This window comes from Nocardia sp. NPDC050710 (genome assembly GCF_040654375.1).
Classification (GTDB): Bacteria; Actinomycetota; Actinomycetes; order Mycobacteriales; family Mycobacteriaceae; genus Nocardia.
The window spans coordinates 1-56,144 of the sequence record NZ_JBFAHV010000011.1; the positions used below are offsets into that span (position 1 = coordinate 1).

Annotated in this window: 47 protein-coding genes and 4 tRNA genes; 30 read left to right on the top strand and 21 right to left on the bottom strand. The window is 67.2% G+C overall.

Annotation, left to right across the window (positions count from 1 at the left end; all coding sequences use genetic code 11):
* Positions 1-528: 528 nt before the first annotated feature.
* From mshD to pstB, 5 genes are all read left to right on the top strand, one after another.
* The gene (gene mshD, locus AB0H61_RS19990; protein WP_357306527.1) at positions 529-1,437 is read left to right on the top strand and encodes a mycothiol synthase; all 909 of its coding nucleotides are present in this window, start codon (positions 529-531) and stop codon (positions 1,435-1,437) included.
* 292 nt (positions 1,438-1,729) lie between these two features.
* A complete protein-coding gene (pstS, locus tag AB0H61_RS19995; RefSeq protein WP_357306530.1) occupies positions 1,730-2,842 on the top strand; it encodes a phosphate ABC transporter substrate-binding protein PstS in 1,113 nt (370 codons plus the stop codon).
* Between the two features lie 187 nt (positions 2,843-3,029).
* On the top strand, positions 3,030-3,935 hold the full coding sequence (pstC, locus tag AB0H61_RS20000; RefSeq protein WP_357306894.1) for a phosphate ABC transporter permease subunit PstC: 906 nt from the start codon (positions 3,030-3,032) through the stop codon (positions 3,933-3,935).
* Positions 3,935-4,840 carry a phosphate ABC transporter permease PstA gene (gene pstA / locus AB0H61_RS20005; protein WP_357306532.1) on the top strand — a complete coding sequence of 302 codons (906 nt, stop codon included), beginning with the start codon at positions 3,935-3,937 and terminating at the stop codon, positions 4,838-4,840. The genes pstC and pstA overlap by 1 nt, the downstream gene beginning before the upstream one ends.
* A gap of 18 nt (positions 4,841-4,858) precedes the next feature.
* On the top strand, positions 4,859-5,635 hold the full coding sequence (gene pstB, locus AB0H61_RS20010; RefSeq protein ID WP_357306535.1) for a phosphate ABC transporter ATP-binding protein PstB: 777 nt from the start codon (positions 4,859-4,861) through the stop codon (positions 5,633-5,635).
* A gap of 180 nt (positions 5,636-5,815) precedes the next feature.
* Here the strand turns inward: pstB and phoU are convergent, their stop codons facing one another.
* The 5 genes from phoU to AB0H61_RS20035 all read right to left on the bottom strand — a co-directional run bounded on the left by phoU (position 5,816) and on the right by AB0H61_RS20035 (position 12,631).
* Entirely contained in the window at positions 5,816-6,478 is a 663-nt protein-coding gene (phoU, locus tag AB0H61_RS20015) for a phosphate signaling complex protein PhoU (protein WP_357306537.1), read from the bottom strand.
* Positions 6,479-6,589: 111 nt separating this feature from the next.
* Positions 6,590-8,686, bottom strand: a complete 2,097-nt coding sequence (locus AB0H61_RS20020) for an LCP family protein (RefSeq protein WP_357306540.1) — start codon at positions 8,684-8,686, stop codon at positions 6,590-6,592.
* Between the two features lie 307 nt (positions 8,687-8,993).
* On the bottom strand, positions 8,994-10,121 hold the full coding sequence (gene dusB, locus AB0H61_RS20025) for a tRNA dihydrouridine synthase DusB (protein ID WP_357306896.1): 1,128 nt from the start codon (positions 10,119-10,121) through the stop codon (positions 8,994-8,996).
* 88 nt (positions 10,122-10,209) lie between these two features.
* On the bottom strand, positions 10,210-10,986 hold the full coding sequence (locus AB0H61_RS20030; RefSeq protein WP_357306543.1) for a GntR family transcriptional regulator: 777 nt from the start codon (positions 10,984-10,986) through the stop codon (positions 10,210-10,212).
* A gap of 76 nt (positions 10,987-11,062) precedes the next feature.
* A complete protein-coding gene (locus AB0H61_RS20035; protein ID WP_357306545.1) occupies positions 11,063-12,631 on the bottom strand; it encodes an NAD(P)/FAD-dependent oxidoreductase in 1,569 nt (522 codons plus the stop codon).
* A 234-nt stretch (positions 12,632-12,865) separates the two neighbouring features.
* On the opposite strand from AB0H61_RS20035, the gene AB0H61_RS20040 reads away from it, so the two are divergent.
* Positions 12,866-13,525, top strand: a complete 660-nt coding sequence (locus tag AB0H61_RS20040; protein ID WP_357306547.1) for a hypothetical protein — start codon at positions 12,866-12,868, stop codon at positions 13,523-13,525.
* A gap of 98 nt (positions 13,526-13,623) precedes the next feature.
* Here AB0H61_RS20040 and AB0H61_RS20045 read toward each other — a convergent pair whose 3' ends face one another.
* Positions 13,624-14,589, bottom strand: coding sequence for an acyl-ACP desaturase (locus AB0H61_RS20045; RefSeq protein ID WP_357306550.1), 966 nt, complete (start codon positions 14,587-14,589; stop codon positions 13,624-13,626).
* A 282-nt stretch (positions 14,590-14,871) separates the two neighbouring features.
* Here AB0H61_RS20045 and AB0H61_RS20050 point away from each other — a divergent pair, with 282 nt between their 5' ends.
* Positions 14,872-15,132 (top strand): hypothetical protein, encoded by a 261-nt coding sequence (locus tag AB0H61_RS20050; protein WP_357306552.1) that lies wholly within the window; start codon positions 14,872-14,874, stop codon positions 15,130-15,132.
* 278 nt (positions 15,133-15,410) lie between these two features.
* On the opposite strand, the gene AB0H61_RS20055 is transcribed toward AB0H61_RS20050, so the two are convergent.
* Positions 15,411-15,483 (bottom strand) — tRNA-Lys (locus tag AB0H61_RS20055).
* An 846-nt stretch (positions 15,484-16,329) separates the two neighbouring features.
* Here AB0H61_RS20055 and AB0H61_RS20060 point away from each other — a divergent pair.
* From AB0H61_RS20060 to AB0H61_RS20095, 8 genes are all read left to right on the top strand, one after another.
* The gene (locus AB0H61_RS20060) at positions 16,330-16,995 is read left to right on the top strand and encodes a TetR family transcriptional regulator (RefSeq protein WP_357306554.1); all 666 of its coding nucleotides are present in this window, start codon (positions 16,330-16,332) and stop codon (positions 16,993-16,995) included.
* Positions 16,996-17,111: 116 nt separating this feature from the next.
* Positions 17,112-17,184 (top strand) — tRNA-Glu (locus AB0H61_RS20065).
* A 29-nt stretch (positions 17,185-17,213) separates the two neighbouring features.
* A tRNA-Asp gene (locus tag AB0H61_RS20070) sits at positions 17,214-17,287 on the top strand.
* 58 nt (positions 17,288-17,345) lie between these two features.
* Positions 17,346-17,422: transfer RNA gene (locus tag AB0H61_RS20075), tRNA-Phe, on the top strand.
* A 1,155-nt stretch (positions 17,423-18,577) separates the two neighbouring features.
* Positions 18,578-19,138: a hypothetical protein gene (locus AB0H61_RS20080; protein ID WP_357306556.1), complete on the top strand. Its 561-nt coding sequence runs from the start codon at positions 18,578-18,580 to the stop codon at positions 19,136-19,138.
* Positions 19,139-19,150: 12 nt separating this feature from the next.
* Positions 19,151-23,110, top strand: coding sequence for a hypothetical protein (locus AB0H61_RS20085; RefSeq protein WP_357306558.1), 3,960 nt, complete (start codon positions 19,151-19,153; stop codon positions 23,108-23,110).
* 162 nt (positions 23,111-23,272) lie between these two features.
* On the top strand, positions 23,273-23,455 hold the full coding sequence (locus tag AB0H61_RS20090) for a hypothetical protein (protein ID WP_357306561.1): 183 nt from the start codon (positions 23,273-23,275) through the stop codon (positions 23,453-23,455).
* A gap of 127 nt (positions 23,456-23,582) precedes the next feature.
* Positions 23,583-24,302 (top strand): polyprenol monophosphomannose synthase, encoded by a 720-nt coding sequence (locus tag AB0H61_RS20095; protein ID WP_357306563.1) that lies wholly within the window; start codon positions 23,583-23,585, stop codon positions 24,300-24,302.
* Between the two features lie 71 nt (positions 24,303-24,373).
* Here AB0H61_RS20095 and AB0H61_RS20100 read toward each other — a convergent pair whose 3' ends face one another.
* Positions 24,374-25,861 carry an HAD-IB family hydrolase gene (locus AB0H61_RS20100; RefSeq protein WP_357306566.1) on the bottom strand — a complete coding sequence of 496 codons (1,488 nt, stop codon included), beginning with the start codon at positions 25,859-25,861 and terminating at the stop codon, positions 24,374-24,376.
* Positions 25,858-28,317 (bottom strand): glycerol-3-phosphate 1-O-acyltransferase, encoded by a 2,460-nt coding sequence (locus tag AB0H61_RS20105; RefSeq protein WP_357306569.1) that lies wholly within the window; start codon positions 28,315-28,317, stop codon positions 25,858-25,860. Before AB0H61_RS20105 ends, AB0H61_RS20100 begins: the two co-directional genes overlap by 4 nt.
* A 303-nt stretch (positions 28,318-28,620) precedes the next feature.
* On the opposite strand from AB0H61_RS20105, the gene nbtS reads away from it, so the two are divergent.
* Both nbtS and AB0H61_RS20115 read left to right on the top strand, forming a co-directional pair.
* A complete protein-coding gene (nbtS, locus tag AB0H61_RS20110; protein ID WP_357306572.1) occupies positions 28,621-29,934 on the top strand; it encodes a nocobactin biosynthesis salicylate synthase NbtS in 1,314 nt (437 codons plus the stop codon).
* 340 nt (positions 29,935-30,274) lie between these two features.
* The gene (locus AB0H61_RS20115) at positions 30,275-31,165 is read left to right on the top strand and encodes an SDR family oxidoreductase (protein ID WP_357306574.1); all 891 of its coding nucleotides are present in this window, start codon (positions 30,275-30,277) and stop codon (positions 31,163-31,165) included.
* Positions 31,166-31,214: 49 nt separating this feature from the next.
* On the opposite strand, the gene AB0H61_RS20120 is transcribed toward AB0H61_RS20115, so the two are convergent.
* Positions 31,215-32,828: an AMP-binding protein gene (locus AB0H61_RS20120; protein WP_357306576.1), complete on the bottom strand. Its 1,614-nt coding sequence runs from the start codon at positions 32,826-32,828 to the stop codon at positions 31,215-31,217.
* A gap of 147 nt (positions 32,829-32,975) precedes the next feature.
* Between AB0H61_RS20120 and AB0H61_RS20125 the strand changes: the two genes are divergently transcribed.
* The 3 genes from AB0H61_RS20125 (at position 32,976) to AB0H61_RS20135 (ending at position 35,877) form a co-directional block, all read left to right on the top strand.
* On the top strand, positions 32,976-33,854 hold the full coding sequence (locus AB0H61_RS20125; RefSeq protein ID WP_357306579.1) for an oxidoreductase: 879 nt from the start codon (positions 32,976-32,978) through the stop codon (positions 33,852-33,854).
* A gap of 178 nt (positions 33,855-34,032) precedes the next feature.
* On the top strand, positions 34,033-34,506 hold the full coding sequence (locus tag AB0H61_RS20130; protein ID WP_357306581.1) for a carboxymuconolactone decarboxylase family protein: 474 nt from the start codon (positions 34,033-34,035) through the stop codon (positions 34,504-34,506).
* Positions 34,507-34,785: 279 nt separating this feature from the next.
* On the top strand, positions 34,786-35,877 hold the full coding sequence (locus tag AB0H61_RS20135; RefSeq protein ID WP_357306583.1) for a 3-deoxy-7-phosphoheptulonate synthase: 1,092 nt from the start codon (positions 34,786-34,788) through the stop codon (positions 35,875-35,877).
* Positions 35,878-35,958: 81 nt separating this feature from the next.
* Here the strand turns inward: AB0H61_RS20135 and AB0H61_RS20140 are convergent, their stop codons facing one another.
* Positions 35,959-36,498, bottom strand: a complete 540-nt coding sequence (locus tag AB0H61_RS20140; protein WP_357306585.1) for a class I SAM-dependent methyltransferase — start codon at positions 36,496-36,498, stop codon at positions 35,959-35,961.
* Between the two features lie 147 nt (positions 36,499-36,645).
* On the opposite strand from AB0H61_RS20140, the gene AB0H61_RS20145 reads away from it, so the two are divergent.
* The gene (locus tag AB0H61_RS20145; RefSeq protein ID WP_357306588.1) at positions 36,646-37,563 is read left to right on the top strand and encodes a sigma-70 family RNA polymerase sigma factor; all 918 of its coding nucleotides are present in this window, start codon (positions 36,646-36,648) and stop codon (positions 37,561-37,563) included.
* A 50-nt stretch (positions 37,564-37,613) separates the two neighbouring features.
* Here AB0H61_RS20145 and AB0H61_RS20150 read toward each other — a convergent pair whose 3' ends face one another.
* Entirely contained in the window at positions 37,614-37,832 is a 219-nt protein-coding gene (locus AB0H61_RS20150) for a hypothetical protein (protein ID WP_357306590.1), read from the bottom strand.
* Positions 37,833-38,008: 176 nt separating this feature from the next.
* Here AB0H61_RS20150 and AB0H61_RS20155 point away from each other — a divergent pair, with 176 nt between their 5' ends.
* Complete coding sequence (locus AB0H61_RS20155) at positions 38,009-39,187, top strand: pyridoxal phosphate-dependent aminotransferase (protein ID WP_357306591.1); 1,179 nt, start codon at positions 38,009-38,011, stop codon at positions 39,185-39,187.
* 43 nt (positions 39,188-39,230) lie between these two features.
* Here the strand turns inward: AB0H61_RS20155 and AB0H61_RS20160 are convergent, their stop codons facing one another.
* Positions 39,231-39,911: a trimeric intracellular cation channel family protein gene (locus AB0H61_RS20160; protein WP_357306594.1), complete on the bottom strand. Its 681-nt coding sequence runs from the start codon at positions 39,909-39,911 to the stop codon at positions 39,231-39,233.
* A 120-nt stretch (positions 39,912-40,031) separates the two neighbouring features.
* Positions 40,032-40,676 carry a LysE family translocator gene (locus AB0H61_RS20165; RefSeq protein ID WP_357306596.1) on the bottom strand — a complete coding sequence of 215 codons (645 nt, stop codon included), beginning with the start codon at positions 40,674-40,676 and terminating at the stop codon, positions 40,032-40,034.
* Positions 40,677-40,942: 266 nt separating this feature from the next.
* Here AB0H61_RS20165 and AB0H61_RS20170 point away from each other — a divergent pair, with 266 nt between their 5' ends.
* The 4 genes from AB0H61_RS20170 to AB0H61_RS20185 all read left to right on the top strand — a co-directional run bounded on the left by AB0H61_RS20170 (position 40,943) and on the right by AB0H61_RS20185 (position 45,488).
* Complete coding sequence (locus tag AB0H61_RS20170) at positions 40,943-42,601, top strand: DNA repair helicase XPB (protein WP_357306599.1); 1,659 nt, start codon at positions 40,943-40,945, stop codon at positions 42,599-42,601.
* 40 nt (positions 42,602-42,641) lie between these two features.
* Positions 42,642-43,310 (top strand): DUF3239 domain-containing protein, encoded by a 669-nt coding sequence (locus tag AB0H61_RS20175; protein ID WP_357306601.1) that lies wholly within the window; start codon positions 42,642-42,644, stop codon positions 43,308-43,310.
* A 75-nt stretch (positions 43,311-43,385) separates the two neighbouring features.
* Positions 43,386-44,024 (top strand): LysE family translocator, encoded by a 639-nt coding sequence (locus AB0H61_RS20180; RefSeq protein WP_357306604.1) that lies wholly within the window; start codon positions 43,386-43,388, stop codon positions 44,022-44,024.
* A 69-nt stretch (positions 44,025-44,093) separates the two neighbouring features.
* Positions 44,094-45,488: a M1 family metallopeptidase gene (locus AB0H61_RS20185; RefSeq protein ID WP_357306606.1), complete on the top strand. Its 1,395-nt coding sequence runs from the start codon at positions 44,094-44,096 to the stop codon at positions 45,486-45,488.
* Here AB0H61_RS20185 and AB0H61_RS20190 read toward each other — a convergent pair.
* A complete protein-coding gene (locus tag AB0H61_RS20190; protein WP_357306609.1) occupies positions 45,485-46,327 on the bottom strand; it encodes a hypothetical protein in 843 nt (280 codons plus the stop codon). The two genes, AB0H61_RS20185 and AB0H61_RS20190, sit on opposite strands and share 4 nt — an antisense overlap.
* 297 nt (positions 46,328-46,624) lie before the next feature.
* Here AB0H61_RS20190 and AB0H61_RS20195 point away from each other — a divergent pair, with 297 nt between their 5' ends.
* Positions 46,625-47,146, top strand: coding sequence for a hypothetical protein (locus tag AB0H61_RS20195; RefSeq protein ID WP_357306612.1), 522 nt, complete (start codon positions 46,625-46,627; stop codon positions 47,144-47,146).
* A gap of 4 nt (positions 47,147-47,150) precedes the next feature.
* On the opposite strand, the gene AB0H61_RS20200 is transcribed toward AB0H61_RS20195, so the two are convergent.
* Complete coding sequence (locus AB0H61_RS20200) at positions 47,151-49,421, bottom strand: helicase-associated domain-containing protein (RefSeq protein WP_357306898.1); 2,271 nt, start codon at positions 49,419-49,421, stop codon at positions 47,151-47,153.
* A 281-nt stretch (positions 49,422-49,702) separates the two neighbouring features.
* Here AB0H61_RS20200 and AB0H61_RS20205 point away from each other — a divergent pair, with 281 nt between their 5' ends.
* The gene (locus AB0H61_RS20205) at positions 49,703-49,891 is read left to right on the top strand and encodes a hypothetical protein (RefSeq protein WP_357306614.1); all 189 of its coding nucleotides are present in this window, start codon (positions 49,703-49,705) and stop codon (positions 49,889-49,891) included.
* A gap of 80 nt (positions 49,892-49,971) precedes the next feature.
* Here the strand turns inward: AB0H61_RS20205 and AB0H61_RS20210 are convergent, their stop codons facing one another.
* A complete protein-coding gene (locus AB0H61_RS20210) occupies positions 49,972-50,598 on the bottom strand; it encodes a transglycosylase family protein (protein ID WP_357306617.1) in 627 nt (208 codons plus the stop codon).
* A 378-nt stretch (positions 50,599-50,976) separates the two neighbouring features.
* Entirely contained in the window at positions 50,977-51,219 is a 243-nt protein-coding gene (locus tag AB0H61_RS20215) for a hypothetical protein (RefSeq protein WP_357306620.1), read from the bottom strand.
* Between the two features lie 202 nt (positions 51,220-51,421).
* On the opposite strand from AB0H61_RS20215, the gene AB0H61_RS20220 reads away from it, so the two are divergent.
* Positions 51,422-51,847 carry a cold-shock protein gene (locus tag AB0H61_RS20220; RefSeq protein ID WP_357306900.1) on the top strand — a complete coding sequence of 142 codons (426 nt, stop codon included), beginning with the start codon at positions 51,422-51,424 and terminating at the stop codon, positions 51,845-51,847.
* Positions 51,848-51,917: 70 nt separating this feature from the next.
* Here AB0H61_RS20220 and AB0H61_RS20225 read toward each other — a convergent pair whose 3' ends face one another.
* The 3 genes from AB0H61_RS20225 to AB0H61_RS20235 all read right to left on the bottom strand — a co-directional run bounded on the left by AB0H61_RS20225 (position 51,918) and on the right by AB0H61_RS20235 (position 55,215).
* Positions 51,918-52,505 (bottom strand): DUF2771 domain-containing protein, encoded by a 588-nt coding sequence (locus AB0H61_RS20225; protein WP_357306622.1) that lies wholly within the window; start codon positions 52,503-52,505, stop codon positions 51,918-51,920.
* 69 nt (positions 52,506-52,574) lie between these two features.
* On the bottom strand, positions 52,575-54,374 hold the full coding sequence (locus AB0H61_RS20230) for an MFS transporter (protein WP_357306624.1): 1,800 nt from the start codon (positions 54,372-54,374) through the stop codon (positions 52,575-52,577).
* Positions 54,375-54,441: 67 nt separating this feature from the next.
* Positions 54,442-55,215, bottom strand: a complete 774-nt coding sequence (locus AB0H61_RS20235; RefSeq protein WP_357306627.1) for a glutaminyl-peptide cyclotransferase — start codon at positions 55,213-55,215, stop codon at positions 54,442-54,444.
* A gap of 17 nt (positions 55,216-55,232) precedes the next feature.
* Here AB0H61_RS20235 and AB0H61_RS20240 point away from each other — a divergent pair.
* A partial coding sequence (locus AB0H61_RS20240) for a DUF3027 domain-containing protein (protein WP_357306631.1) occupies positions 55,233-56,144 on the top strand: 912 nt, incomplete at its 3' end.

Here is a 56,144-nt window from a genome sequence, read left to right on the forward strand (position 1 = left end):
CGCTGCCGAGCGGCCGAGACTGGCGACTTCGTCGCGTGCGCTTCGGCCGCTCGGCAGCGAGACGGCCGCGAACGGGTCGCTCGTAAGACTCGCTCCGTGCGGGGCTGGGTTGGCGCGGACGGTTGCGCATGGGGTTCGCGGCCTGTGTGTCTTGCGGTTGGGCGGTCGGACTTGCGACTGTGTCGGGTGCGCTTCGGCCGCTCGGCAGCGAGACGGCCGCGAACGGGTCGTTCGTAAGACTCGCTCCGTGCGGGGCTGGGTTGGTGCGGACGGTTGCGCATGGGGTTCGCGGTCTGTGTGTCTTGCGGTTGGGCGGTCGGACTTGCGACTGTGTCGGGTGCGCTTCGGCAGCGAGACGGCCGCGAACGGGTCGCTCGTAAGACTCGCTCCGTGCGGGTCGGATGGGGCGGGTCGACCGGTACCGGCGTGGAATGCCGCGGGCCGATGGAACGCTGTGAGACGGGAACCCAGGTACCACGCGTCCGCCTCGGGAACGGGTGGCGCCGATACAGGAGAGGGGCACGGCCGATGACCGACGCGGCATCGCAATGGACCGATCAGCTCGACGCCGATGCGGCGGCCGCGGTGCGAGATCTATTGGAGCGTGCGACCGCGGCAGACGGTGTCGCACCCGTCTCCGAGCAGGCGGTGCTGTCGCTGACCGAGCCCGGTTCGGCCCGTCATCTGCTAGCCGAACACGACGGGGTGATCACCGGCTACGCCAATCTCGTCGCCGCGCACGGTGACCACCCGGCCATGGCCGAGATCGCGGTCGATCCGCCCGCCCGAGGTCACGGCATCGGGATGTGGTTGGTATCGGCCGCGGTATCGGCCGGTGGGCCCGGTGCGCGCGTCTGGGCGCACGGTAACCGGCCCGCGGCCAAGGCCGTCGCGGCCCGGCTCGGATTGCGGACCGCTCGCGAACTCTGGCAAATGCGTCGCCCGCTGGCAATGCTGGAGCTACCCGAGCTCGCGGTGCCGGAGGCGATCGTGCTCCGCACCTACGCGGGCCCTTCCGATGATGCCGAACTGCTGCGCGTGAACGGTGCCGCATTCGCGTGGCATCCCGAGCAGGGCGGCTGGACCGAACGCGATATCGAGGTGCGGCGCGACGAATCCTGGTTCGATCCGAAGGGGCTGTTCCTCGCCGTCGCCGCCAACGCTCCCGAACGCGTCCTCGGGTTCCATTGGACCAAGGTCCATCACGAGGAGAATCCGCCGCTTGGTGAGGTTTATGTGGTCGCCATCGACCCGGCCGCACAGGGGCGCGGCCTCGGCCGACTGCTCACGCTGGCCGGATTGCACTACCTGCGTGAGCGCGGACTCGGCACGGTGCTCCTTTATACGGAGGCCGACAACTCCGCGGCCGTGCGCACCTACACCCGGCTCGGCTTCGAACCCGCCCACATAGACATCGCCTACGCGGCTCCCGCATGATGGATCGGTGAGGCGGAGTTCCCGCGTTCGCCGGAACGACGGGTAGCGCTCGGATGTCCGTTCGGGGTGTTCCAGTAAAACTAGGGCAAATGTCACACATACCGGACGCAATAGCGCCAGCCTGTTCATTTTCCGTTCACCCAGCTTGGTCCAACTGTCAACCGGGCGACTTTACGTTACATATGGGCAGCGCAGCTGCTGCCTGGTGCGCAAGTTCCTCGCGAACGGCACCACAACACCCGCCCGGGCCGGTGAGGGACCGGGCGAGTCGGATGCGATTCCCGGAGGAATAGTGAACTTCAAGCGCAGCAGCGCCCTCGTCGGTGTGCTGGCGGCCGTCGCCATGCCGCTCGCCGCCTGTGGCAGTGACGACAACACGAGCACTGACACCAGCAACGCTGCCAACGCCAGCGTCGCCTGCGGTGGCAAGAAGGCCCTCAAGGCCAGCGGCGCGACCGCGCAGAAGAACGCCATGGAGCGCTTCATCGCCGCCTACGAGGCGAACTGCGACGGCTACACCCTCAACTACACCTCGAGCGGTTCGGGCGCGGGCGTCAACGAATTCATCGGCGGCCAGACCGATTTCGGTGGCTCCGACTCGCCGCTGAGCTCGAAGAAGGAAGAGCCGGCCAAGGCCCAGGAGCGCTGCGGCGCACCGGCGTGGAACCTGCCGACCGTCTTCGGCCCGATCGCCATCACCTACAACATCGACGGCGTCACCGACCTCGTGCTCGACGGCCCGACCGCCGCCAAGGTCTTCAACGGCACCGTCGCCACCTGGGATGCCCCGGAGATCAAGGCGCTGAACCCGAACGCCAAGCTGCCCTCGGACAAGATCGCCGTGATCTTCCGTTCCGACGAGTCGGGCACCACCGACAACTTCCAGCTCTACCTGGATGCCGCCTCCGACGGCGCCTGGGGCAAGGGCGCGGGCAAGACCTTCAACGGCGGCGTCGGTGAGGGTGCGAAGGGTAACGAGGGCACCTCGGCCGCCATCAAGAGCACCAAGAACTCGATCACCTACAACGAGTGGTCGTTCGCCAAGTCGCAGAACCTGTCGGTCGCGCAGATCATCACCTCGGCGAGCAAGGATCCGGTCAAGCTGTCGGTTCAGTCCGCGGGCAAGGCCATCGACGGTGTGAAGATCAAGGGCGAGGGCAACGACCTGGTCCTCGACACCTCCTCGTTCTACAAGCCGACCGTGGCGGGTTCCTACCCGATCATGCTGGCCACCTACGAGATCGTGTGCTCGAAGTACAGCGACGCCGACACCGCCAAGGCGGTCAAGGCCTTCCTGACCTCGGCCACCACCAACGGCCAGAAGGGTCTCGAGGAGAACGGCTACATCCCGATCCCCGAGCAGTTCAAGACCCGCCTGACCAGCGCGATCAACGCCATCTCCTGATCGCACTACCATGACCGTGCACCCTGAGGTGACCGCCCCGGGCTCGTCGAATTCGACGGGCCCGCGGGCGGCTGGAGATACTGCGGATATGTCGAGCGAACCGAATAGCGACGTGACCCTCACGAAGGGAGCTCCCGCCGAGGAGACACCGGGTGCGGCACGTCGGCCACACAGCCAGCGGGCCGAGATGATCTTCCGATCTCTCGCCACTGCCGCGGGTGCGATCATCGTCGCCGCCATCGCGCTGATCGCTCTGTTCCTATTGATTCGCGCGATCCCTTCGCTCAGGGCCGACGAAGTCAACTTCTTCACCAGCACCGAGTTCAAAACCACCAATGCCGACGATCTGCGCTTCGGCATCAAGGACCTGTTCATGGTCACGGTGCTGAGCTCGATTTTCGCGCTGGTGATCGCGGTGCCCATCGGCGTGGGCATCGCACTTTTCTTGACCCACTACGCGCCGACCGCGTTGGCCCGCCCGTTCGCCATGCTGGTCGATCTGCTGGCGGCCGTGCCGTCCATCGTGTTCGGTCTGTGGGGCTTCCTGGTTCTCGCACCCGAGCTGGGGCCGGTGCAGACATTCTTGAACGACCACCTCGGCTGGTTCTTCCTCTTCGACGAGGGCAATGTGTCCATCGGCGGTGGCGGCACCATCTTCACCGCGGGTGTGGTACTCGCCGTCATGATCCTGCCGATCATCACCTCGGTCTCCCGCGAGGTCTTCAATCTGACCCCGGTCACCCACATCGAGGCCGCCCAGGCACTGGGCGCCACCAAGTGGGAGGTGGTGCGCATGACTGTGCTGCCCTACGGTCGCAGCGGCGTGATCGCCGGGTCGATGCTCGGTCTCGGTCGCGCACTCGGTGAGACCATCGCGGTATTGGTCGTGCTGCGCACCTCCGCACAGGCGGGCCACTGGTCGCTGTTCGACGGCGGTTACACCTTCGCCTCCAAGATCGCCTCGGCGGCTTCGGAATTCAGTTCCCCGCTGCCGACGGGCGCCTACATCGCGGCGGGCTTCGTGCTGTTCGCGCTGACCTTCGTCGTCAATGCGCTGGCACGGCTCGCGGCCGGCGGAAAGGTTAACCAGTAATGGCCACCACGACGACACTCGACAAGCCGGTCAAGGCGCCCACCTTCCGCCATGTCAGCGCGGGCCGCCGGATCAGGAACAACATCGCGACCGGCGTCGTCACACTGTGCTTCACAATCGCACTCATCCCGCTGGTGTGGGTGCTGTGGATGGTGGTCACCAAGGGCATCAGCGCGATCGCCTCGCTGGACTGGTGGCAGAAGTCGCAGAAGGGCATCCTGCCCGACCAGAGCGGCGGCGGCGTGTACCACGCGATCTACGGCACCATCGTGCAGACGACAGTGGCCGCTGTCATCGCGGTACCGCTCGGCGTCATGGCGGCCATCTACCTGGTCGAGTACGGCCGCGGGCGGTTGGCCAAGGTCACCACGTTCATGGTCGACATCCTCGCGGGTGTGCCGTCCATCGTCGCGGCGCTGTTCATCTTCGCGCTCTGGATCGCCACCTTCGGTTTCCCGCAGAGCGCCTTCGCGGTCTCGCTGGCCATGGTGCTGTTGATGTTGCCGGTGGTGGTGCGCAGCACCGAGGAAATGCTCAAACTCGTCCCGGACGAGTTGCGCGAGGCCTCCTATGCGCTGGGTATTCCGAAGTGGAAGACCATCGTCAAGATCGTGGTCCCGACCGCGGCTCCCGGCATGATCAGCGGCATCCTGCTCTCCCTCGCCCGCGTCATGGGTGAGACGGCGCCGGTGCTGGTGCTGGTCGGCTACGCCAAGTCGATCAACACCAACCTGTTCGACGGCAATATGGCCTCGCTGCCGCTGCTGATCTACCAGGAGCTGGCCAACCCGGAACCCGCAGGCCGGGAGCGAGTGTGGGGTGCGGCGCTGACGCTGATCCTGCTCATCGCGCTGCTGTATGTGGCGGCGGCGGTCGTCAATAAGCTGCTCACGCGGAACCGATAGAAGCGAACGGATACTCAGATGGCCAAGCGGATCGACGTCAAAGACCTGAACATCTACTACGGCAAGTTCCACGCCGTCGCCGATGTCGCGCTGACCGTATTGCCGCGCAGCGTGACGGCCTTCATCGGCCCCTCGGGTTGCGGTAAGTCCACCGTGTTGCGGTCGCTCAACCGCATGCACGAGGTGACCCCGAATGCCCGCGTCGAGGGTGCGGTGCTGCTGGACGGTGAGGACATCTACGGGGCGGCCATCGACCCGGTGGGTGTGCGCCGCACCATCGGTATGGTGTTCCAGCGCCCGAACCCGTTCCCCACCATGTCGATTCGCGACAATGTGGTGGCCGGGCTGAAGTTGCAGGGCGTGCGCAACAAGAAGGAGCTCGACGAGGTCGCCGAGCGCTCGCTGCGCGGCGCGAACCTCTGGAACGAGGTGAAGGACCGCCTGGACAAGCCGGGTGGCGGACTCTCGGGTGGTCAGCAGCAGCGTCTGTGCATCGCGCGTGCCATCGCGGTCTCGCCCGACGTACTGCTGATGGACGAGCCCTGTTCGGCGCTGGACCCGATCTCCACCCTGGCGATCGAGGATCTGATCACCGAGCTGAAGAAGGAATTCACCATCGTCATCGTCACGCACAACATGCAGCAGGCCGCGCGCGTGAGCGACCAGACCGGATTCTTCAACCTGGAGGCCCAGGGCAAGCCGGGCAAGCTGATCGAGATCGACGATACCGAGAAGATCTTCTCCAACCCGGGCCAGAAGGCGACCGAGGACTACATCTCCGGCCGCTTCGGATAAAGGCTCCTCCGCCTCTCCGCGACTTATGCCGGTCGGCGGTGCCTCGACCGGCAATACGAAGGCCTGCGCATTGTGCGCAGGCCTTCTTGGTATCCCGGGTCGTCCGATCGCGGGTGACGATATGGCGAAGCCGCCCCGGGATTCCGGGGCGGTGCGTGTCTGCTGGTGGGGGGTGAACTCCTAGTTTTCCGCGTCGGGGTCCGGCGGCAGCACACCGGTGACGAGGAAGATCACCCGGCGGCCGATCTCCACGGCGTGGTCGGCGAAGCGCTCGTAGTAGCGGCCGAGCAGCGTCACGTCCACGGCGGCGGCGACGCCGTACTTCCAATCCCGGTCCATCAGGAGTGAGAACAGGTGGCGATGCAGATCGTCCATCGCCTCGTCGTCCTCGTTGAGTTGGGCGGCGCGCTCCGGATCGCGGGTGTCGAGCACCTCCTTGGCGCCCGCGCCCATATTCACCGCGATGCGGCCCATCTCCGCGAAGTAGCCGTTGACCGACTCGGGCAGCGCGTGATTGGGGTGGCGTCTGCGGGTCACCTTGGCCACATGCAGCGCCAGCGCGCCCATCCGATTCACGTCCTGGACGATCTGGATGGCGGCCACCACCTGTCGCAGATCGCCCGCCACCGGCGCCTGCAGCGCGAGCAGCGCGAACGCCTTCTCCTCGGCATCGGTGATCATTTCGGCGATCCGGTCGTTCTCGCTGATCACCGACTCCGCCATGGTGAGATCGGCCTGGAGCAGCGACTGGGTGGCCCGTTCCATGGCCGTACCCGCGAGGCCGGCCATCTCGCCCAGCAGGTGCGCAAGGTCGGCCATTTGCTCGTTGTAGATGACACGCATGAAAACAGACACTAGTTCCCAGCGCTGACCAAGTCACCAACGGAGGGTGAATTGTGGTCTCGACGGTCAGCGTGACCCGTTATCGCAGCTGAGGCTGCCGCTTACGTGTTCCTACTTGCAGGTCTCGTCGGCGGCGTTGACAGACTCGAGGTCGGAGGGCAGCGCGGCCTGTACCGCACTGGCCGGTGCGGTGGGGATATCGGTGATCGGATCGCCGACCGGGGTCGGGGTGCGGACGGTGCCCTGGTAGTCCTTGCCGAGCACGACCTCGATGATGCTGCCGAGTTCGCTGTCGGATTCCAGGTAGGCCCCGGGAATCGAGGTGGCGACGGTGGCGGCCTCGGCCTCGTGCCCGGTCGCGTACCTGACCTTCGTGGTCGCCGATTCGCCCTGTGAGTAATTGACGGCACTGTAGATGTGGAAGCCCTGGTTGCCCAGCTTGTTGGCCGTGGAATTCGCCGCGCCAGGCTTTCCGGAGCCGTTCGAGACCAGCACCGAGATGTTGTTGGGATCGACCGCGATCACCTTCGGCCGCTCCGGCGCCGCCGAGGGTGATGTCGTCGGATCCGCGGCAAGCGGTTTCTCACCGGGCAGCGGCCGGTCGTCGCGCACCGCGCTGAAGATGGCCTTGATGTCGGATTCGCGGGGGATCTCGTTGCCGTAGGAGGTGGTGCCCGCGGTGGGGATGGTGAGGAAGGTGACCGCTCCGGCATCGACCTTCTGCAGGGAACGCCCGAGGTTGAGCAGATCGGTGGAGGTGACGTTGTCGACCCACGTGTGCTTGGTGAACTCGCTGATGAAGCCGTTCAGCTTGCCCGGATCGAAGAGCACCTTGCTGGACATGGCCCCGCGCAGCAGCGACGACATGAAGCGCTGCTGACGGTTGATCCGGTCGTAGTCGCTGCGTTCCTCGCCGTAGACGTGGCGGGCGCGCACATAGTTCAGTGCGGTCTCGCCATTGACCCGCTGCTTGCCCGCTTTCTCCAGCACGGTGCCGAGAATGCCGTCGACGATGGGCTTGGGGGCGCAGACCTCGACGCCGTCGACCTGGTCGACCATGGCCTCGAAGCCGGCGAAGTCGATGCCGATGAAGTGGCCGATGGTCAGACCGGTCATCTTCCGGATGACGTTCACCAGGCATTTCGGTCCGGCCAGCGCGTAGACGGCGTTGAGCTTGTCGCCGATGGCCGAGGGCCAGATCTCCTTCGTGTACTCGCCCTTGTCGTTGTCCCAACCGTTGCATTGCGGCCGAGTGACATCCAGGTCGCGTGGGAAGGAGACCGCGACAACCCGTTTCCGGTTCTTCGGGATGTGCACCAGCATCACGGTGTCCGCGCGCGCGCCCTCGGCGTCATCGAGCGTGCCCGCACCCATCTGGCCGTTCACGCCCGCCCGGGTGTCGGTGCCGACGATGAGGAAGTTCTCGTCACCGAGCTGTGCGTTCGAATCGACGACGTCCTGTGGGTTGTCGTCGAGCGCGGAGATCTGGGTGAAGGCGTTGTTGGTGGAGCGCAGATAGCTCCAGCCGCCGCCGGTGATCATCAGCACCAGCACCGCGACGAACGCGAGGGCGATCCGGCCCGCGGTCTTGAGCCTGCGGTTGCGGCGCTGCCTGCCCGCGGCGAGCCTGGACAGCGGGGGATTACCGACCGGCTTGGGCGCGGCGGCGCTCTTGGCGCTTGTGCGGGCCTTTGCGGGGCGCTTGGGCTCGGGTGGGCGGCCGACCGGCGGCAGTACGTCGGTGATGGCTTCGGGTGGCTCCGCGGCGGCCGGACGTTTGGCGGGCCGCGCTGCGGTCGACTTACCCGCGATGTCATCGACGACGACGGAGCCGGTGGCCGGGCGCGGGCCGCTCCGGCGGGCCTGGGTGGTGTCGGCGGGCCGCTGTCTGGCGGCGGGCGCCGGACGGACCGGTGCCGGACCGGGTGCGCGGCTCGCTTCGGGAGCACGCGGGGCGGCTTCGGCGGCGCGGGTGGGCGCCGAGCTGTCCTGGGCCCTGCGTCTGCGTCCGCCGCGCTCGTTGTCGACCTTCTCGACGAGATCCTGCACCGTCAGCGGTGCGGAGCCGGAGTCCGCGGCGGCGTCGGTATGCCGCGACCGCCGGGCTCCGTGGGAGCCGTCTCGTTCGGTGTGGTCCGCCGTGGGATAGCGCTCCCACGGGGCGCGACCTCCGGGCCGTGGCGATTGCCCGTGCCGATCGTCACCCACCAACGAACCTCGCTTTTCGTCTTCGCCGTCGTCTGTGCCGGATCCGACCGGCATGACCGATTTCGCCAATGATAACGATTCCGCCACGACGAGCCAGCCCAGTGCGAAATCGAGTACGCCGCAATGCTGTTTGAAGCCCGCTGGTTTTCGGTAGCTGAATATTAGCGATCTGACGGCCCTGAACGGCGGTCCTGATGAATCGCCGCGCACACGAGTTTGCCAGGATCGGATCGAGTGGATACCCGAGGTGGATCGCAGACATGGACATTTAACGAAGTCGGATGTGGCGAGGCTAACGCGACGCGGCTCAGCCGCCGCTGTGCATGACGTCGGCGGCGGTGGGCACCGCGGTGTCGTCCGGGTCGTCGAGCCAGCCGTGCGGCAGGGCGACCTTGCCCGGTGAACCCTGCCGCCCGCGCGGTCCCTCGGCATCCTTCGGGAACGGGGCGTGCGGATCGAGCCGTCCGATCAGATCCTGCAATTCGGTCAGGCTGGAGATGGTGGCGAAGGCGCGGCGCAGATCCGCGCCGACCGGGAAGCCCATCAGATACCAGGCCATATGCTTGCGCAGATCGCGCATCGCCTTCTCCTGGCCGAGATGCTCGGACAGCAGCACGGCATGCCGGTACAGCACCTCGCCGACCCGGCCCAGATTCGGCGCCTCGGGCAGCGGCTCGCCGCGCAGCGCCGCCTGCAGTTCGCCGAACAGCCACGGGCGGCCCAGGCAGCCACGGCCGACCACGACGCCGTCGCAACCGGTTTCGTCCATCATGCGGACCGCGTCGGCGGCGGAGAAGATATCGCCGTTGCCGAGCACGGGAATGGTCTGTACGGCCTCCTTGAGGCGTGCGATGGCCGTCCAGTCGGCCTCGCCGGAGTAGCGCTGGGCGGCGGTGCGGGCATGCAATGCCACGGCCTTGGCGCCCTCGCCCTCGGCAATGCGTCCGGCGTCGAGGTAGGTGAGGTGGTCGTCGTCGATGCCGATGCGGAACTTCAGCGTCACCGGAACACCGGCCGGTTCGGCGGCGCCGACCATGGCCTGCACGATCTGTCGGAACAGCGCGCGCTTGTACGGCAGCGCGGCGCCGCCACCGAGCCGGGTGACCTTCGGCACCGGGCAGCCCAGATTGAGGTCGATGTGATCGGCCCAGCCCTCGCCGACGATGATGCGCACCGCCTCGCCGAGGGTGGCCGGGTCGACGCCGTAGAGCTGCATGGAGCGGGGGTGCTCGTCGGCATCGAAGGACATCATGTGCAGCGTCTTCTCGTTGCGCTCCACCACGGCCCGCGCGGTGATCATCTCACAGACATAGATCGAGGTGGAACTGCCGAACTCGCGGCACAGCTTGCGGAACGCCAGATTGGTGATGCCCGCCATCGGCGCGAGCACGACCGGCGGATCGACCGGATACGGCCCGATCCGCAGCGTGGTCATCGCCTCGGCAGTCATCGTCACGCCCACCAGTCTCTCATCCGGGCACGGTGTGACCGCTGCCACGGTGAGCTACCGGCGCTGCGCCGGGTCAACCGGTCGGGGCCCGGACGCCCTCCTCCGACACCGCGGATCGGCGGATCAGCTCGCGGAAGGTTTCGACGACCTGATCGTGGTAGGTGCGCAGCAGCATCTCCAGCCCGTCGAGTTCCGGCGCCGCGAGTTCGGTCCCCGACTGCCAGAGCGTGTGCAGGCGGCGGGCGAGGGCCAGATGTCCCTCGGGTTCGATCGGCCCGTAAACGGCCTGTCCCGCTTCGGGAACGGCGATCAGCACCTCGCCGACGGTATTGAACAGGCTGAGGAATCCCGGATGGCCGAGAGCCGAGAACAGGCATCGCAGCAGGTGCAGCTCGGCGGACATGATCTCGGCGAGTTCGGCCCCCTCGTCGACCAGCAGTTCGAACCGGTCGAGCGCCTGCCCGGACTGCGTCGTGTCGTAGCTTCGCGGGTCGGCCGCGAGGGTGCGGATGGCCTGCACGACCAGCATGTGATCGACATCGATGATGTCGGCGAAGATCTCGGTCGCCCGGTTCGGAATACGGTGCGCGAACCGGAAGACGAACCGCCAGGTGTCGATGCCGCCGTAGAGCCGGATATCGCGGACGGTGTACCCGAGGCCGCGGCGAGGTTCGGCGAAGCCGAGTGCCGCGAGCCTGCCCAGCGCGCTGTTGGCGATCGGCGTGCTCGCGCCGAATTCGGCGGCGACCTGACGTACCGATGGCAGCAGGTCACCGGGCAGGTAGTCGCCCGCCGCGATGCGGCAGGCGAGCTGCTCGGTGATCTCGTCGACGACCGTCGGTTTGGCCACGGCCGGATTCTCCCGGATGGCGCCCGGCCCCGACACGTCGGCGGTGCCGGGCGTCCGGCGGATGGCCGCGGCGGACCTAGGTGCCGGAGGCAAGCCGCGTATCCGCGCGTTCGGCCGCGACCCGTGGTCGCGGGGTCTGGAAGCGGTAGTGGTCCAACGGGAACCGGCGATTGCCGCGCCGGGCCTCGAAGAATCCGGACGGCCGGATGTAGGTGCTGTCGCCCTGCGAGTTCCGGTAGTAGGTCGGGACGTGGCCGTTGAGTTCGTTGAAGTAGTACCGCACCGCCTCCGCGCGCCGGAACACCTTGCGGTGATAGGCGTCATGCGCCGACTGCCGCACCTCGACCACGGTGGCGCCGCGCCGGGTTCCCTCCTTGATCGCACGCACCGCGTGATCGGCGGTCATCTCGACGAAGGCATGCCAGCCGCTGCCGGTCCACGAGTAGGGGCCCACCAGCGTCCAGCGATTCGGCAGACCGGGCACGGAAACGCTTTCGTAGGCCTGCATGCCGTGCTCGGTGTAGAACGTGCCGAGGTCGAAGCCGTCGCGGCCGACGACGGTACCGGGGCGGTAGGTCTCCGGATCGGAGAAGACCTCATAACCCGTGGCCAGCACGATCATGTCGAACCGGTGCTCGACGCCGTCGCCGGTCTCGATGCCGTCGGCGGTGATCCGGGTGATCGGTTCGGTGATCAGGGTGACGTTGTCGCGGTTGTAGGCCTGCAGGTAGCTGTTGGACATGGTCGGGCGTTTGGCGACGACCCCGAAGTTCGGGGCCAGCTTGTCCGCCGTCGCCGGGTCGTGCACCACCGCGCCCAGGAATGTGCGGTAGCCCTTGATGGTCCACCGGTCGAAATGGGCCAGTGTCGGGCGCACCACCGTCATCGGCACCGAGATGGCCGCGCGCAATACCAGATCGACCCCGACCAGTACCGCGCCGTGCACGGCGGCCTGGAGCCCGGGAACGGCGAGAACGCGCTGGCCCGCCTTCGGAATCACGAAGTCCGGCTTCGGGATCGACCAGACCGGGGTGCGCTGGAAGACCGTGAGCTCACCGACCTCCGGCGCGATCGACGGCACGATCTGCACCGCGCTCGCACCGGTGCCGATGATGCCGACCTTCTTGCCGGTCAGGTCGTAATCGTGGTCCCAATCCGAGGGACGCTGGATCTTGCCCGCGAAGGACTCCCAGCCGGGGATGCCCGCGTCCTGCTTCGGCCGGACGAACGCACCGACCGCGCTGATCAGGAAGCGCGCGGTGATCACCGAACCGGTATCGGTGATCAGCTTCCAGTATTCGCCGATGTCGTCCCACTCCTCGCGCGCGATCGTGGTGTCGAACCGCACGTGCGGATACAGCCCGAAGCGCCGGGCCACCTCCCGGTGATACTCCTTCACCTCGGCGCCGTACGGGAAGAATCGGCTCCACCGGGAATTGCGGGCGAACGAGTACTGGTAGGCGATGGCCGGAATGTCCACGCCGAGACCCGGGTAGTGGTTCTCGTGCCAGCTGCCGCCCACATCGCCGGCCCGCTCGATGATGACGAAATCGTCCAGGCCCGCCTGCTTCAGCTTCACACCGGCCGCGAGGCCGCCCGGTCCGGCGCCGATCACGGCGACCTGGAATTCGGGGGTGATGGACATTTGCGACTCCTCCGACACGGCTCCGTTGCCGTTGTCTATGCTGTGTTACACAGTAGTCAGCGTCTGGGACAGTTTCAAGCGTCACTCGGAGCGGAGAAGGCCGAGGTGGCCGGGCGGTCGATAGCCTGGCACCTCGGGCAATGCAGGGCCCTGAGTGGCGAGGACGGGTCGCGGAGCGCGATCGGAAGGATGTCGCGCCCGCCGAACTCGGCAACCGGACCATGGAGAGGACCAATGGCAGAGCAGAACGACGACACCACATCCGGCACGCCCAGTGACGAGCGGCGGACACCCGCCCCGGACGCGGTGCGGATGGATAAGCGGGATGCGGCCGCGCCGAGTCCGCCGTTCCCCACCGAGCGACCGTCCGGCGCCACGGTATCGATCCCGCTGGCTTCGGTGCGGTGGGGCGCGGCCGTCGCCGTTCTGGTCGTGCTGTGCGCGGTATTCGGATTTCTGTGGCTGTCCGCGAAGAGCGACCTCGACGAAAAGAACACGCAGGCGGCCCTCGCCCGAAAAGCCGAACAAGTATCCACCGATTACGCGATCGGGGCGGCGACGGTCAACTACCAGGACATCAACGGCTGGGTGGCCAAGCTGAAGGCCAACACCACTCCGCAGTTGTCGAACAAATTCGATGCCACCGCGCCGAAACTGGAGCAGATTCTGGTGCCGTTGAAGTGGACTTCGACGGCGTCGCCGATCACCGCCAAGGTGATCTCCGACGACAATGGCGTCTACAAGGTGAATGTTTTCGTGAACGTCAGCTCGACGAATGCACAGAGCCCGAGCGGTGCGCAGACCACGGTCACCTACAACGTCACCCTGGATAAGAACTCCGACTGGAAGATCACCGATGTCGGCGGAGTCGACGGCGCACTGCCGTTGAAGTAATTACCGGCTCGAACGCCAGCGCGCCGGCACCGGATTTTCCGGTGCCGGCGCGCTGATATTTCGCCGAGTTTGCTGGCGGCCTTTGATGTTTGCTGGATTCAGCCCGCGCTGGCTCCGGCCAGCTCGCGCTTCTTGGCCTCGCGCGCCAGCATGCGGTCGCGCTGCTCTTCGAATTTGATGACGTCCTGGCCCAGCCTGTCCAAGAACACGCCGAGCCGCTCGCGAACCGCCTCACCGCGCGCGGTGAAATCGGTGCGCTCGAAGATGTTCCACTTCTTCAGCACCGGCTGCACCACTTCCTCGAGGTGCTGGCGCAGGTCGTAAATGCCGTGCTTGGCCATCAGCACGCCGTTGCGGCGGAAGTTGGGCATACCCGCGCCGGGCATCTGGAAGTTCTCCAGGATCAGCGTGATCGCCTCGATGGCCTGGTCGGGGGAGAGGTCGAGGGCGGCACCGCACATGTTGCGGTAGAAGATCATGTGCAGGTTCTCGTCGGCGGCGACGCGCTGCAGCATGCGGTCGGCGATCGGGTCGTCGCAGACCTTGCCGGTGTTGCGGTGGCTGACCCGGGTGGCCAACTCCTGGAAGGTGACGTACGCGACCGAGTGCAGGAAGCCGGCGTCGGCCTCGGTGGGAGAGGCGAATCCGTTGGTCATGTGGATCATGCGCGCTTCTTCGAGGGCCACCGGATCGACACCGCGGGTGACCACCAGGTAGTCGCGCATCACAATGCCGTGCCGGTTCTCCTCGGCGGTCCAGCGGCCCACCCAGGTGCCCCAGGCGCCGTCCTGCGAGAAGTTCTCGGCGATCTCGCGGTGGTAGGAGGGGAGGTTGTCCTCGGTGAGCAAGTTCGTGATCATGGCCGCCTTCGCGACCTCGTTCAAACGGGACTGCTCAGGATCCCAATCCGCCCCGCCGAGTGCCGCGAAGTTGCGGCCCTCATCCCACGGGACGTAGTCGTGCGGATGCCATTCCTTTGCCATGGAGAGGTGCCGGTTGACGTTTTCTTCGGCAACCGGCTCCAACTCCGTGAGCAGCTCGAGTTGAGTCAGATCCCTTGCCATGTAATAGCCCTTCAGTGAGTGCGTGCACGCTTGCAGGTCGTTCCCCCAAGGTAGACCGTGCCGATGCGGCCATACCTTACGGCACCGTAGGTGTGATGCGAAACGCATCCGTTCGACAAATCGACGTCCGGTGATGCACTTCATACGTCTTCGTCGACGTTCGGTGACGTCTTCGAGTGTAAGTCCCGTCGCGGTCATTGCCGTGCCAGCATGCTGTGAGTTCTCTCCCTGCACGCTGTGACTTCCATCTGCGGCGACCGGTCTATCGCTACGGGCCGAGAGTTGTTAGCGCGGGCACAGCGGCGCATCGGCCGCCGGTCGGCGCTTGCCGCCGAACTGGCCGCCGAGCACGTTCCCCGGCGCGCCATCGTCGTTCTCGGTCAGCGCCTCGCCGAGCTGCCACCGTTGCCGCCGAGGAGGCCGTTCGGAATGTCGCCGATCGCGCCGCCGTCGGTCAGCTGCTCGGTCGGATGGGCGAGCCGCGATCGGGCCGAGGATCGGCAGCGCCTGTCGATCGCCCCGATCGGCGAGGCCGCACCCTAAAGCCGGGTGGCACCGGCCTGTAGTTCGCCGAGCGAGGTGGGCGCGTCGCCGCACCGTGTTCTGCGCGGCCCTGCCGACGCCCGGCCTCTCGGCGATCTGTCGAAAGAAGTCACCGGCTCCGCCCTTGCCGAGGGATGCCCCGGGTACGCCCGGGACCGGCTCGGGGTAGGGGAAGCACGCGTGAAGTGTGGGCATTCGTCGTTGCTGTACGGCCCGTGTCGCTCCGCGCCCGGCCCGGAAACCGGTCAGGCGTCCGGTGCACCGGACGCCTGACGGGGTGCCCCCAGTAGGGCTCGAACCTACGACCTGCGGATTAAAAGTCCGTAGCTCTACCAACTGAGCTATAGGGGCGCGCTGGGCAAGTGTAGTAGGCGTCGTGCCGAACCCCCAATCCGGGGAGTGGGTGAGTCGAGCGCGCAACGTCGAGGGCCGGGACGGGTAGGCCGGATGACGACGAGTCGTGATGTCGCACTGGGTAACAATGGTCACGAGCCGCGCGATGATGCCGGTAAACATTTGGTGCCCAGCTTTGTTCATTTCGGCCCGACATGGATATCATCGAATGATGTTGCCTAGCAAAGCCTTTGGATTTGCGGGGGGAGTCGGTCCGGAGCTCGGGGGAGTGCGTCGACGGCGTGGGTGGATGTCACATGGCCGATGGGTGGCCGTTGAGCGGGCCGGTCGGCTCTGGTGAACGCCACTGCGACGCCGCCGAATTCGAAAATCTGGCAAGCCATCTTTTCTTGTTGCGAGATGTTTGCTGTAACAGATATCCGGTTGAATCGGCTATCTGACTCCCCGGTTTGCCGCGTGTCGGGTGATGATTCCGGGTACGGTGACGCCTTGGTGAATTCCGGAAGAATCGGCGAATCGCCCGGGGACCCGGAATTCGGCTTATCGTTGTTGTGCCCGAACGTGTCGCGACCGGTACGGCCGTTCGCGCCCCTGGACTCGACGCCGCGGGAGGCTGATCCGAGAAGAAGTAATGCCCGGGTGCGCACCCCCTGCGGCGCACCCGGGCAGGAAAACTATACCAGCTGGTGTGTTTCAGGTTTTTCGCAAGTTTTCGTACCGAAAGTTTGAAACTGGGCGAAAACCCGGTTTGAAGTATTGATAAAACTCATAACTTCGCGCCATGGGTCCGTTCCTTTGGGGGGCACCGAATGGCGGCGAGTAGGCTTCGGAGGCGTTTCGAGCATGGCACGGCAGCAAGAGCGGGCCCGCCGGACACGTGCGGCGATTATCAGGTCCGCCGCCGTTGAGTTCGGGAAGAGCGGCTATGCCGCTGCATCGCTCAACCGCATATTGGAAGGTTCACGCGCCACCAAGGGCGCCATGTACTTTCATTTCGATTCCAAGGAAGATCTGGCGCGCGCGGTACTGGAGACGGCGGTCGAGCGCTACCGCTCCTCGGCCGAACGTTGGCTCGCGCGAACGGATCTCGGACCACTCGACACCCTGCACGGGATGATCGACGAGATGGCGCTGCGACTCGAGCACGACATCATCGTGCAAGCGGAGTACCGGCTCATCATCGAACCGGACTTCTATCGCGACGTGCAGACCGGCGGCGGCCGGATACTTGGTCGCGCCACCCGGGTGCTCGTCGTCCGGGCCGTCGAGCACGGGCAGTTGCGCACCGACGCCGACCCCGACCGGTTCACTCGCACCCTGACCGCCGCCCTGGCCGGCCAGCGCTACATGGTGGACCTGTTCGGCGGCGCGGTCGATCTGCGCTCGCGGTTCCAGGAAGCCCTCGAGGTGGTGGTCGAATCCATGTCCACCCCGCAGTGGGCCGAGAGGTTCCGGGTGGACGGCTGGCGCGCCACCGCCCGGCTGGAGGAACTCGGGCTAGCGCTCTGACTGGCTTGTGTAGGTGCTCTGACCAGCCGATTTGGGAAACGCGTCGAGCCTGTCATAAGCTATGCGAGCTCCCAACGGACAACCGTTGACAGCCGGTCCGGAGAAATCCGGGACGAGCCCCCTTCGTCTAGCGGCCTAGGACGCCGCCCTTTCAAGGCGGTAGCGCGGGTTCGAATCCCGTAGGGGGTACGGTCTTCGGATCGTTGGTAGCAACGCAAGGCCCTGTGGCGCAGTTGGTTAGCGCGCCGCCCTGTCACGGCGGAGGTCGCGGGTTCGAGTCCCGTCAGGGTCGCAAGTTGGCGCCGGAGAAATCCGGCGCTTCGCGTATGGCATTCCGTACGGGTGCCTGCGGCCAGGTAGCTCAGTTGGTACGAGCGTCCGCCTGAAAAGCGGAAGGTCGCCGGTTCGATCCCGGCCCTGGCCACCAAATCCCTCTACCAGAACACCTGGTCAGAGGGATTTTTGCTGTCTACACCCACTGGGGGCGTCGGTCGTCGCTCGACCGTGGTTTGCCCGCCGAATACCAGGACATGTCGCACCTGTGTTGCACGGCCTGAATGGGTCTGGCCCTGCTCGATGGCGGCTGTGCACACCGGGGGCTGGCTTCCCGCTTGCCTTGCGCGCAGAGGCTGATAGATCAAGGGTGGGCTTGCCCATCGGCGTGCCGACGCGACGGAGGAGCGCTTTCGGGGCGTGAGTGGCGCGGGATCACCATGTAGGCCACCATCCACCAGAGCCACGCGGCCGGAGATCGCGCAGTGGTCCGTTCGCGAACTGAGCAGGGGGGAGAGGGCGCCGACGCCCCCGGGGTGGGTGTGCCGGTCAGCAGGGGGAGCCGCGTCGGTGTATGCCGCTCCGCGGAGGAGGGCGGTTGCCTGGCGCCGCCCCTTGATCCGGTATGTCGGAATTCGGGAACGATCGCGTTAGGCGATCGGGTGTATTAGTCGCGCCGAACCGGCTTGGGCGCTTGGTGATTCGGATGTGGATGGGCTGCGGTTCATGGCATGCCGTGCTGCGGCGGGCAGTAGGGTGACCGCACCTCCTGCCGAGGGGCGGTGGACGTTGGTCCAGACATCGCGCCCAGGGAGGAGGTGGTGGGGATGGCGAAACATCGCCGGAGGAAGCAAGAGGCCCCGGTCGACTACGGCATCTGCTTGATCGTTGCTGCCGTGATCGCCGGGGCTCTCGTCTTGGTCCGCCGAGTGCGGGCTAGCTGACCCATCCGGTGGGGCGTCGGGCCAACGGCGTCCCACCTCTCGGCATCACTCACGTGACCAGTCGAATGTATCAATCGTTGGACAGATTTGTCCTGCTCCGGGTCAAATCTGCCCGACGCGGATCGCAGGTTCAGTCGGCGAACGCCGAGCCGAGATCGGTCATGGTGGTGATGACGGCATCGGGCGATAGGCCTGCGAGCCTGGCCAGCTTCTCCGGTTTGTTCGCGGAGTGGGGCTGCTGGCCGCTCCCCTGTGACAGTCTCGGCGCGCGACTGGGACTTTCGGGCAGGTTCTCGTCGAACGGAGCGCGGCCTCCGTTGCGTTGGGCCAGAATTGGGGGCTGGCATTACTCGGGAGGAGTCGTAATGACGGATCCATTGACGTTGGCGGGGTTGGGAGCGGTTGCGCTCACACAGGGCATTACCTTTCTGTACGCGCAGGTGACCGAGGTGCTGAAGCGTCGACGGGAAAGGCAGGCGGCGGGGGGCGCTGAGGCGGGGGCCGCGGTGCTGCCAGGAGGCGGGGGTGAGGTACTGGACGGTGAACTGCGTTCGACTCCCATCGATTTCGATCTGGTGGAGGCGCGGGTCGACGAGTTCGAACAGCTCTACGACCAGCTGTCGCGCTATGCGCAGCACCTCGCCGACGTGGATCCGGCGGACCGGAGGCTGGTGGAGCGGGTCGAGGCGCTGCGCGGGCTGCTGGAACTGGTCTACAGGCAGCGGATCACCTTCCGGGGCGAGCGCCGCGACAAGTCCGGCACCTCGATTCGGGTCACGGTGGAAGCCGAACGGGTGGACGGATATCTCGCGGGCTTGCGGGCCAGGATCATCGGCGCCGCCGATATCGACGTGCGCACCAAAGCCGGTGATGTCGGGCCGGATGGCCGGGCGATCGGAGTAGACGCGGACCGAATCGGCGGCTGACGGGGGAATACAATGACCGGAGTCACAGTCGGCGACCTGTTCTATCGGCCACTTGTCGAAACATATCTCGATCGGTTCTTCATCGAACGCTCCTGGCTCGCCGAAGCGGTGACCGAACTGCTCGACGAACCCGACTGCCGATTCGTACTGCTGACCGGCGAACCCGGCTGCGGAAAGTCGGCCTTCGCGGCCTGGCTGGCCGAACACGAACCGAGCGCGCTGCGCTACTTCGTCCGCCGCGACAGCATGTCGCGGGCGTCCGCGGGTGACGTGCGTTCGGTCCTGCTCACTCTCGGACACCAGTTCGCCGTGCTGCATCCCGAGGCTTTCGAGACCGATGCGCTGACGCTGGTGATCGAACAGCAGGCCGGTCGGGTCGGCCGAGGCGGCCGGATGGTCGGTGTCAAGGTGGAGGATCTGGTCGTCTCACCGTTCGCGGCGACATCGGCGGTGATATCGCAGCTGGCCGACGAGATCGACGGTGAGGTCGTCGCGGTCGAGGCCAGCCGGATCGTCGCCGACGAACGGCTGATGGATTTCGAGAACCTCCAGTACCTCGCGTTGCTGGCACCGGCCCTCGCGCTGGCCCGAATCCGACCGGAGACAAGGGTTCTGGTCGTTATCGACGGGCTGGACGAGTTGCGCTATCTGCCCCGCGACCAGGTTGCCGATGTGCTCACCTGGCTGGCCGTCTGTCCCGAACTGCCCGCCAACATCAGGGTGGTGGTGACCGCGCGACCCGACCGGGATCTGCTGGCCCGGTTCCGGGCCGCGCAGCGGCGCTGGTTGCGCGAGTTGGTGATCGGCGACGAGAGCACGGAGGTCGATCGGGATCTGCGCCGCTATACCAATCGGGTGGCGGCGGTCGAGCCGCTGCTCGGCGCCGGGCTGCGCGCGGTGGATCTGGTACCCGAGAAATTCCTGGCGGATGTGGCCGAGCGTGCCGACGGCAGTTTCCAGTACGCCCGATCGGTGGTGCGCGCCGTGCTCGACGCGAGCGCCAACGACCGGCACGGCGATCTGGCCGCCCTGGCTCGGCTGGCGGAATTGCCGAGTGAGATGAACGACCTCTACGCCTTCTTCCTCGGACTGGTCTACGAGGGGGCGCAGACGGTTGTCGCGGTATCGAGCGATCCGGAACAGTGGGCTCCGGCGTGGGGTGCGCTGTATCACCCGCTGCTCGCGGCATTCGCCTTGGCGCAGGAGCCGTTGACGCCGAAGGCGGCCGCCGAACTGGTCGGGCTACCGGTGGCGGCGGAGTGGATCGCGACGGCGATGACGCGGTTGGCCCAGTTCCTCGACGAGGTGGACGGTGGATATCAGCTCTATCACGAGAGTTTCCGCGAATTCCTGGAGTCCGAGCGGACGGACCCGCTGTTGCGGGTGGATTCCGCGCACTGGCACAACCGGATCACCGTGCGGGCGCGACGCCGGTTCGGCGGGGGTGTCGCCTGGCTGACGGCCGATCCGTATATCCGCCGGTACCTGGCGGTGCATGCCGCGGCCGCGGGCGGGCTCGATGAGCTGGTGCTCGATCCCGGATTCCTGGTCGCCGCGGAACCGGACGTGCTGTTGCGCGAGCTTCCGCTGCTCCAGAGCGCCGACGCCAAGGCCGCGGGCTGGGTTTATGAAGCGGCGGCCCGGCGCTTCTCGGGTCGACCCGTTCGGGAACGTCCGGGCCACCTGGAGTTGGTCGCGCGGCAGCAGCGCGTCGATCCGCTCACCGAAGGTCTGGCCGCCCTGGACGTGGAACGCGACCTCTCGGTGCGGTGGTTGCGTTCGTGGCTGTGGCACCCGCACCATCGGCTCGGCCGGTTCGGCGACACCTATCCGGTGGCGATGGCGGCCGATCCCGAATCGGACGAGATCGTGCTGCTCGGCGGCGACGGCGTCGTGCGAACCGTCGACCGTGGCACCGGGCTGGTCTCGCGGGCCTTCGATCTCGCTGTGGTGGTCGGCCCGCCGGTGGTACTGAATCTCGGCACGGCCTTCGGCCGGATAGTAGCCGTCATCGGGGCCGACGACGGGCGGGTGCATATCTTCGATCCCGTCACCGGAGCGCCGAGTCTTCCGCCGCTGTCGGGTCGAGCGGGTTTCGGCAGGTTGCCTCGATTGGTCGTATCGGGACGGATCACCGCGGAACCGATCGTCCTCGGTACGCCCGCCGAACTGTCCGCGGTCGCGGTCGTCGATCTCGATGATCAAGCGTTCGCGGTCGCCGGGGATCGGGATGGGGTGGTGATGGTTTGGGATCTCGCCACCGGCGAACCACGCGCGGTGTTCAACCCGTTCGAATACGGCACTCCCGAGTCGTTCACGATGACCTCGCTCGATGGCGTGCCTGCGGTGGTGATCGGCGATCAATTCGGCCGGGTCGCGGTCCTGCATCTCGGCGATGTCCCGGTCGATTTCGGTGTCACGCCGATCTACGAACAGGAACCCGAGGAGGTCATCGAGGCCTTCCACAATGTCAATGCGCTGGTCACGGTCACGGTAGCGGATCAGACGGTCGTGATCACCGCCGGTGACGACGGCATGGTTCGTTTCTGGAATCCGCACGACGGCAGCCATATCGGTGAGCCGATCGCGGCCGATCCCGAGGCGCTGCGCGCGCTCGCGGTATTGCCGGGTGACATCTTGGCCGTCGGTGGGCAGTCGCTGAATCTCTATGCGCTTTCGGACCGCCGCAGACTCGCCGGCGTCCCGAAACCGCACGACAGTTCGATCACGGCGCTGGCGACGACCCGGTTCCGGGGCGAGGTCGCGTTGGTGTCCGCCGGCTACGACCAAGTGGTCAATATCTGGCCGGTCGCGGAGTTGATGTCGGTCGCGACCGACCGAGTGGAACCGCCGGATACGACGACGGTCCACGGCGTGACGACGGGCGTGGTGGCCGGACGTCCGATCGCGGTGTCGGGTGGGTCCGACAGCAATCTGCGCCAATGGGATGTGGACAGTGGTGAGCCGATCGGCGTGCCTATCAATACCCGGCAGAACGGCATTCGCTGCGTGGCCTCGGTCGAATCCGATGCGGAACTCCTCATTGCCACCGGCGGGTTCGACAACACCGTCGCCCTGGTATCGCTGAGCGCGGCCGGTGCTTCGATGGTCGGGAGGCTCACCGGTCACAGCGGATATATCGTGGCCCTGACATTCGGCCGGATCGGCAAGCGGTTGGTGCTCGCGTCCGCCAGCGGCGACCACACGATCCGAATCTGGGATGTGGCGAGCCGCGCGTGCATGCATACCCTCGTCGGGCACCTCGCGACGGTGCAGGCGGTGCTGTTCCTGCCGCCGCGTCGATCGGGACTGTTCGGATCGCCTCCGCGCCTGCTCTCCGGCAGTGACGACGGCACCATGCGGCTGTGGGATCTGCACAGCGGCACACAGATCGGTGCGCCGCTGATAGATCCGGACGGAATCCTCGACGACGACACCGACCCGCCGCCACCGAATCTGCCCGAGGACCAGTCGCAATGGGTGCGGGCGGACTATCTGGTGGCGGCCGAGGACGCCAGGAACCGCGCCGATCTGGCCTACTGGGGCGCTGAGAAGGCCAAACAGCTGAGCGGGGACGTGCCGGATCCGGTCTGGCTGGAACGCAAGGGCGGCCGTTTCCGGCCGTACCTGTCCTTGGGGCACACCGGCGTCGCCGGGCGCGAAACAATCTATGCCGCAACGATTTCCGGCATCCGGATCTGGGATCTGGAGTCGCTGACCCCCGGCGCCTGGATCCCCCTGTATCCGGGCGCCGTGGATGCACTGCGAGTCGACGAACTCGATGGCCGGATCCGGTTGGTCGGTGCCGGAGGCCGTGGCGAACTGACCGTCAGCTACCTCGGCGACACCCAGCCAACGGTGCGCTTCGACACCAGCGGCCACCTCTTCGCGATCTGTACCCACCCCAATAACCCCCACATCCTCATCCTCAGCGGCGTCCACGGACTGATATCGATCGAACTGCCGCACTGATGCCCGCCCTCGCGATCCGTCGCCGAGAATCTCAGCGGCGCTCCGCAGGATGTGCAGCGGGTCCGGCAGTGTCTCGCGCGGTTCGGGCGGCACTCGCGGTTCGGGTGACACCGACGGGGAGAAATACTTCGGCGGGATGGTGATCGGTGGGATGCTGGGGGTATGGCGGAAAAGTGGTATTACTGCTTGAAGCATCAGCGCGCTGAGCTAGGGATGAAATGCTGGTTCCGGGATCGGATGGGGCCCTATCCGGACCAGGCGACGGCCGAGCGGGCGCTCGATATCGTGCGGGCGCGCAACGAGCGGGAGGACGCTCGGGACCGCTCGTGGCGCGAGGGTGATTGAACTCACTGCGTAATACCCCTCAGGTACTCGTCAGGCTCATCAAGTACGGTTTCTCAGAAATCAACCGAAATGCTCGGCGGTCCGGCGTGGGCTGCGGGCTGGAACAGGCGAGCAGGGAGGGCGACCCTTGAGGGTTACCGTTGTTGTGCCGACCTACAACGAGCGGGAGAATCTGCCGGTTGCGGTGGAGCGGCTGACGGCGCTGCCAGTGCCCGACCTGCATGTGCTCGTGGTGGACGACAATTCGCCGGATGGCACCGGTGAGGTCGCCGACAAACTGGCGGCCGAGCTACCGAATGTGGTCGGCGTACTGCACCGCACCGAGAAGGACGGCCTCGGCCGCGCCTACGTGGCGGGTATCACACGGGCGCTGGACGAAGGCGCGGATGTGGTCATCCAGATGGATGCCGATCTGTCGCATCCGGCCGAGGTGATTCCGGCGATGCTGGAGAAGTTGCAGACCACCGAAGCCGGCGTGGTGCTCGGATCCCGGTATGTGCCGGGCGGCTCCACCGCCGAGGAGTGGAAGTGGTACCGCAAGGCCCTCTCAGCCTGGGCCAACTTCTACGTCAACCTGATCCTGCGGCTGGGAGTGAAGGACGCTACCGCGGGCTTCAAGGCGTGGAAGGCGGATACGCTGCGCGCCATCGACGTGGCCTCGATCCGCAGCAACGGCTACTCGTTCCAGGTCGAGATGAACCACCGCACCGTCAAGAAGGGCGTTGCGATCGCCGAGGTGCCGATCCGGTTCGAGGAGCGCACCGTCGGCGCCTCCAAGATGAGCCTCAAGGTGCAGCTGGAGTCGGCGCTGATGCCGTGGAAGCTGCTGTTCGGCCGCTCGGTCTGATATACCGCTGATCGAACGACGCGGGGCCCCACATCCGGATCGGATGCGGGGCCCCGCGTCATTGCGCGCACTCACCGCGAGGACGGCCAGTGCAACAGGGTGTCGATATAGCGCTGCCGGACCGCCTCGACCTCGGCGTCCATCTCGTCCGGATCCCACGCCGCCACGTCGATCGGCGGCAGGATCGCGACATCCACCGTCCCCTTGCGCGCGATCATCGAATTCCGCCAGGAGATTTCGCCCGCGTTGCGGATCACCACCGGAATAACCGGCACCCCGGCCCGGTAGGCGATATGGAACGCACCCTTTTTGAAGCGCCCGACTTCCGGCGTGTACGAGCGGGTTCCCTCGGGGGCGATCGCGATCGACAATCCGCCCCGCAGCGTCTCCACCACCGGCGCGAGCTGTGCCTTCGCCTGCGTCGTATCGGCGCGGTCGATGAATGTCACGCCGACGAACCGCATCAGCGGCCCGAAGATCGGATTGCGGGTCAACTCCTTCTTGCCGATCCCGGTGACCCCGCCCTCGAGCACCCTGGGCACGATGATCACGTCGAACTGACTCTGATGGTTGAACAGGAAGACCGCGGGCCGAGGTGCGCGGGCATTCTCCACGCCGGTCACCCGCAGTCGCACGCCGAGCACCCGGAGGGTGGCGCCGGTGCCGTTGGCCATCAGCGCGTCGGCCATCTTGCGCCGTTGCCGGGTGTAGGACTTGGACAGCACCCCGAATACCGCGCCGCCGAGCATTGCGGCGAATCCGGCGATGGTGCGCAGGTAATCCCCGGGGCCGGGCGACCGCCTCGGCCGGAAGGTCAGATCGGGCCAATCGTTTTCGGCGGCGGCCACATTCAGGGTGCGCTCCGGATTCACCACCACCGGATGCCCCACCGCGGCGAGTAGCGGCAGGTCGGCGGCCGTATCGGCGTAGGCATAGCTGTGGGCGAGATCGATGCCGCGGGCGGCCGCGAAGGCGCGTACCGCGTCGACCTTGCCGTTGCGCCACAGTGTCTTTCCGTCGACGTATCCGGTCAGCACGCCGTCGCTGATCGCCATCGAGGTGTAGAGCAGATGGTCGATGCCGAGTTCGGCGGCGGCGGGCTCGACCTGGAATCGGGTCAGCGCGCTGGCCAGTACCACGGTATGTCCGGCCGCCCGGTGGGTCCGGATCAATTGCCACGCCTCCGGGTAGAGATGCCCGTAGATGGCGTGCCGGAACAGTTGTTCGCCGAGCTCGTCGAGTTCGGTCTCGGGCAGGCCGGCCAGCGCCTGCGAGGCCTGTTGCAGGAACCGGCTGTACTCGCCGTCGGTGAGGCCGTTGCGGATGCCGCCGAGCAGGGTCGCGGCGGCTTCGCCGGTACCGCGCCGCAACAGCCGCCGGAAGAACGGCGGCCGGGTGAAACCGTCGACAACGGTGCCGCCGAAGTCGAAGACCGCGGCGATTTCGGGGCCACGCGGTCCGGATCGAATCGCCGCCAGCAGTGCCTCGAGCGTCCGCGGGGTATCGGCCGACGCCCGCGCGAAGGCATCGCCGGGCTGTGCGGCCGCGCTGCCCCTCATTGGGCGGGCCCCAGCCGATTCGACGGATCGAGGGTGGCGGCGCGGGAGATGAGCGCGCCGATAGTGCGCAGTTGCTCGGCGAATTCGTTGCGGCGCCGGGTCGACTCGGCGCGATCCTCGGCGGAGTCGAGGTCCGCGGGTCGCAGCAAACCGTAATTGTCGGCGAGCTTCAGCGCACTGGTGAACAGTTCGGTGGATACCGACTCCGGACTGTGCAGCCGCTGCTGCAGCAGCATCTGCTTGCCGACCGCGAGGCATTCGTCGAGGAATTGCTTGCGGTCGATCTCGACCGCCGGATCGCGGGCGGCGAGGCGTTCGGCCACCACGAGCTGAGCGTCGACGAACGATCGCAGCACGCGGTGCGCCATCATGAATCCGGACGCGGTCAACTTCGCCAGCACGTCGGTCCCGAAGGTGTCCCGGCGGGTGTGGTTGAGCCAATCGGGGTCGACCAGCCGCATTTCGGCGGTCATCTGGGCCGTGAACTCGGAGCGGTCGGGGAAGAAGAAGTCGAACTTCAACAGGTCGCGCAACCGGTAGGCCTCGTCCCAGCCGGTGCTCAGCTGATCGCTGTCGGGCGATTCCACCGCCGCCAGGATCGACAGCTCGAGGATGGCCCGGTTGATGAACCAGTGCACGGCGCTGTTGCGGTAGAAGGCGGCCTCCAGGTGAGCCCCGGATTCGATGGAGTACACCGGCTCCAGTCCGCCGCGATACACCGTGACCACCTTGGCCAGTGAGAGTTGTTCCAGCACCACGGCCAGGCTCTGTTCGTCGCGCAGCGCGGCGAGTTCGCCGCTGGGCAGCCCGCGTTTGTCGATATAGCCGAGCACCGGGGCGAGCAGGGTGCGCACCTCGCCGAGGGTGAGGGCGCGTTCGTCCACACCGAGCAGGGCCAGCGTGGCCAGCGCGTTCACGGTGATCGGGGTGACCGCGTTGATGCCGACGGCGATCTCGAAGGCCAGCCGTTGCACCGCCTTTCGCTCGAGTTCGGCCGTTTCGTCGTCGGCCGCCATCGAAATGGCTTCGACCTGCGCCGAATCCGTCCGGTGCAGCGGAATGGAGATCGAGGGCGCGCTGAGCGGATCGCCATTCGCCGCCAGCCGTTCGCGCGCCGATAGCGGGTCGCCGAACCGGACGTAGACGTGCCCGGCGGAATGCTGCTGGCTGCGCACATACCGCGCGAGCCAGGCCAGCCCCTCCGGCTTCTTCTTCCCGCCGACCTGTTCGGTGGCGATCGCGCCGAGTTCGTTGAGGCGTTCGTAGGTGATCGAGACCGGGACCAGCATGACGTCGTCGATCCGGTTCGCGCGGACCGCGGCGGCAAGATAGTTCAGCAGGCCGTAGCGCGGCGGCCGGAGCTTGCCGGTGCGGGTGCGCCCGCCCTCGAAGTACCACTCCAGATTGAAGCGCTTGGCCAGCAGATAGGCGAAGTACTCCTCGACCACCGCCTTGTAGACCTCGTCGTCGCCGAAGCTGCGCCGGATGAAGACGGCGCCGGTGCGGCGGGCGATCGGCCCCATCGGCCAGAAGCTCAGATTGGCCCCGCCGATCACGTGGTTCGGCGGAAAATCATTGCGGGCCAGCACGTCGCCGAGTACGAACGCGTCCACATAGGAGCGATGCGAGGGCAGGAAGACCAGCGGGTGGCTGCGGTTGAGCGCGCGCAGCGCGGCCAATCCGGATTCCTCGGTGTCGACCTTCCAGGTCGAGGCGTGTACCGGCCGCATGGCCTGGGTGAACAGGTCCGAGACCAAGCGGCTCTGCGCGGCGACGAGTCCGTTCAGCGCCTTCTCCGCCCGCCGGTACACCTCCTGCGGTGCGGCGCCGATCTGGTCGGCGATGAGTTCGAGCCTGCGCAGGAATTCGGGGGAGTCCAGGATTTCCTCGGCCACCAGCCGCGGCACCTTGTACCGGTCGCCGATGATGGATCGCTCGGCGCGTTCCAGCGCGACCACCGCGGCGCGCACGATGGCGCGGGCGAACGGTTCGGCGGAGCCCGCGGCCATCATCGCGTAGGCCTCCGGGTTGTTGAGTCGCAGTTCGCTGAGCAGCGCGGGCTGGCCGGTGAGTATCACGTGCCGATCCGGCGATTGGTGCACCAGTCTGCGCTGGGCCAGTCGATGGGGTTTGCGTGGATTGGTCAGCAGCGCCAGATCGGCGAAGGTGATGCGCCGGACTCCGTCGCGTTCCGGCGGCAGCCACAGCACCCGGATCGGGACCACGAGCGGGTCGTCGCGTCTGCCGACCAGGCGGGCGGCGATGGCGCCCGCGTCCAAGTCCAACTGGGTGACCGGAATGTCGGCGCCGATTTCGGCCGCGAAGCCGCCCTCGCCCAGCCAGGTGCCGATGAGGTCGCGTTCCACCGGCGAGGACGACTCGATCAGCGCCACCACCGAACCCGGCGGCGTAGTTCGCGAAGTCGGTGCGGGAGCACCCCCGTCGTGATCGATCATGGCTGGTCCCTCCGCAGACTGGCGATCCCCCTATTCAATCTCTCCGCGGCCGTTCGCGCAGGAACTCCGTGCGGCGAGTTGGCTCGCCGCACAGGGGTCGGCCGCCGACCGAACTTCCCGCTGGTGCGCCCGTGGCGGTTGCCGTGGGCCCGCAGGAGCCTACGGTGTGTGCGGAAACTGCTGATGCGCAGCAGAAATGGCCCGCTGGGCGGGATGCCGTGTGTTCGCGAGCACACCATCTCAGCGGCGAGGTAATGCTAACCTTACCTCCACAAGTTAGGCCAGCATAACCTTGGAGGATCGTTGTCGACCACGGACGAGCGCTTGCGCGTGGAGTATGTGACCGATCCGGCGGCAGCGATGTCCCGGCTGGCTGCGGCCGATCGGTTCGGCGAGTACGTCATGTACGAGCGTCCGGGGGAATGGGTATTCGCCGCCGACCCGATCGGCAGTATCGAACTGGATGTACACGAGCTGCGGGTGAGCTGGGAAGGGCAGACCTCGGCCCGCAAGTGGGAGGGGACCCCCGCGAGCGTCCTCAACGAGACGCTCGGCAGATTGCCGCTGGCGGGCCGAAAGGCATACGGCTGGATCGGATTCGAATTCTGCGCGTGGGCGCTCGACGCCACCGCACACCTGGATCCGCGAGCCTCGTTGGCGCATTTGATGATTCCGCGGATCGAGGTCCGCGTCGGCGAGTCCGGTGTGCGGATTTCCGGCGCCACCCCCACCGAGGTCGGCGATATCCATGACCTGATCGCGGCCTCGCAGGACAGCGCTCTGCCGCAAGCGCATCCCACCGACATCCGGCTCGACCCGACCGGCTACCGGGACCGGGTCGCCGCGGCGGTCGACGAAATCCGTTCCGGCCGCTATCAGAAGGTCATCCTGTCCCGGAAGGTCGAGCTGCCCTTCGCGGTCGACGTGCCCGCCACCTACCGGCTCGGACGCGCGCACAACACCCCCGCCCGGTCCTTCCTATTGCGCCTGGGCGGGCTCGAGGCGGCCGGTTTCAGCCCGGAGCTGGTGGCCTCGGTGGACGACGATCGGGTGGTGACCACCGAGCCGCTCGCGGGCACCCGCGCCTTCGGCCTCGGTCCGGAGATCGATAGCGCGGCCCGTGCCGACCTGGTCCGCGACCCCAAAGAGATTGTGGAACACGCTATTTCGGTGCAGACATCCTTCGCCGAGATCGCTGCGGTGGCCGACCCGGGTACCCCGGCGGTATCCGATTTCATGGCGGTCCGGGAGCGGGGCAGCGTCCAGCACCTGGCCTCCACGGTGCGTGGCAGGCTGGCCGCCGACCGTTCCAGCTGGGATGCGCTCGAGGTGCTCTTCCCGTCGGTCACCGCCTCCGGCATCCCCAAGCGCGAGGGCGTCGACTCGGTATTCCGCCTGGACGGCGACCCACGCGGGCTGTATTCCGGTGCGGTGGTGACGATTTCCCCCACGGGTGCGATGGAGGCCACGCTGGTGCTGCGCGCGGTCTACCAGACCACCGAGGGCGCCTGGCTGCGCGCGGGCGCGGGTATCGTCGGACAATCCCGTCCCGAACGGGAATTCGAGGAGACCTGCGAAAAGCTGGGCAGCGTAGCGCCTTACGTGGTCAAGGCCTGAGTCTCTAATCGTCGTCCCGGCGTGCGCCGGGACGACGATCTCGCTTCTCGGCGACGGTTAGGCGCTCCCGGAGTGATCAGTTCGTGGTGACGGCCCGGTCACGCAGTGTGCGTGGCCAATTCGCGGTGCCAGCTGATGCCTCTTGCTCCTCGGCGCGGGGATCGCCTGTGCCGCAACTCGTCCCGACGACAAGCATGGTGATCGTGGGTGCGTGCTCGCCGGTGAGCAGGATGAGTATCGCGTTTGTAAAAACTTGTGGACAACGATCGCTCCCGATCCCGACGAATGCCAGCTAGCCTCACTCGACAAGATCGCCTATTCCAGCCAGAGGACCGCCGCCATGAACAGTCTTCTACATACGTCCGGGTCCGCCCGAAGAACTTCGACCGAGGGTCTGCTCAGCGGAAGGACCGCTGTCGTCACTGGAGCCAGCCGTGGCATCGGCCGGGCGATCGCGATCAGGTTCGCGGCGGAGGGCGCGAACGTCGCGATGATCGCCCGGACCCAGGAAGCGCACCCCGAACTGCCCGGCACGATCCACGCCGCCGCCGCCGAAGCGGAGGCCGCCGGCGGCGATGTGCTGCCGCTGGTGGCGGATGTGCGTGATGACAAGGCGCTGGCGGATGCGGTCGATCAGATTGTCGAGCGGTTCGGCGGTATCGACATCCTGGTCAACAACGCCGGATCGGTCGATCTCACCGTCGCCGAGCAGATCGGGATGCACCGCTACGACCACATGCAGGCCGTCAACGTCCGCGCCCCGTTCCTGCTGTCCAAACTGGCGCTCCCGCACCTGCGCGCCTCGGCACGAGCCGGGCGCAACCCACACATCCTCACGCTGTCCCCACCCCTCAACATGAATCCCGAGCACATCGGCAACGGCGTTGCCTACACCGTGTCCAAATACGGCGTCAGTATCGCCACCATCGGTTTGGCGCACGAATTCCGGGAATACGGCATCGCCGTGAACTCCCTGTGGCCCCGGACCAAAATCGACACTGCGGCGGTACGCAACCTACTCGGCGGCGCAGCGGCCGTCGCCGCGTCCCGCAGCCCCTTGATTTGTGCCGATGCGGCTCTGATGATCGTGACCAGTCCCGCGTCGGCCTACACCGGTCAGCTTCTCTTGGACGAGGATGTCCTCGCTTCCCACGGCTGCACCGACCTGGACGGATATCGCGTCGTACCGGGCACCGGCGCGCTCGCCAACGACCTCTTCATCGACGCGTAGACCACCGCGCAGGAAGCGAACCCATACGCGCGGGTACATGACGGTTTCGCTATCCGCGCAGTGCCTTCTTGTCGATCTTCCCGACGGCGGTGATCGGCAGCTTGTCCGACTGCCGGAGCAGATCGGGCAGCTTGTAGGTGGCCAGGCCGCGCTCGGTCAGGAAGGTTTTGATCTCGGCCAGGCTCGGCATCGCACCGTCGACAACGAGGACGGCGCAGACCTTTTCGCCGAGGGCGGCGTCCGGCAGCCCGACCGCGGCGGCATGGCGCACCGCCGGGTGGGCCAGCAGATGCTCTTCCAACTCGTCGCAGGAGATGTTCTCGCCGCCGCGGTTGATGACGTCCTTGATGCGGCCGGAGACGACGAGGTGCCCGGAGGGCAGACGGCGGACCAGGTCGCCGCTGCGGTAGTAGCCGTCCGGGGTGAACGCGCGGGCATTGTGTTCGGACGCGCGATAGTAGCCGCGAATGGTGTAGGGGCCCTTGGTGAGTAGTTCGCCCTCGGCGCCGGGTTCGACATCGTTGCCGTCGGCGTCGACCACCCGCACCTCGTCGGCGGGGGAGAGCGGGCGGCCCTGGGTGGTGCAGATCAGTTCGTCCGAATCATCGAGGCGGGTGTAGTTCAACAGGCCCTCGGCCATGCCGAATACCTGTTGCAGCTTGCTGCCGAGCGCGGGCCCGACCTCCCGTGCGTTCACCTCGGCCAGCCGGGCGCCGCCGACCTGGAGCAGGCGCAGCGACGATAGCTCGGCCTCCTCCCATTCGACTGCCGCGCTCCACAATTGAGCCAGCGGCGGTACGACCGCGGTGACCGTCACCCGGTGCTGTTCGATCGCGGCGAAGGCATTCTCCGGGCTGGGATCGGTGACGAAGGCGAGGGCGCCGCCGACGCCGATGGTGCCGAGGATGCCGGGGCAGGCCAGCGGAAAGTTGTGTGCGGCGGGCAGGGTGGCGAGGTAGACGTCGTCCTCGGTGAGTTCGCAGACCTCCGCGCTCGCGGTGGCGTTGTAGACGTAATCGTCGTGGGTGCGGGCGATCAGCTTCGGTAGTCCGGTGGTGCCGCCCGACACCAGCATCAGCGCGATATCGCTCGGGTCGATCTCCGGTAGCGCCGTCCCGTCGCGGGGTACCGAGTTCAGGTCGGTGAACACGCCCGGATCGCCGAGTACCAGCACATGGCGCAGGGTCGGCACGGTCGCGCGGACCGTGGCGGCAAGCTCGCGGTAGTCGAAATCGCCCTGCCGGTCGGCGACGATGTAGGCGACCGCCTCGGAAAGCGCCGCCAGATGCTCGATTTCGGCCCTGCGGTGCGCGGGCAGTGTCAGCACCGGGATGATGCCCGCCCGCAGCAGTCCGAAGAGCACCGTCAGGAACTCCGGCACATTCGGCAACTGCACGACGACCCGGTCGCCCGGTGCGATCCCCAGCGCGAGCAGTCCGTGCGCCATCCGGTCCGCCTCCGCGTCCACCTGCGCGTAGCTGTGTGAATTCGCGCCGTCGAGCAGGGCCGGGCGATGCGGGTGCCGCCGCGCGGTGTCGCGCAGCAGATCACCGAGCGGGCGGCCGGTCCAGTAGCCCGCTGCGCGGTAGGTCTCGGCCGCGTCGGCGGGGAAGGGGACGTAGCCGTCGCGGTGGCCGGTGGCCGCGGGGGATGTCGAAGTCACGGTCTGCCTCACGTGCGGGAGTTAGCGGGGATATCGATGTAGGTTAGGCAACCCTATCTCAACCGAAGAAGTAGTCGGCTCGAAGGCGTGGAAGTGAGGTTCGCCGTCCCGCTGAACGGTCACGTATACCGGACTAGACTCACCGCTATGACCCGTTGGGACACCTCGGATATCCCCGATCAGAGTGGCCGGTCATTCATCGTCACCGGTGCGAACAGCGGACTCGGCGCGGTGGCCGCCCGGGCCCTGGCCGGGGCGGGGGCGGAAGTCGTACTCGCCTGCCGGAATGTGGCCAAGGGCGAGCGGGTGGCCGCGGGCCTCGGTGAACGCGCGCGGGTACGCAAGTTGGATCTGGCCGACCTCGCCTCGGTACGCGAGTTCGCCGCGGGGGCGGACCGGGTGGACGTGCTGATCAACAACGCGGGCGTCATGGCCGTCCCCGAAGGGCGCACCGCCGACGGCTTCGAAATGCAGATCGGCACCAACCACCTCGGCCACTTCGCGCTGACCGGCCTGCTGCTGGATAAGGTTTCCGATCGCGTCGTCACCGTTTCCAGCGGCGCGCACGCCGCGGGCAAGATCGACCTGGACGATCTGAACTGGGAACGCCGCAAGTACTCCCGCTGGTCCGCGTACGGACAGGCCAAGCTGGCCAACCTGATGTTCGCCTACGAACTCCAGCGCAAGCTGACCGCGGCGGGTTCGCCGAAGATCTCGGTGGCCGCGCACCCCGGCTACGCCGCCACCGAATTGCAGTCGCACACCGAGTCGTTCATGGATTCGCTCATGGCGGTGGGCAACCGGATATTCGCGCAGAGTGCCGAGATGGGTGCGCTGCCGGAGCTTTTCGCCGCCACCATGCCGGTCGATCCGGGCGCCTACTACGGCCCGACCGGGCTGGGGGGCATGCGCGGATACCCGGGTCGATCCGATTCGACCAAGGCATCCAAGGATGAGTTGGTCGCGGGTGAATTGTGGGAGCTGTCGGAGAAGCTGACCGGCGTCACCTACTCGTTCGGAACGTAGCACGCGAGAACGACTATCGGCCCGGCCGGTCGATGTCGTGGAAGAACTGTCGGCACGACCGATCGGCAGCGAGTGGTACCCGGTATGACCTGGTTCACATTCGCGTGCTGTCACACTCCGGAGCACTGCGCCGTCCTCTCTATGAAGCCAACCGAAACCGCCAGGAAGAAGGCACATCATGGACGCGCGATTCGACTACTACGGCAACGACAACGGCGCGAAGTTCATCAAGCGCATCGGTAACGCCGGGCTCGTCGTCGACGGCTCCACCCTGCCGAAGCCGACCCAGGAACTGGTCAAGCTACGTGCCAGCCAGATCAACGGCTGCGGCTACTGCACCGATATGCACTCCAAGGATGCCGCGCATGCGGGCGAGACCCAGGTCCGCTTGAACCTGGTCGCCGCGTGGCGCGAGGCCACCGTCTTCACCGAGGCCGAGCGTGCCGCGCTGGCGCTCACCGAGGAGGGCACCCGCCTGGCCGACGCGCACCACGGCGTCAGCGACGACACCTGGGCACAGGTCGAAAAGCATTACGACGCCGACCAGATCGCGGCGCTCATCTCCCTCATTGCTCTGATCAATGCCTACAACCGGATGAATGTGATCGCTCGCATCCCGGCGGGCTCCTATGAGCCCGGCCAGTGGGGGTGAGCCGCGAGACCGCACGACACGCCCGGCGCATCGGCCGGTGTAGGGCGTGACATGCGGCACTCCGACGATTTCTAGAGTTGGCCAGCGCGTTACCCGTTGATCTCTGCTGGTACAGTGGCCGTCGTGCAGCGCGCGTATTTCTGGTTTAGCAAGCCGGCCCTGGGTGGGCTGGTCTGCGGCAACCTCCTGCGCTGACTCTCCTCCACCCCGAGCCGGATGATGGACCGGCTCGACGGGTTTCACGTTCCGTGGGTCGGCCTGAAGAAAAGGAACCCACACATGACAACCGCAGCTGACGTCGACGCGCGGCATTCCGATCTCGACGACCAACGCACCCTCAGCGTGAGCCCATTGCGCTCACCGGCCGAGGTGCGTCGGGTGCACCCGATCACCGATGCCCTCGCCGACACCGTCCGGGCGGGCCGCAAGGCCACCGTCGACGTGCTGAACGGCGTCGACGATCGCCTGATGGTGATCGTCGGCCCCTGCTCGGTGCACGATCCCGCGGCCGCCATGGATTACGCGCGGCGCCTGGCGGCCAAGGCGGCCGAGCTGGATGACCGGCTGCACGTGGTGATGCGGGTCTACTTCGAGAAGCCGCGCACCACCCTGGGCTGGAAGGGCCTGATCAACGATCCGCATCTGGACGGATCCTTCGACGTCAATACCGGACTCGGCTTCGGCCGCAAGCTGCTGGTCGACATCACCGCGCTCGGCCTGCCGGTCGCGTGCGAGTTCCTTGATCCGATCACCCCGCAATACATCGCGGACCTGGTCTCGTACGGCGCGATCGGGGCGCGTACCGCGGCCAGCCAGGTGCACCGCCAGTTGAGCAGCGCGCTGTCCATGCCGGTCGGCATCAAGAACGGCACCGATGGCGACGTGCAGGTGGCGGTGGACGGCGTGCGCGCCGCCGCGGCCAGCCACGTCTTCCCCGGCACCGATCTGGACGGCCGCTCGGCACTGATCCGCACCAGCGGGAATCCGGATTGCCACGTGATCCTGCGCGGCGGCAGCACCGGCCCGAACTACGACGCCGCCTCGGTGGCCGAGGCCTGCATCCGGTTGGAGAAGGCGTCGCTGCCGCAGCGGATCGTGGTGGACGCCAGCCACGGCAACAGCAATAAGGATCACAATAAGCAGGTCGACGTGGTCACCGATATCGCCGACCGACTGGCGGACGGTGAGCCGGGCGTGATCGGCGTGATGCTGGAAAGTTTCCTGGTGGCGGGCCGCCAGGATCTGACGCTGGGCCATGCGGACGAGCTGACCTACGGCCAGTCCATTACCGACGCGTGCCTGGATTGGGAGACCACCGCTCGGCAGCTGGATCGGCTCGCGGCCGCCGTGCAGGAGCGCCGCGACCGCTGAATGGCATTCGAACCCCGCCGACGGGTCCACCGAAGTGGTGGGCCCCGGCGGATTCGCCGCTCATTCGGTGTTCCCCGTCGATCAGGTCGCTATGACGGCAAGCAGGTCGCCCGATGTGCGCGTCCGCGTATGGAACCCGGCGTCGGCGAGGTGTTCGATGAGCTTGCCCGGGGCGGGTTTCGGGCTCGACGCCGAGCCGCCGACGGGGCTGCCGTATCCGTAGAACAGATAGAGCGCGCCATTCGGACGCAGTAGCTGTCGGATGAGATCCAGTTCGGCGGTGGGACGTTTGGTCCAGAACAGATTCACGTTCACCGCGAAGACTTTGTCGAATCCGCTGCCGACGAGTCCGGGATCGACGCCGACCTGCTCCGGGCGCAGCGTCTCCAATCCGGCATGTACCAGGCTGGCCCGGCCGGAATCGATATGCGCGGCATGGCGTTTGCTCGCCCGGGCGATGGCGGTGGGGGAGCGGTCGACGCCGACGATATATCCGTCGATCAGCCGTGCGGCGACCTCGGCGATCGAATCACTGGATCCCGGCCCGATTTCGAGCAGCCGATCCGACGGGCGAACCCCCATCGTCGATACGATCCAGCGGAAGCGCGCGTCACCCGGCATATTCGCAATCTACGGTGTCTCGGCCGCCGTGGTGGTCGTGTTTGCCGACCGGCGAGCGCCGGGTTTCCGGCGGTGGACTCGTGGTGACACGCGGGCTCAACGGCACCGCGCTCGGAGGGGGATCCGGCGGACCGTAGAATCGTCCCGATGGTTGCCGCTCTTCTCGCTGACTTGTTCGAATCGCATCGGGCACATTTGCTTTCCGTCGCCTACCGGATGACGGGCAGTGTCAGCGACGCCGAGGACGCGGTCCAGGAGAGCTGGCTACGGCTGGCCGGGGTGCACCAGTCCGAGATCGATGATCTGCGCGCCTGGCTGACGACGGTGGTGAGTCGAATCTGCGTCGATCACTTGCGCAGCGCCGCGGCACGCCGGGAAACCTATGTGGGGCAGTGGTTGCCGGAGCCGGTGGTGACCGGCGTGACGCCCGTGGGTGCGCCGGATCCCCTGGAAGTGGCGGTGCGCAATCAGGATTGCAGGCTGGCCGTGATGGTGGTGCTCGATACCCTGACGCCGCCGCAGCGGGTGGCCTTCGTACTGCACGACGGGCTTTCGATGTCTTTCGACGAGATCGCCGAGATACTCGGGGTCTGCGCGGATGCCGCGCGGCAGTTGGCGGTGGTGGCCCGCAGGGCGGTCGACGATATTCCGGCGCCGGTGCCCGACGACGAGCACGAGGCGGCGGTGCGACGGCTGCTCGCGGCGTTGGCCACCGGTGACGTCACCGCGGTTGCCGCTGCGCTGCACCCGGATTCGGTGCTGATCGGCGATGCCAACGGCACCACCTCCACCGCCGTGAATATCATCGGTGGCGCGGATGAGATCGCCCGCTTCATGCTCGGCCTGGTCCGCAAGTACGGCATCGGGGATTCCGGCGATGCCGCGACGCGCTATGAATTCGCCACGGTCAATGGACAATTGGGCCTGGTGATGAATCTGGATTCGGAGACCGACGAACAGGATTGGCATCCCGCTCGGGTCGTCGGCTTCACGGTACGCGACGGATTGGTCTGGGGCGCTTACGATCACGCGAATCCGGCCAAGCTGACGGGTGTGCGACTCTGAGCCCGTGCCAGGCCGGACCCTCATCGGCCGGCCTGGCACGTCCGGCGTCGCTATGGCGTCGTCGAGCCGGTGAACCAGTCGCCGGTCGAGGATCCGGTGCCCTGGTTGCCGGTTGTGGACCCGGTGAAGAAGTCGCCGGTCGAGGATCCGGTAAACCAATTACCGGTGCCCGCGACCAGGTCGTGGGCGATATTCCGAAGGAAACCCAGTACCGATCCGGCGACCTCCGACGCGGCCGGCTGCAGTACTAGGTCGAGATAGGAGGCCATATATGCCCCTTTCGAGATTCCGCCGGGTCGGCGGATATGTGAGGTAGAACACGGCGAGGCTAGCTGCCGCTGGGGAAACGCACAACCGTGCAGGTAGAGGCGTCAAAGTAAATGTGAAACATAGCCGTTCGCTATCTGATGGCAACAATAGCGATCGCTGGGCTACTCTCCGGAGTATGCTTCCGCGACCATCGACCGTTGCCCGCCTGCGCCCCTTCGCCTCGACGATCTTCGCCGAGATGACCGAACTCGCCGTCCGGCACGGCGCGGTCAATTTAGGCCAGGGATTCCCCGATACCGACGGTCCCGCGGGCATGCTCGAGGTCGCCAGGCAGGCGATCGCGGACGGGCTGAACCAGTACCCGCCGGGCCGTGGCATGCCGATCCTGCGCCGCGCCATCGCCGACGACCGGGCCCGCCGCTACGGCACCCGATACGACCCGGACACCCAGGTGCTGGTCACCGTCGGGGCCACCGAGGCGATCAGCGCCACCCTGCTCGGCCTGGTCGAACCCGGCCAGGAGGTCGTGCTGATCGAGCCCTACTACGACTCCTATGCCGCGGCCGTCGCGCTGGCCGGTGCGACCCGTCGCACCGCCCGGCTGGTCGCCGACGGTGACCGGTTCGTACTCGACCTGGACAGCCTGCGCGCGGCCATCACCCCGGCCACTCGGATGCTGGTGGTGAACTCGCCGCACAACCCGACCGGAACCGTGCTCGGCCGCGCGGATCTGACCGCGATCGCCGAAATCGCCTGCGAGCACGACCTGTTGGTGCTCACCGACGAGGTGTACGAACATCTGGTCTTCGACGGCACCGAGCACATCAGCCTGGCCACCCTGCCCGGCATGGCCGAGCGTACCGTGGTGGTCTCCAGTGCGGCGAAGACTTTCAGCGTCACCGGATGGAAGACGGGCTGGGCCTGCGGTCCGGCCAATCTGATCGACGGCGTGCTCGCGGCCAAGCAGTTCATGACCTTCGTGGCGGGTGGCCCATTCCAGCCCGCCGTCGCGCACGCACTCGACCACGAACTCGACTGGGTCGCCGACCTGCGGGATGCCTTGTCGGAGAAGCGGATCCGACTCTCGGCCGCGCTCGCCGACACCGGTTTCGGCGTGAAGTACAGCGCGGGTGGCTATTTCGTCTGCGCCGACATCACCCCGATGGGCGCCACCGACGGACTCGACTTCTGCCGCGCACTGCCGGAGCGTATCGGTGTCGCCGCGGTCCCGGTCAGCGTATTCACCGACGACAAGGCATCGTGGAACCACCTGGTCCGCTTCACCTTCTGCAAGCGCGACGAGGTCTTGGACGAGGGGGTCCGGCGGTTGCGCGCCGGAGTTCGCGTCGGCTGAAAACCTGACGCTGATTCGGGGTGATGCGCGTGGGCGCCACCACCTACCGACCCCGAAGGTCGGGGCTGTGCCGGGCCTGCGGAGCGCGCCACTGATACCGGCGCGCCAGCAACCGGAACGCGATGGCGAGTGCCGCCGCCAGCAGACCGCTCCACGCCCGGTAGTAGCCGAAATGCAACAGCGTCGCGGTGGCCGCCGCGCCGAATAGCGCGGGCACCGCGTACAGCTCCTGATCGGGGCGCAGCACGCTCGGCACCTGGCCGCCGAGCACATCGCGGATCACCCCGCCGCCGATGGCGGTGACCATGCCGAGCAGCGCGGCGGTTGGCGCGCCGGTGCCGTAGCGGTAGGCGACCACCGTTCCGGTCACGCAGAACAGTCCGAGTCCGACCGCGTCGGTGATCTCCAGTGCGCCGCGGGTCAGCCGGTGTGACGGGTGGCGGAAGAAGATGACCAGTGCGGCGAGCAGGGATGCGGTGAGATAGGTCAGATCGGTGAAGGCGCTGGGCGGGGTGCGCCCGATGAGCAGATCGCGGATCACCCCACCGCCGAGCGCGGTACTGCACGCGAGTACCGCCATACCGAAGATGTCGAGATTCTTGCGCACCGCCAGCAATGCCCCGGAGGTAGCGAACGCGATCACACCGAGCAACTCGCCGATCCGCTGTGCCGCATCGGCCGCGGAGTCGAGCTGGGTCGCCATGATGTCCAGTCCCGCGCTCATCGATCAGCTCCTTCCGCGCGCACTCTGCCCCAGCAGGTTTGCACGAGGGGCCCTGTGAGCTCCGTGACACCCTGGTTACCGCCGTACCGCGCGGGGCAACCGGGCAACGGTGGCGGGCGATCAGGCCGGGGTCGGCCGCGCCCGATCGGTCGCCAGCATGACCGCGATCCCGCCGAGCATCGACCCCATCACCCACCGCTGCGTCCGCAGCCACAGTGGCCGTCCGGTCAGGAAACCGGAGATCCCATCGGCCCCCAGCACGATCAGTCCGTTCACCGTCAACGCCACGGCGATCTGTACCGCCCCGAGGCACAGACTCTGTAACCACACCTGCCCGCGCTCGGGGGCCACGAACTGTGGAATCAACGCCATGTACATGATCGCGATCTTCGGATTCAGCAGATTCGTCACAAAACCCATGGTGAACAGCCTGCGGACCGGATCGGCGGGCAAGGTGCTCGGCGCGAAGACCGAAACCCCACCCGGCCGCACCGCCTGCCACGCCAGCCACAGCAGATATGCCGCCCCCGCCAGCTTCACCGCCAGATACAGCCCGGGAACCACCGCGAAGACCGCGGTGATACCCGCCGTCGCCGCGGCGAGGTACACCCCGAACCCGGCCGCGACCCCAGCCAGCGACACCAAACCGGCCCGCCGCCCCTGCGACACCGTCCGCGACACCAGATACATCATGTTCGGCCCGGGCGTGAGCACCATCCCCAATGCCGCCGCCGCAACCCCCAGCACCGCCGCAATCTCGATCATGACCGCGATCGTCGCGCACGGCGGCGTCCCGCGTCTCGGTCCACTCGGCAGCCGGTGGACCGGTGCCGGGGCGGCGGAATCGCGCCGCCGGAACAAATCGGGGCGCTTACACGCTGTAGTTGCGGAGCCGTTGGCAGTACTGTGCCCTCGGCGTGGTCTGCATCAATGCCCGTGGACGGGTGTTGTCGGTGGCCTCGGGGAGAATGGTCGGGTCGGCGCGATCGGGTGGGCGATGGGTGTCCGACCGCCGTATACAAGGAGAGACTGTGACCGACGGTCCACTGATTGTTCAGAGTGATAAGACGCTGTTGTTGGAGATCGACCACGAGTCGTCCGATATGGCGCGCCAGGCCATTGCCCCGTTCGCCGAACTGGAGCGGGCTCCCGAGCATGTGCACACCTACCGGGTGACGCCGCTGGCGCTGTGGAACGCGCGCGCGGCGGGCCACGATGCCGAGCAGGTGGTGGACGCGCTGGTCACCTACTCGCGGTACGCGGTGCCGCAGCCGCTGTTGGTCGACGTCGTCGACACCATGGCCCGCTACGGCCGATTGCAGCTGGTGAAGCATCCGGCGCACGGGCTGACATTGGTCAGCCTGGATCGCGCCGTGCTGGAGGAGGTGCTGCGGCACAAGAAGATCGCGCCGATGCTCGGAGCCCGCATCGATGAGGACACCGTGCAGGTGCATCCGTCCGAACGCGGCCGGATCAAGCAGATGCTGCTGAAGATCGGCTGGCCCGCCGAGGATCTCGCGGGTTATGTCGACGGCGAGGCGCATGCGATCGAACTCGATTACGAGGGCGGCCACTGGGCGTTGCGCGACTACCAGCGGATGGCGGCCGATTCGTTCTGGGCGGGCGGCTCGGGTGTGGTGGTGCTGCCGTGTGGCGCGGGCAAGACGATGGTCGGCGCGGCCGCGATGGCGCAGGCCAAGGCGACGACCCTGATCCTGGTCACCAATACCGTCGCGGGCAGGCAGTGGCGGCGCGAGCTGCTGGCGCGCACCTCGCTCACCGAGGACGAGATCGGCGAATATTCGGGTGAGCGTAAGGAGATCCGCCCGGTCACCATCGCGACCTATCAGGTGATCACCCGCCGTACCAAGGGTGAGTACAAGCACCTCGAACTCTTCGACAGCAGGGATTGGGGCCTGGTCATCTACGACGAGGTGCATCTGCTGCCCGCGCCGGTCTTCCGGATGACCGCCGACCTACAGTCCCGGCGCAGGCTCGGGCTGACCGCGACGCTGGTGCGCGAGGACGGCCGCGAAGGTGATGTGTTCTCGCTGATCGGGCCGAAGCGCTACGACGCGCCGTGGAAGGATATCGAGGCGCAGGGCTGGATCGCCCCGGCCGAATGCATCGAGGTGCGGGTCACCCTCACCGATGCCGAGCGCATGGCCTATGCGACCGCCGAACCGGAGGAACGGTACAAGCTGTGCTCCACCGCGCATACGAAGATCGCCGTGGTGGAGTCGATCCTGGACCGGCATCGGGATGCGCCCTCCCTGGTGATCGGCGCCTATCTCGAACAGTTGGACGTGCTCGGCGCCGAGTTGAACGCGCCGGTGATCCAGGGTTCGACGAAAACCAAGGAGCGCGAGGAACTCTTCGATGCCTTCCGGCGCGGCGAGATCCCCGTCCTGGTGGTGAGCAAGGTCGCGAATTTCTCCATCGATCTTCCGGAAGCCTCTGTGGCGGTGCAGGTTTCGGGCACATTCGGGTCGCGTCAGGAGGAGGCGCAGCGGCTCGGCCGTCTGTTGCGGCCGAAGCAGGACGGTGGCCAAGCCCACTTCTATTCGGTGGTCGCTCGTGACACCCTGGACGCCGAGTACGCGGCGCACCGGCAGCGTTTCCTCGCCGAACAGGGGTATGCCTATCGCATTACGGATGCCGACGACTTGCTGGGACCGGCCATCGGATAAGCGGAGGCGCAACCTCCGTAACGTGTGCTAGGAAGAATACGTGCGACGCTTCGAATTCGCGGTGGACCGCAGGCACGCCCATGCGGTGAACGAAGTCTTCGCCGACCTGCGGCGACTACGCGTCATGGCGATCGCGGCGGCGGTCATCGCGGCCACCGGCACCGCCTATCTGATCTGGCTGAACCACCCGTGGTCCTATCTGCTGGCCGTCGCCTTCGCACTCGGCGCGGTGGTGGCGCTCTGGGTGGCGCTGTGGGCGCCGCACCGATCCAGCATCGATAAGCTGTACGCAGACGGTGAGCTCGTCCCCGCGGTGGTCTCCGAAACGCATCCGAGCGGTGTGGTGCTCCTCGCACTGGTCGACGTCTCGAAGCCGGAGACACCGAATCCGCGCTACGCCTTGGTCATCCGGAAGGTGCGCGACCTGCCCGGCCACCAGAAGCGCGCGGGCGAGCGGGTGCCCTCGGTCGCGATCCGCACCGATCGGACGCCACGCCAGGTGGGCGAGCGCTGGCAGACGGTGAGCGCGATGCCGATCGCCTGGGGGACCAGGGACGACACCGTCATCGCACGCGCCCGCGCGGCCATCAGCGAGGTGGAGTGGCGGCTGCTCACCGACAATCTCGAACTCGCCGCGAAGGTGCGGCGCACGTCGGCCAAGCGCCTGCTCCTCGATCCGCAGCAACTGCCCGGCGATCTGGGTTCCTGAATCCGCCTGCACCGGGCCGACACTCGCGTCGGCCGCTACCGGAAACCGGCTTGCGCCGCGCCCTAGACTCGAAGGATGGTTCCAGCTTCGAATCTGCTGGCATTCCTTGCGGCAGCGGTGGTCCTCGTCATTGTGCCGGGACCGGGTGTGCTGTTCACCATCGGCCGGGCGCTGACGCTGGGCCGCCGCGCCGCGCTGCTCTCGGTACTCGGGCATACGGTGGGCGTCTTCCTGGTGCTATTGCTGGTCGCCCTGGGTCTCGGCACCCTGCTCATGGCGTCGGCGCTGGCGCTCACCGTGGTGAAACTCGCGGGTGCGCTCTATCTCGTCTATCTCGGCGTGCAGGCGATCCGGGAGCGTAAATCGCTGCGTGACGCGCTGGGCGCCGCCGTCGAACCCGCGCTGGACTCCCGGGTGCTGCGCCAGAGCGTCATCGTCGGGCTGACGAATCCGAAGGTGATCGTTTTCTTCGCCGCGATCCTCCCGCAGTTCGCCGAGCCATCGGCCGGGTCGCTACCACTGCAATTCCTGATCCTCGGCAGCATCATCCTGGTGGTCGCGCTGATCTCCGACAGTGCGTGGGCGTTGCTCGCCGCCTCGGCCAGGACCTGGTTCGCACGGTCGCCGCGCCGATTGGAAGCGGTCGGCGGCGCGGGCGGTGTGATGATTGTCGGCCTCGGCGCGTCGGTGGCGCTGAGCGGCTCGACGCACTGAACCGGTTACCATCCAGCGAGATCCGTACAGCGGTATCGCGGGGGATTGCCGAAAGGGGTTGGTGGGCGAGTGAGGTTATCCGGCCTGTGGGTGGCCGCGGTGGCCGCGGTGCTTGTCACGGCGCTGCCGGGTACCGCGTACGCGGATCCGTTCGTCGGATCACCCGGTCTGGGCGACCCGTACTACCCACTGGACGGCAATGGCGGCTATGACGTCGGACATTACGACGTGACCATCGACTACGACCCGCCGAGCCGTGAACTCATCGGCCGAACCCGCGTCGACGCCACCGCGACCCAGGCGCTGCGCGTGTTCAACCTCGATTTCAACGGCCCGGATGTGCGGATGGTTTCGGTGAACAACCTGCCCGCCGCCTTCGATCGCAACGGCGAACACGAGCTGACGGTCACCCCGCTACTGCCGCTGCTGCCCGGACTGCCGTTCACCGTGCTGGTCGATTACGCGGGACCGGCGGCGGACACCGAGGGGGAGGGCTGGACCCTCGCGCCCAGTGGCGGCGCCTTCGTCGCCGGGGAGCCGCATTCCGCCACCACCTGGTATCCGCTCAACGACACCCCTTTGGATAAGGCCACTTTCGCGCTGCATGCGACCGTGCCCGCGGAATGGGAGGTGGTCTCCAACGGACTGCGCACCGGGGATACCGTGCGAGGCGACAAGCGGACGGTCAGCTGGGAGTCGCGTCAACCGGTGCTCGGCTACCTGACCACCGTGGCGATCGATCACTTCAGCTACCTCGAGCAGCGCCGCGCCAACGGCACCCCGCTGCTCAGCGCGTTCGCTCCGGAGGCGGAGCGGAATCGGGAGACCGAGCAGCGGTTGCCGGAGATCCTGGACTTCGCCGAGGCGCTGTACGGCCCGTATCCGTTCGAAGCCGCGGGCGGGATCTACGTCGATGCCCCCATCCAGTTCTCGCTGGAGACCCAGACCCGGCCGATCTACGCGCCGTGGACCGACCTACAGACCGTGGTGCACGAAATCGCGCATCAGTGGTGGGGCGATTCGGTGTCGGTGCGTCAGTGGTCGGATATCTGCCTGAACGAATGCTTCGCCAGCTACACCGCGGATTATCTGTGGCCGGAACGCATGGAGGGCGCCGACGTCGACGCCGACTATCGGGAGACCGTCGCCGCATACCAGGACGTGCCGGGATTCTGGGACATTCCGCTGGAGAATCCGGGCGCCGGAAACGAATTCACCTCGGTCTACTATCGCGGGCCGCTGTTCCTGCACGCCTTGCGCAAGCAACTCGGCGACGACGTATTTTTCGGAGCCGTCCGGGAATTCATTACCGCACATACCTATGGCAATGCCTCCATGCCGGAGTTCCGCATGTTCATGCAGTCGAAATCCCGGACCGATCTGACCGGCTTCTTCCGGGCCTGGCTCGACACCACCGCGCCGCCGCCGGAGGAATATCTGTTCCCCGGCTCCCTGCGCAGCTAATCCTCACCGACCCGCTCGCGGGCCCGTCGCGCCCGGCGTTCGACCCGATCCAGCTGCCGTTGCGCGGACCGGAGTTGTTCCTGCGCACCGCGTTCGGCGGTGCGGGCGAACTGCCTCTGCTGTTCGGTGTGGGCCAGTTCGGCGCGCAGTTCGGTGAGGCGGGACTCGATCGCGGTCAGCGCGTTCGTCGCTCGCTCGATCTCATCGCGCGCAGAATCCCTTGCTGTGCACGCGGATTCGAGGTCGGCGAGAGCGTCGTCCAATTCTCGTCGCGCCGAATCGTCGGCGGATTCGGGCGGAGCCGACGGTGCGGGTGTGGCGGGTTCGGCGGGGGCGGTATCGGGTACCGCGACCAAGGTCGGTCCCGCGGGCCCGAACCCCTCGTAGCTCGCCGCGCTGGCCAGCGTCGCGGTTCGAATCTGTTCCGCCACAGTGGGATCGGCGAGTGCGGCGGTCAGTGTCCGACTGACCTCGCGCAGTACCGTTTCCCCGACTGCGCGGCCGTATTCGGCGGCGAGTGACCCGGCCCGCGTCGCGAGTGCGTTGACGACCTGCTGACGCTGCGCCCCGAGGCTGCGGAGTTGATCGCCGGACAATTCCCGCTGTGCCGTGCGCAGCGCCGCGCCGAGTCGCAGAAGTGCCGCTACATCGTCGGGGGACGAGCGCGCGAGCAGGTTGACCGTCCACGCGGTGACCGTCGGCTTGCGCAATTTTCCGATCGCGGCCGCGAGTTCTTTGTCGCCCGCCGCCTTGGCCGCGGCGACCCGGGCGTCGCGGGCCGCGACGAACTCGGTGGGGTCGAGTCCGTACAGATCGCGTGCCGCCTCCTCGAGGGTCATACTTGTCAAGCGTAACGATGGGTCCGCTCGCCGCGACACACTGGACGAGTTGGGCAATCGTCCACGTTGTGGGCGATCTATGGAAGGTATTGCTAGTGAACAGTTTCGGACTGCAGTTGCTGAACGGTCTGCTCCCCAGGCTGCTGGGTTTCTCGCTGCTCGGGATGTACGGCCTGGGGCTCTGAGTCTCCGCGCCGAACGTCCGGGAAGGACTGGATGCGGCCACCGTCATCGTGCAGGTATCCTCACCGCGTTCACGACCAACGTGAATTTATTCGGTGAGAGAGGTTTCTTCACGTGAAGTTCCCAGGAACGAGGCTGCTGGCGCGCGTAGCGCTAGCCCTCCTGGCGGTGGCCGCACTAGCGGCCGCGGTAACCGGTTGTTCGGCCGTCGATAATGCGACCAAGTCCGATGTGGCCAAGACCAAGGTCGGTGACTGCATCAACATCACCGACAATTCGATGACCGCCACCAAGGGCGAGCCGATCGATTGCTCCTCGCCGAAGGCCGTCTACAAGGTTTTCCAGACCTCCGACAACAAGACCGAGTGCCCGTCGAACGAATACACCAGCTACACCGAGGAACTGGTGAGCGGTGGCACCGCGTTCATGTGCCTGGCCCCGAACTTCAAACAGGGCAGCTGCTACAACGACGTCGGCACATCGCCGTACAAATGGGTGGATTGCACCTCGAAGGACGCCACTTTCAAGGTGGTGCAGCGCATCGACGGTCAGACCGACGAACTGCTTTGCGAGAACGCCGAGGAATTCATTACGGTCCCGGACCCGAAGACCCTGTTCTGCATAGCCAAGCCCTGACCGATTACTCCAGCAGGGCGACCGATGCGATCCGGTGCAGCGTGAAATGCCGGACCGCGCCGGTCACCGGATCCAGCGCGTCGAGTTGGCCGTTGCCAACCTTCAACGGTTCCACCACGCGCTGGGATGCGACGCCGGAGGCGTCGACATAACCGATATTCACCGACCGCCGCACCCTGGCCGCCAGCTGCAGCAGCGCCAGGGTCGCGGCGGTGCTGGTACGGGTGCCGTCGGTACGCACGGCCTGACCCGAGCGGGCGCTCGCCGCGCGATCTCCGGCCCGTAGCTCCGCGACCAGCAATTCCAATTGTTCGGTGCTCGGCGGCGTCGGCCGGTACGGCTGGCGCGCATGGGGGCGCACCGAGATCCGCGTGCCGCGCGGGCGCAGATCAACGATCGTGCCCGCCGAATCCTCGCCCGCGGGTGCGAATCCCGCCGCACGCAGTTGCTCCAGCACTTCACCGAGCGGAGCCTGCGCAATGGCCACGGTCGGCGCGATGGCCCGCAATGCGAGCGCGCCGGCGACCGGCGCGGCGAGCACCTGGGCCAGCAATGCCGGGTCGTCGCTGCGCAGGAAGGACTGCGCCATACCCGCCCGCAATTGGCCGTGCCGCCGGGCCACATCATCGATCAGGTAGGTCAGCGCCTGCGGGACCGGCGTGCGCGAACGGGTATCGAACAGGGCGTGCAGTTCCGCGGCGGTCATGCCCGCGTCGAGCGCGCGCCGCACCGAGGTCTCGCCGATCCGGTAAACGGTGGCCGCACCCGCGGATTCGACATCGGCCACCAGCGCGACCCGCCGCTGTAGGTCGGCGGTCAGCGGCCCCGGCGCGATCACCGTCAGATCCGCCTGCACGAGGACGTGATCCACCGGTTCGGGCAGTGCCTCCTCCATCGCGGCCTCGGCATCGGACGCACTGGTGGCCGCGCCGTGCAGCAGCGCACGGGCGGCGGAACCGAGGGCGCCGCGCCCGATGAAACCCAGTTCGGCCGCCTCGCGCAGTGTGTGCCGCACCGCCTCCAGCCGAAAATGCCTGCGTCGGCGCGGTTGCCGCCAGGCCAGGATGCGGCCGATATCGGCGGGTTCGACCGCGGAGCCGGAAGGGTACTCCGCGAGCAGGCTCAACATGGTCCGCCGGTCCCGCGGCGCATGCGGATTGCGCAATTCGATGGAGAGCGCGGCCAGTGGTTTGTCATTGGCGTCGCGCATACCGATCATCCACGGCATCCGGTCCAGCTCCAGCCAGACCAGCGCGAGCACCACCCAGCGCCGGGCGGGCGGCGATTCCAGCCAGGCATCGGCGGCCGGAGTCGGCGCCCAGTAGTCGTCGGTGGAGTCGAAATCCGGCGGCGGATCCGGCAGCCCCTTCTCGATCAGTTTGGCCGCCGCGAGCAGTTCGACCAGCAGACCGGCCCGCGGCTCCTCCACGCCGATCTGCTTGGCGATACGACGCAATTCCCGCACCCCGAGCCCGCCGGCGCGCAGCGCGGGTGCGGGGGCCTGACCGAGTGCCTCCAGAATGCCCGCGCAGTGCCGCAGCAGCTCGCCGACCTCGCCCGCCGCGACCGCGTTCACCTCCGCCGGAGTTTGTTTACCCGGCTCGGGTTTGGGGGGTGTGAGCGCATGGGGATGGGTTACCGGTTCGCGGCGCAGCACCTGGCCGACGGTCACCGGTAGTTCCACGGTCTCGTCATCGATCCCATGCAGCAGCCCGCGGGTCAGCAGTTGCTGGACGGGGCGCTCCGCCGGGGTGCCGGGTGCGGCGTCGCGGGTACGCCCGCGCGGGCCGGTGGTAGCCAGCTTCTCCAGCAGCGTGCGCTCGGCGGGGGCGAGTTCGGCGAGGGCCGCGACGACCTCCGGCTCGGTCAGCGCGTCCGGGATCTCGGTGGTGCTGCCGATCGGCCAGGGCAGCGCCTCGGCCGCGGCGGGCACCAAGTGCAGATTGTCGCCGTCGATCCAGACCAGGGCGCGGGCGGTCAACCGCTCCAGGGCCGCGTCGAGCGCGACCTTTGTGACGCGGCCCTTCAGCTGGGCCTGCAGGGCTTTGCGGGAGAGCGGGACGGTGTCACGCGAGGGGCCGTGCACCGCAAGTATTTCCACGATGGCGAACTCGAGGGTGTCGAGATCGTCGGTGGCACGCAGCACCGAGGCGCGCTGCTCGGCGCGGGCCGCCAGCACCGTCATCGAGGAGGGCAGCGGCACGGCGAGATCCGGCCGGAGCTGGAGCAGCGCCACGAGTTGGGCGTCGGTCCGGGCGCCGAGCCATCCGGCCATGGAATCGGTTGCGGGCTTCCCCGCCCCTCCACGCCTCGTGCGGGTCGTGGGTGCCTCGACCTCTGGGTCGCGGTCCGGCGGCTGAATGCTCGTCCTGGTTTCGGGCGTGCCCGACGAGTTACCCATGGGCTCCTGAGATCAGTCGTTACCTGACAATCCGATGATTCAGCCTAATCGAAGTAGCCCGCCCGCCGCCGCGCGAAGACGGTTGCCGACCGCGGTCGTGAAGTTCCGGGGTGCGGGGAGGTTGCCCCGGTCGCCTCGCATGCCAGAATGGCAGCGTGGTGAATAAATCCAAGAAACCGTATGTCGACAATGGCTGGCCGAAGCTGGCCGATGGTGACCACGCCGTCACCGAACTCTCCTCGGCTCGCTCCGGTGGTCTCTCCCCGTACGGCGAGGACACCGAGTTCCCGGTCCCGGCCGATCAGCTGCCCTACATGCACCCGCACACGGTGATCAACCGCTGATCTCAGGGCCACCAAGCCCGTAGGTACGAACAAGGCCCCCGCATCCTCGTTTGATGCGGGGGCCTTGTTCGTGAAAAGACTTACTGGGGCAACAGGCCCTTGTTCGCCTCGTAGAAGTTCACGACATTCGGGTCCAGCGTGGTCCCGTTCGCCTTGGCGGCGTTGAAGAAATCGAGGGCCTGCTGCGGGATCTGCACACCCTGCTGCTGCACCACCGCGATGGCGCGGTCCACGGCCTGGAAGATCTCCTGGCTGGAATCGGCGGCCTGGGCCTGCGGCGCGGAGGGCGCGGGGTTCCAGCGCGGCGTCTCGGTGGCGGGGGCGGAGCGCGGGGTGGGCTTGCTGCTCAGGCCGAGGGAGGCCGAGCACGAGGGCCAGGCGCCCCAGCCCTGGGAGGCCAGGACCTTCTCGGCGACCGCGATCTGCTGCTCGCGGGAGGCCTGGTTGGCGGTGGCCGCGTACTCCTTGCCGCCGTGGGAGTTCCAGGTGCTGGGCGAGAACTGCAGGCCGCCCTGGAAACCGTTGCCGGTGTTGATGCCCCAGTTGCCGCCTGCCTCGCACTGTGCGAGGCGATCCCAGTCGGAGTCGGGCGCCGCGCTGGCGTTTCCGGCAAGGGCCACGCCCGCCGTGCCGATGATGGCGCCGGTAACGGCGACCTTGGCTACGGTGCGACCGGTGGAAGTCGGCTTGCGATGGCGTCCACTCATATCGGGTGTCTTCCTCTCGTCCGCACCTGCGAGAATCTCGCTCGGGCTCGGACTGAGAGGTCGTCCGTCCCGCCCTCACCCCTGTTTCCGTCGGGGTCCGGTACCCGCGGGGCGAGGTTCGGTGCGGCGGGCCGGTGGTGCCGGTTCTCCCGGCTGGAATAGACCGTACGACGATCGCCGCGAAAAATCACTATTTGGTAACCGGCGCGTGTACGGAGGTCTCGATGCGGTCTCGGTGCTCGCGAAAGTGCTTCTGCGCAGCTAGATGCGGTCCGATCGGTCCAGTGGAGCGTCACTGGACTTCCGTGACCGGCTCGTAATGTGATGAGGATCACACCTCTGGTTCGGTAACGGTTAGCCGGGGTAACCGGTTCGGGGTCACCGGGAGCGGCGGCCGGACCACAATGCGTAGAAGACGCCGAAGATGAAGCCGAGCGGCGTCAACAGTGCGGTCAGATACAGCCAGAGCGCCGGATCGGAGTCGCTGAGAATCGGTGTCAGGAATATCGCCACGATGGCCAGCAATCCGATCCCGAACAGCGTGAGTGCGAGGTACAGGAACCAATCACCGGCGCGTCGCGGCGACTCGCTCGACGGCGGTGGTGCGGATGGGTTCGTCACCCCACGACCGTAAAACTGATGTGCTTCGGTTATAGCCACCGGGGTAGACTCGGTGAACAATCGCGTCCTGCAGGCTTGTGGGGCGCGTTCTTTTCGCAAACTGACAGGCCTTTTCGCGGCGGTACCCGTCGGAAGAGTTCTGAGCAGACGGATCTGCTCGGGCCAATCGGGCCCGAGTTTCGATGATGAACGGGTGAGCGCAGTGCCGACCGGCAGGGTTAAGTGGTACGACGTCGAAAAGGGCTTCGGCTTCCTTTCCCAAGATGAGGGGGAGGACGTCTATGTCCGTTCGTCCGCGCTGCCCGATGGCATCGAAGGCCTCAAGCCGGGGCAGCGCGTGGAGTTCGGCATGGCCGCCGGCCGTCGCGGGCCGCAGGCGCTGAGCCTGAAGCTACTCGAGGCCCCGCCGTCGGTGCGCGCCGGTCAGGAGCGCGAGCGGGGTGGCCGCAAGGAATCGACCCAGCCGCGCAAGACGCCGGACGAACTGCACGGTCTCGTCGAGGACATGATCACGCTGCTGGAGACGAAGGTGCAGCCGGATCTGCGCCGGGGCAAGTACCCGGATCGTAAGACCGCGCAACGCATCTCGGAGGTCGTCCGCGCCGTCGCGCGCGAACTCGATCACTAGAGATCGTCCGGAACCCGAAAATCCCCTACTCGGCTCGGCCGGGTAGGGGATTTTTCGGTGGTGCGGGGATTCAGACGGTGCTGATCGACCAGGCCGCATGCGGAACGTAGAACTCGCGGCCGGTTTCGTCGCGGGCCAGGATCGGCAGCTGCAATTCGACGCCGATCAGGCGTAGCTCCGGAATCGGACGCGAGTCGATGGTGAGTGCCATGGCGCCCTCGGGGTAATCGTTGCGGCTGATGACCTGAGCCACCTTCTCGCCGGTCGGCGTCACAAATATGAGCTGGGCCAGCCATGGTGCGTCGGCGACCTTGCGCGGTAGCGACAGTTGCAGCGGATAACCGGGCGGCACTTCGAGATTCACAGTGTGGCCCTGCTTGCACTCCGTAGCGTCCGGATCACAGGGCAGGCCCGCGAAGACGGTGCCCTCCGCATCCTCGGGTCGCTCGGGCAGCACTTTGCAGTCCTGCATGGTGACCGCGCAGTAGGCGAACGGTTGCACGTCGACCGTCGTACCGTGTGCGTACGCGGTGAGCTCCGGCGCGTGCTCCGGCGCGTTGCGGACCGTTACCACCAGCACACCGACCATGGCGACGACGACAACCAGCAGGCCTGCCGCGACCAGCGCGAGAATCGTGCGGGCATTCGGCTTGGTCACGACCCCGCCTCGCTGCCGTTCGACTCCGTCGCGGCCGACGGCGCCGGGCCGGCGGTTCGCTCGTTGCGCTCACTCACAGATGGGATCTCCCGTTCCTCGTTGAATCCGTTTGGTGTCCGATCGATGTGGCCTCGGCTCGGGCGCGTCGTGATGGGCCGCGGGCACTTCCTGCTCCGCATGCAGCGGACGGTGACCACCGAGGCCGGGTAGCAGCGAATGGCCACGGTAGCTGACGAAGGTCTGCACCAACCCGAGCATCAGGATCCCGGTGACGACCGCGAAACCCTTCCAGTACTCGGTCGGCAGCAGCACACCCGCCGCGCCGCCCACAACCCAGCTGAGCTGCAATACGGTCTCCGAGCGGCCGAATCCGGAGGCGATCGACTCCGGCGGCAGATCGTCCTGGATCGAGGCGTCCAGCGACACCTTCGCCAGTGCGCTCGCGCCCGCCGCCACCAGGGTGGCGATGGCCGCGCCGAGCAGATTGTCGGTGAAGACCGCGAACAGCGCGACCAGCGTGCATGCCGCGGTGCAGCCGAGCACGATCAGCGACGGCCTGCCGAGCTTCAGCCGGGCGCCGGTCGCGTTACCGGTGAAATTGCCGACCGCCGCGGCGACGCCGACCACGCCGAGCATGGCCGCCTGCTGCCAGCCGGCCTCGCCGGTCGCCTTGGCCACGAATGCCACGTAGAAGGTGAGGAATCCGGTCAGCACCCGGATGGCGCTGTTGCCCCACAGCCCGGTGACGACGGCGCGTCCCAGCGGCTGCCTGCGCCGACGCGGCGGCACCGCGGACTGTTCACCCTCGTGCAACACCTCGGTGGACGAATCGTCGCCGTGGTAGCTGAGCGTCGCGGGCACCTCACCCTCGGTGACCTCGACCCAGCGCGGAATGCGCAGGCTCAGATACGCGCCGCCGACGGCGATCAGCGTGGCGAGGATCAGCGCGCCGGTCGATCCCGCCACCGAAGCGGCCAGCGCGGCCAGCGCGCCCGCGCCGATGGTTCCGCCGACCAGACCGAATACGGTCAGCCGAGAGTTGGTGCGTACCAGGTCGATATCGGGTGGCAGCACGCGTGGTGTGACCGCGCTCTTGAGCACCGAGAACGACTTGCTGCCGATCATCATGCACAGCGCGAGCGGATACAGCGCCCAAGTATCGATCTGGAAGATCAGCACCACCGCGACCACCGCGCGCATCGCGTACGAACTTGCCAGCGCCAGTCGGCGACCGCGTTGCAGGCGGTCCAGCAGCGGCCCGATCACCGGGGCGATCACCGCGAACGGAGCGATCGTGATCAGCAGATACAGCGCAACCTTGGACTTGCTCTCGGCGGTCGCACTGGCGAAGAACAGGGTGTTGGCGAGGGCCACCGCGATTGCGGCGTCGAGGGCGAAGTTCGCCATCGTCGCGTAGGTCAGCGCGGTGAGACCGGATTTATCGGCGCCGTCGGCCTTGGCGGCACGCTGAAAGGTCGCGAAGCCCTTCTCGGTCAGTTCACGACCCCGCATCGCGGCGACCCGGGTGACCGTCAGCTTGCGCGGTACCCGCTGTGCGCCGGGGCCCGCCTCGGTCGGCGGGTCGACCTCGAGACGCCGGGTCGGCTCGGGCGGCGAGGGCTCCACGGGCGGGTGGTGCCGCGGCGGCTCCGGCTTTCCGGGGAAGATGTGCCGCGGTTCCTGTGGCCCGCGGCGACCGGCCGGTGGCGGGGCATTGCGATTCGGGTCCAGCGGCGGCAGCGGCCTGCGCCGCGCCGACGGGTTGGGCGGCGGATACCGGTCGAAGCCCGGGTGCCGCTCGATCGGGGGCGACTCCTCGCCGTCCCACGGACCACGAGCGGGACCGGAGGGATCGCGGGGAGTAGTCACACCCTCAATTCTGGACTATCGGTGCGACGTGGTCTTCAGGCCGTGTGGAGGAGTGTCGCGCGTGAGGTCAGGCTGTGACGAACCGCACCTCGAACACGGTCGGCCAATACTTGCCGGTGATGAGGAAGCGGTCGGTGCCCGGCAGTTGCGCGATGCCGTTGAGGACGTCGGCGCCCGCGCGCTGGGCCGGAGTGAGCAGGCCGCCCGCGTCGATGACGGCGAGCACCGCGCCGGATTCCGGGTCGATGCGCAGGATCCGATCGGTCGGGTAGTCGTTGGCGTAGACCGAACCGTCCCCGGCGCAATCGAGTTCGTTGAGGTGGGCGCCGCGACCATTGCGCAGGGTCACGGTGCCGGTGCGGGCGAAGGTGGCCGGATCACGGAAGGTCAGCGTATCGCTGCCGTCGCTCATCACCAGCCGGCCCGCGCGGCTGCACAGGCCCCAGCCCTCGCCCTCGTAGCCCGCCTGCTTGCGGACCTCCAGGGTGACCGGGTCGCGGCCGAACGCGACACGGTGCTGCCAGGTGAGCTGCCACAGGGTGTCACCGGCCAGGGTCAGGCCCTCGCCGAAATACGGGGCGGGCACCTCGACACGCGCGAGCTCGGCGCCGGTCTCGAGATCGGTGGCGCGCACAGTCGACTCGCCCGACATGCCGGTGCCTTCGTACAGCACCCCGCCGTCGATCTCGAGGCCCTGGGTAAACGCCGTCGCATCGTGTGGGCGGGTGCCGATAACCTCGATTCGCAGCTGCGTGGGCTCTTCGTCGGCGCCGCCGCAGCCGGTCGCGGCGAGCAGGCATATCAGTACTGAGACGGCCAACGAACGCCGATTGCGTTCCATACGGCAAAATGTAGGCCGTGAGCGCAGTTTCTGTTTCGGAGCCCGGCGTCCGGCCGATTCTGGCCGATGCCGTGGACGTGGCCCGCCGTGCGCTCCTGGAGTTGGAACCAGCGGCGGTCGGCGCGCACCTCGGGGTGAGCGCCGAGGACGAGAACGCGGCAACGCACCGCTTCGAGGCCACCCTGCCCGGCTATCGCGGCTGGCAGTGGGCGGTTGTGGTGGCGGCCCCACCCGGCGCGGAGTACGCGACGGTCAGCGAGTCGGCGCTGCTGCCGGGCCCTGATGCCCTGGTCGCGCCCGACTTCGTGCCGTGGGATCAGCGGGTCCGCCCCGGCGATCTGGCGCCCGGCGACCTGCTCGCTCCGCCCCCCGGCGATCCACGGCTCGTGCCCGGCTATGTCGCCTCCGGCGATCCGGCGGTCGATGAAGTGGCCCTCGAGATCGGTCTCGGCCGCACCAAGGTGCTGTCCAGAGAAGGTCGCGAGGAAGCCGCCGAGCGCTGGTACGCCGAATTCGGTCCCGACACCGACATGGCGAAGGCAGCCCCCTCGACCTGCGGCCGCTGCGGCTTCTACCTGCCCCTCGCGGGTGCCCTGCGCGCCGCCTTCGGCGTCTGCGGCAACGCTATGGGCGCGGACGGCCACGTCGTCCACATCGAATACGGCTGCGGCGCCCACTCCGACGTGGAACCCCCCACCGGCGGCGGCTCCCCCCTCTACGAGGCCTACGACGACGCCGCCTACGACGTGATCCCCCCCGAAGCCCTCCGCAAGCAGGCGCCCGAAGCCGCGGCTGCCGAGGGTGACGTCGCGGGTGAGACGGCGGTCGTGCCGGAGGCCGTGGATGCGGTTGCCGAGGCTGGCGCTGTGGCCGCTGCCGATGAGACGGTGGTCCTGCCGGAGGCCGTGGATGCGGTTGCCGAGGCAGGT

What these genes read in the sequence shown, in the direction of transcription:
- AB0H61_RS20210 (WP_357306617.1), bottom strand. Translation starts at nt 50,598, where the DNA reads ATGAGTGGACGCCATCGCAAGCCGACTTCCACCGGTCGCACCGTAGCC.
- AB0H61_RS20145 (WP_357306588.1), top strand. Translation starts at nt 36,646, where the DNA reads ATGGTTGCCGCTCTTCTCGCTGACTTGTTCGAATCGCATCGGGCACAT.
- AB0H61_RS20200 (WP_357306898.1), bottom strand. Translation starts at nt 49,421, where the DNA reads ATGGCCGGATGGCTCGGCGCCCGGACCGACGCCCAACTCGTGGCGCTG.
- AB0H61_RS20080 (WP_357306556.1), top strand. Translation starts at nt 18,578, where the DNA reads ATGACGGATCCATTGACGTTGGCGGGGTTGGGAGCGGTTGCGCTCACA.
- AB0H61_RS20165 (WP_357306596.1), bottom strand. Translation starts at nt 40,676, where the DNA reads ATGATCGAGATTGCGGCGGTGCTGGGGGTTGCGGCGGCGGCATTGGGG.
- AB0H61_RS20235 (WP_357306627.1), bottom strand. Translation starts at nt 55,215, where the DNA reads ATGGAACGCAATCGGCGTTCGTTGGCCGTCTCAGTACTGATATGCCTG.
- AB0H61_RS20190 (WP_357306609.1), bottom strand. Translation starts at nt 46,327, where the DNA reads ATGACCCTCGAGGAGGCGGCACGCGATCTGTACGGACTCGACCCCACC.
- pstC (WP_357306894.1), top strand. Translation starts at nt 3,030, where the DNA reads ATGATCTTCCGATCTCTCGCCACTGCCGCGGGTGCGATCATCGTCGCC.
- pstA (WP_357306532.1), top strand. Translation starts at nt 3,935, where the DNA reads ATGGCCACCACGACGACACTCGACAAGCCGGTCAAGGCGCCCACCTTC.
- AB0H61_RS20085 (WP_357306558.1), top strand. Translation starts at nt 19,151, where the DNA reads ATGACCGGAGTCACAGTCGGCGACCTGTTCTATCGGCCACTTGTCGAA.
- AB0H61_RS20180 (WP_357306604.1), top strand. Translation starts at nt 43,386, where the DNA reads ATGGTTCCAGCTTCGAATCTGCTGGCATTCCTTGCGGCAGCGGTGGTC.
- phoU (WP_357306537.1), bottom strand. Translation starts at nt 6,478, where the DNA reads ATGCGTGTCATCTACAACGAGCAAATGGCCGACCTTGCGCACCTGCTG.
- AB0H61_RS20100 (WP_357306566.1), bottom strand. Translation starts at nt 25,861, where the DNA reads ATGAGGGGCAGCGCGGCCGCACAGCCCGGCGATGCCTTCGCGCGGGCG.
- AB0H61_RS20090 (WP_357306561.1), top strand. Translation starts at nt 23,273, where the DNA reads ATGGCGGAAAAGTGGTATTACTGCTTGAAGCATCAGCGCGCTGAGCTA.
- AB0H61_RS20125 (WP_357306579.1), top strand. Translation starts at nt 32,976, where the DNA reads ATGACCCGTTGGGACACCTCGGATATCCCCGATCAGAGTGGCCGGTCA.
- AB0H61_RS20040 (WP_357306547.1), top strand. Translation starts at nt 12,866, where the DNA reads ATGGCAGAGCAGAACGACGACACCACATCCGGCACGCCCAGTGACGAG.
- mshD (WP_357306527.1), top strand. Translation starts at nt 529, where the DNA reads ATGACCGACGCGGCATCGCAATGGACCGATCAGCTCGACGCCGATGCG.
- AB0H61_RS20130 (WP_357306581.1), top strand. Translation starts at nt 34,033, where the DNA reads ATGGACGCGCGATTCGACTACTACGGCAACGACAACGGCGCGAAGTTC.
- AB0H61_RS20140 (WP_357306585.1), bottom strand. Translation starts at nt 36,498, where the DNA reads ATGCCGGGTGACGCGCGCTTCCGCTGGATCGTATCGACGATGGGGGTT.
- pstB (WP_357306535.1), top strand. Translation starts at nt 4,859, where the DNA reads ATGGCCAAGCGGATCGACGTCAAAGACCTGAACATCTACTACGGCAAG.
- AB0H61_RS20035 (WP_357306545.1), bottom strand. Translation starts at nt 12,631, where the DNA reads ATGTCCATCACCCCCGAATTCCAGGTCGCCGTGATCGGCGCCGGACCG.
- AB0H61_RS20045 (WP_357306550.1), bottom strand. Translation starts at nt 14,589, where the DNA reads ATGGCAAGGGATCTGACTCAACTCGAGCTGCTCACGGAGTTGGAGCCG.
- dusB (WP_357306896.1), bottom strand. Translation starts at nt 10,121, where the DNA reads ATGACCACGCTGCGGATCGGGCCGTATCCGGTCGATCCGCCGGTCGTG.
- AB0H61_RS20060 (WP_357306554.1), top strand. Translation starts at nt 16,330, where the DNA reads ATGGCACGGCAGCAAGAGCGGGCCCGCCGGACACGTGCGGCGATTATC.
- AB0H61_RS20160 (WP_357306594.1), bottom strand. Translation starts at nt 39,911, where the DNA reads ATGAGCGCGGGACTGGACATCATGGCGACCCAGCTCGACTCCGCGGCC.
- AB0H61_RS20135 (WP_357306583.1), top strand. Translation starts at nt 34,786, where the DNA reads ATGACAACCGCAGCTGACGTCGACGCGCGGCATTCCGATCTCGACGAC.
- AB0H61_RS20150 (WP_357306590.1), bottom strand. Translation starts at nt 37,832, where the DNA reads ATGGCCTCCTATCTCGACCTAGTACTGCAGCCGGCCGCGTCGGAGGTC.
- AB0H61_RS20105 (WP_357306569.1), bottom strand. Translation starts at nt 28,317, where the DNA reads ATGATCGATCACGACGGGGGTGCTCCCGCACCGACTTCGCGAACTACG.
- AB0H61_RS20155 (WP_357306591.1), top strand. Translation starts at nt 38,009, where the DNA reads ATGCTTCCGCGACCATCGACCGTTGCCCGCCTGCGCCCCTTCGCCTCG.
- AB0H61_RS20115 (WP_357306574.1), top strand. Translation starts at nt 30,275, where the DNA reads ATGAACAGTCTTCTACATACGTCCGGGTCCGCCCGAAGAACTTCGACC.